Raw genomic sequence first — 51,790 nt, forward strand, 5'->3', positions numbered from 1 at the left:
CCGGCCCATTCGCGGGTAAACCCGCTCCTACGACGGCCTGTGCACATGTGTGCAGGAGCGGGTTTACCCGCGAAGAGGCCCGACCGGGTGACCGCTAGTTCAGATCACAGCCTGAACCGCCCAACCAACCCTTGCAAATGGGTCCCCAACCGCGCCAGTTCCACGCTGGAGCTGGCGGTCTCCTCACTCGCCGCGGAGGTCTGGTCGGAAATATCCCGCACATTCATCACGCTGCGGTTGATCTCCTCGGCCACGGCCGTCTGTTCCTCGGCCGCCGTGGCAATCTGCTGGTTCATCGCCTGAATCGACGACACCGTGCGGGTGATGGTTTCCAGCGAGCTGCCGGCGCGGCGGGTCAGCTCGACGCTGCTGTCGGTCAGTTGGCGGCTATTGTCCATCACGCTGGCCACCCGTTGGGTGCCGCTTTGCAGGCCGGCAATCAACTCCTCGATCTCTTCGGTCGATTGCTGTGTGCGTTGAGCCAAGCTGCGCACTTCGTCGGCAACCACAGCAAAGCCACGCCCGGCTTCACCGGCGCGTGCCGCTTCGATGGCCGCGTTGAGGGCCAACAGGTTGGTTTGCTGGGCCACCGATTTGATCACGTCGAGTACGCTACCGATCTTGTCGCTTTCGGTCTTGAGCAGGTTCATCGCTTCGCTGGAATTGACCACTTCGCTTGCCAGGCGCTCGATCTGTGCCACCGCCTCGCCCACCACGCGATCGCCCTCGCGGGCCTGCTGGTCGGCCATCAAGGCGGCTTCAGAAGCCTGTTCGGCATTGCGTGCCACATCGTGCACGGTGGCTGTCATCTGGTTCATGGCCGTCGCTACCTGGTCGGTTTCGACCTTCTGGTTGTTGACTCCGGCGCTGGTCTGTTCTGTCACCGCCGACAGCTCCTCGGCAGCGCTGGCGATCTGCGTGACGCCGTCGCCAATGCCGCCGATCAGTTCACGCAAGCCTTGGGTCATACGATGCATACTGGCTTGCAATTGGCCCAGTTCGTCGCGGCGTTGCACCTGCAGGCTTTGGGTCAGGTCTCCGCTGGCCACACGTTCTGCGGCGTGCAGGGTCTGGCGCAGAGGGATGATGATCTGCCGGGTAATGGTCCAGGCGGCCAGCAGGCCAAGGGCCAGTGCCAGCACGGTGGCGACTGTGAGCAGTGTTTTGGCCTGCGCGGCAGCAGCATTACGCACCTCGGTTTGCGAGGTGGTCATCGTCTGGCTGGCCTGCAGTAATACCGTGCCTTGTTCAGCCATGCTTTGCAGCGCTTGTTCACTGGCACGCTGGGCATCACCGAACTGGGTCACGGCATCGCGGTAGCCGCCCATGGCCGTGGCGGCATCATCCAGGCTGGCAGCATGTTCGGCTGGCACTTTGGCCGGCAGTGCGCGCAGCTCGGCCAAGGCCTGGTCGATGGCTTTCAGTGCCGTTTGCTGGAAGTCGGCATTGCCGCTGTAGGTGTAGCCACGCACCTGGAAACGCGCTTGTTGCAGCAGGGCGCTGACGTCCACCGCGTGCTGGTACTGATTGATGTCTGCACCCTGCAGCAGGCTGCGCTGTACGCGGCCAATCAACTCCACTACTTTATCGGCGCTGCTACCCAGTACATCACGGCTGGCTTCGCGGCGTTGGTCGGCCTGCTTCAGCTCGTTGAATGCCTGCTGGTAGACGCGCACTGCCTCGCGCTGCTGTTCGAGGCGCTGGCGGTCGGCGGGTTGCTCGATCTGGCCAAGCATCAGTTGCACCTGGCGGTCGAGGTTGCCCAGGGCTTTTTCCAGCTCTGCCAGCGAAGCGTCGTCGCGGCGGCGATCGTAGAGCTGGCGGGCGATGCGCAGCTCCTGGGTGTATTGCTGGACGACAGAAATGTTTCCCAGTTTGTCGCCACGGTCGATGATGCTGTCCATGCCGTGCCAGCCGACCAGGGTAATAGCCAAGGTCAACAGCAGCACCAGGCCGAAACCCAGCCCCAGTTTGCGATTGACGCTCACATTGCCCAGCGATTGGGCTAACCATTGATACATGTTCGACTCCCCGGCGGCTTGGCAGCACAAATAATTGTTTTGTTGCCAAGGCCATCGGCCCGGGAGAGGGAAACTTGATGGGCAAAAAAGGGGTGTTTGTGTCAGAAAATACGCGAAAGCAGTGCGGTGACGGCGGTCTCCACCCGCAAGATGCGATCACCCAGCTGCACCGGCGCCAGGCCTGCCTTGCCCAGCAGGTCGATCTCGTAGGGGATCCAGCCGCCCTCGGGGCCGATGGCCAGGGTAACGGCTTGTTCTACGGCGCGCGGACAGGCTGGGTAAGGGCCGGGGTGGCCAACCAGGCCCAGGGTGCCGGCGGCGATGGTGGGCAGGCGGTCTTCGACAAAAGGCTTGAAGCGCTTTTCGATGATCACCTCGGGCAGCACGGTGTCGCGCGCCTGTTCCAGGCCCAGGATCAGGTTCTCGCGAATGGTGTCGGGCTGCAGGAAGGGCGTTTGCCAGAAGCTTTTCTCGACCTTGTAGCTGTTCAGCAGGATCAGCCGCGGTACACCCAGTGTGGCCACGGTCTGGAACAGCCGTCGCAGCATTTTCGGCCGAGGTACCGCCAGCACCAGGGTCAGCGGCAGCTTGGCCGGTGGCTGCCGGTCGAAGGTCACTGCCAGCTCGGCTTCGTGTTTTTCCAGGCGCAGCACCGTGGCCTTGCCCATCAGGCCATTGATACGGCCCACGCGCAGGTTATCGCCCACCACCACGCGGTGGATTTCCTGCATATGGGTGAAGCGCCGATCAGCAAGAACGACGCGGTTGGCCGAAACGAAGTCGGTCTCTTCAAGAAGCAACAGGTTCACGGTTGGGTCGCAGGTGGCTGGTCGTTATGGTCGTCGGCGGTTTCGTCGTGGGCGCTGCGCTTGCGGATCAGGCTGCCGCACAGCACACCGATCTCGAACAGCAGCCACATGGGCACGGCCAGCAGGGTCTGGGAGAAGATGTCCGGTGGGGTGAGGACCATGCCGACCACGAAGCAACCGATGATCACATAGGGGCGGGCCTTTTTCAGGTACTTCACGTCGACGACGCCGATCCACACCAGCAGCACCACTGCCACCGGGATTTCGAAGGCCACGCCAAAGGCGAAGAACAGCGTCATCACGAAGTCGAGATAGCTTGCGATGTCGGTCATCATCGAAACGCCTTCTGGCGTGGCGCTGGCGAAGAAACCGAAGATCAGCGGGAATACCAGAAAATAGGCGAAGGCCATGCCGGCATAGAACAGGAAGATGCTCGACACCAACAGTGGAATGGCGATGCGCTTTTCATGGCGGTATAGCCCTGGCGCGATAAAGCCCCAGATCTGCTGGAGGATGAACGGGATGGCCAGGAACAGCGAGACGATCATGGTCAGCTTGAACGGCGTGAGGAACGGCGAGGCCACATCGGTGGCGATCATCGTTGCATCGGCCGGCAAGTGCTCGCGCAGTGGCGCGGAAACCAGTGTGTAGATCTGCTGGGCGAAGGAGAACAACCCGGCAAAGATCAGGAAAATGACGGCAACGCAGCGCAGCAGGCGGGTGCGCAGTTCGGTCAGGTGTGAAACCAGCGGCATTGGCTGGTCGTGTTCCGGGTTCTCGCTCATGGGGCTCGCGGCGGTTGAGGCGGTTCAGAAGAAGCGGCCGGGGTGGCAGCTGGCTCGACAACCGGCCTGGTTTCGAGCCCGGCAGGTGGCTGCACACTGGCCGTGGTCACTGGCGGCTGTGCGGGTGGCGCTAGCGGGTTGAGGATGCGCTTGGCTTCCTCTTCCATCTGCAGGATGTGCTCATTGTGCAGCTGGCGGCGGATGTCGTCGGCGCCAATTTCTCGCTCCACTTCCATCTTGATGCTGTTGAAGCTGCGCTTGAGCCGGCCGATCCACAGGCCTGCCGTGCGCGCGGCACCCGGCAGGCGCTCGGGGCCGAGCACCAGCAGGGCGACCAGGCCGACGAGCAGCAGCTCGCTGAAACTCATGCCGAACATGGGTCAGTCTTTCCGCTGCGGCTCTTGGACCGGTTGTGCCTGGCCTTCGATTGTGTGGCCTTGTTGCGGCTGCGCGGTGTTTTGCACCGGCGGCACAGGCTGGGCAGGCGGCGGAGTCTGCTCGGCCGGCTTGGACTCTTCCTCGTTCATGGCCTTGCGGAAGCCCTTGATCGATTCGCCTAGGTCGCTGCCGAAGTTCTTCAGCTTCTTGGTGCCGAACACCAGGACCACGACGACCAGCAGGACGATCCAGTGTTTCCAGTCAAAGATACCCATTTCGTACTCCTGAAAATTGTGTGTTGGCCCTATCCGGGCTGCACGGTGCCCCCAATTGAACGTCAGGCAGATGGCTGGCGTGCGGCCTTCTCATCATGCCCGGACAAGCCGAAGCGGCGTTCCAGTTCATCCAGCACGGCTTGTGGATGCTGGCCCAGCGCACTGAGCATCACCAGGCTATGAAACCACAGGTCGGCGGTTTCGTAGATGACATCGCTGTAATCCTTGCTGATCTGGGCATCCTTGGCAGCAATGATCGTTTCGACCGACTCTTCGCCGAGCTTTTCAAGGATCTTGTTCAGGCCCTTGTGGTACAGGCTGGCCACGTAGGAGCTGTCAGGCGCCGCTTGCTTGCGTTCTTCAAGCACTTCGGCCAGGCGGTTGAGGGTGTCGCTCATGTCAGTGTCCTGCGTTGTAGATGGCATCCGGGTCCTTCAGGACCGGGTCGACGATTTTCCACTGGCCGTCTTCATAGACGCGGTAGAAGCAGCTTTCACGACCGGTATGGCAGGCGATATGGCCCAGTTGCTCGACCATCAGGATGATCACGTCGGCGTCGCAGTCCAGGCGCAGCTCATGCAGTTTTTGCACATGCCCGGATTCCTCGCCTTTACGCCACAGCTTGCCACGCGAACGCGACCAGTAGATGGCACGCTGCTCGGCGGCGGTCAGGGCCAGCGATTCACGGTTCATCCAGGCCATCATCAGCACACGTCCGGTCTTGTGGTCCTGAGCGATTGCCGGTACCAGGCCATCGCTGTTCCACTTGATCTCGTCCAGCCAGTCTTTCATCGTCGACTCCAAAGCGGGCCCGCTCCTGTGCCGAGCCCTTTGCGCTAGTGTGCCAGCCACAGGCGCGGCTGGCTATTGGCGCACGATCAGGTAAAGGCCCGCAGCCAGCATCAACCAGGCGGGCCAGGCGGCCGGGGCGGCCAGGCTGGCGGTTTCAGCAGCGCCTGCGGCCAAAACTGCGCCACCGCCGAGCAGGCCGGCGCCGAGCAGGCGCAGCGCCCAGCGGTCGCCCTGGCGGCGGCGCTCCGGCAGTTGTGGATCGTGCAGGTGAGGCTGCGACAGGCGTTCGAGCAGGTCGCGGGTCATGCCGGCCAGGTGTGGCAGTTGCTCGACCTGGCTGTGCAGGTTGCCGAACACGGCCTTGGGGCTATAGCGGTCGCGCATCCAGCGTTCGAGGTACGGTTTGGCGGTGCTCCACAGGTCCAGGTCGGGGTACAGCTGACGGCCCAGGCCTTCGATGTTGAGCAGGGTTTTCTGCAGCAATACCAACTGTGGCTGCACTTCCATGTTGAAGCGCCGTGCGGTCTGGAACAGGCGCATCAGCACTTGGCCGAAGGAAATATCTTTTAACGGTTTTTCGAAGATCGGCTCGCACACGGTGCGAATCGCTGCTTCGAACTCGTTGACCTTGGTGTTTGCCGGCACCCAGCCCGAGTCGATGTGCAACTGGGCCACGCGGCGGTAGTCACGTTTGAAGAAGGCAAACAGGTTGCGCGCCAGGTAGTCCTGGTCCTCGGCGGTGAGGCTGCCGACGATGCCGCAGTCGATGGCAATGTACTGCGGGCTCCACGGCTTGACCGTGCTGACGAAGATGTTGCCGGGGTGCATGTCGGCATGGAAGAAGCTGTCGCGGAACACCTGGGTGAAGAACACTTCCACGCCGCGCTCGGCCAGCAGCTTCATGTCGGTGCGCTGGTCGGCCAGGGTGGTCATGTCGGTCACCGGTACGCCGTAGATGCGCTCCATCACCAGCACCTTGGGGCGGCACAGGTCCCAGTACACCTGGGGCACGTACATCAGCTCGGAGCCTTCGAAGTTGCGCCGCAGCTGGCTGGCGTTGGCAGCCTCGCGCAGCAGGTCGAGCTCGTCGTAGATGGTTTTTTCGTAGTCGCCGACGATTTCCACCGGGTGCAAGCGACGGGCATCCGCCGAGGCACGTTCAGCGGCCTTTGCGATCAGGAACAGCCAGGCCAGGTCCTGGGCGATGACCGGTTTCAGGCCCGGACGCACCACCTTGACCACCACCTCTTCGCCAGTTTTCAGGCGTGCGGCGTGCACCTGGGCCACCGAGGCCGAGGCCAGAGGCTCGACGTCGAAGCGGCTGAACACTTCGCCGACCTTCGCACCGAGCTGTTCCTCGATCAAGGCCACGGCTTTTTTCGGGTCGAAGGGGGGGACACGGTCCTGCAACCGCATCAGTTCGTCGGCGATGTCCGGGGGCAGCAGGTCGCGGCGGGTGGACAGCAACTGGCCGAACTTGATGAAGATCGGCCCCAGGTCCTGCAGTGCCAGGCGCAGGCGCGCGCCACGGCTAAGCTCGGTGGGCTTGCGTGGCAGCCAGCGCCACGGCATCAACAGGCGCAGGCTGGCCAGCCACCAGGGCAGCAAGGGTTGGTCGAACAGCAGGTCATCGAGGCGGTAGCGGATCACCACACGCTGGATGCGAAAAAGACGTCGGACGGCGAGCAGCTTCATGCGTTATCGCTGGTATCAAGGGATCGGGACAGGCGCCTGAGGCGCGCTTCGAGGCGTTCTGTATCAAGTTTCAAGGCATCGAGTTCGCTGAAGGCGGCTTCGGCCTCGCGCTTGCCGACCAGGGTGCGGGATTCCTCGGCCAGGTATTCGGACAGGTTCTGGCTGAAACGTGCCAGGCCTTGGCGAGTCCAGCGAGCGCGCAGGCGGATATGGCCGGCCAGCATTGCCGTGGCGACCGGGCCAAGCCAGCGTTGTAACTCGTGCTCCCAGTCCAGTTCCAGGTCCTGCAGCACACCAAACAGGTCGAGCAGTACGGCGCTGTCGCCGTGCAGCTCGACCTGCGGGCTGTGCAGCACGGCGGTCTTGTCCTTGGCCAGGGCCAGTTGCGCCAGGCTACCGGCGGGGGCGCGCAGGCTGCAGTCGACCTCACCCTGCCAATGGGCGGCGAGCATCAGGCCTTCTTCGTCGGGCAGGATGAACAGCTGCAGGGCCGGTTGGCGGCAGTCGATTTCGATGACCTTGCCTTCCAGCGCGGCCAGCCGCGGCAGGGCCGTGCTGTCCAGGCGCAGGATGCGGTTCAGGCCATGTTCGACGCTGGCGAGCAGCCCGGCCAGCAACATCAGGGTTTGATTCCCCGGTGCACGGCAACGATGCCGCTGGTCATGTTGTGGTAGGTGACGCGGTCGAAACCGGCCTCGACCATCATGCTCTTCAGGGTTTCCTGGTCAGGGTGCATGCGGATCGACTCGGCGAGATAACGGTAGCTCTCGGCGTCATTGGTGATCAGCTTGCCAGCCAGCGGCATGAAGGCGAACGAGTAGGCGTCGTAGGCCTTGGACATCAGCTTGTTGGTCGGCTTGGAGAACTCCAGGATCAACAGGCGGCCACCGGGCTTGAGCACGCGCAGCATCGAACGGATGGCGGCGTCCTTGTGGGTGACGTTGCGCAGGCCGAAAGCGATGGTCACGCAGTCGAAGTGGTTGTCCGGGAACGGCAGCTTTTCAGCGTCGGCCTGGACGAACTCGATATTGCCGGCCACGCCGCGGTCAAGCAGGCGGTCACGGCCTACCTTGAGCATCGAATCGTTGATGTCGGCCAGCACCACCTGCCCGGTCGGCCCGACAAGACGCGAGAACTTGGCCGCCAGGTCACCGGTACCGCCGGCGATGTCCAGCACGCGGTTGCCGCTGCGCACGCCTGACAGCTCGATGGTAAAGCGCTTCCACAGGCGGTGCATGCCGCCGGAAAGCACGTCGTTCATCAGGTCGTACTTGGCTGCCACCGAGTGGAACACTTCGGCAACTTTCTTCGCCTTCTGGCTTTCAGGCACGTCCTGATAGCCGAAATGGGTGGTGGGTTCGGCGTGGTCGCCTTTGCGCTGGTCGTTCATATCGCTTCACCGGAAAAAATTACCGCCATTCTAGGGCGAACGGGCGGATTTGTCTTGGCGGGGTGTGCCAGTGGGCAGGGGCGGGCATAATGCGCATTATGTCTACATCTTCAGGAACGTCCGCATGACCCAGATCAGCGTCGAACGCAAACACTCCCTCGGCCGTGATGCCGCCCGCGCCAAGGCCGAGGCGCTGGTCGACAAGCTCAGCCGCGAGTACGACCTCAAGGCCACCTGGAACGGTGACCGCGTGGACGTTGCGCGCAGTGGCGCCAATGGCAGTGTGCACATTGGCGACGACAGCATCCGCGTCGAATTGAAGCTGGGCATGATGCTGTCGATGATGAGCGGCACCATCAAAGGTGAAATCGAGCGGGCGCTGGACAAGGCCCTGGCCTGAGCCGGCGCCGCCCTGTGGCTACTGCGGCGCGTCTGCCGGGAAAGGAATGATACCAATCACCTGCTCCAGGCGCAGATCGCCGCGGTAGATCGCGATGCGCTCGCGTGCGTCTGCGGCCTGCTCGAGCATGGCCTTTCGGCCCCTTACGCCTGCATCCCAGAATTTGAGGTGGCCCTTCACGAAGTCATGCCCCCTCGCTTCGAGGCTGGGATAATGAAAATGCGCCTCCCACAGTAACCGCTGTGGCGCTTGTACATCGCGAACCTCGTAGACGTCGAGGTAATCATTGGCGTGACGTAACTGTCGGCGAATCACGGTTTGCCTGATCCGAATCCGGTTCTGCTCAGCCAGGAAGCGAAGGGCCTTGCCGTCGGGATGTCGGGTGTTCAGATACGCGTCGGTGAGCAGTCGAAGCCTTTCGCGATGGATGCGGTCTACCGCTGCCCTAAGGAGGTCGACCAAGCTGGAATCCAGTGGGTTGTTCAGCTCGGTCAGTTGCTGCTGAACTTCGCGCATGTCACCGGCCGGCCATTCCAGAAAGTCGCTCAGGCTGTTGGGCTCATCGGCATAGTGAGCGGCGAAGGCGATTTTTCCATCCACCTCTGCCAGCAGGCGGTTTGCTCGCTGGCGCAGCTGTGCGCGGTCATGCTGGGCCGGCCGCGCTTGCTCAGGCACGGCATGCCACACCCCGTCGCGTTGCGTGAAGCTGCCCGCAGGCTCCTGGTTGAATGCACTGCGCTGGATAGCACGGTTGCCCATTTGGTCTATTTCCACCAGTAGCGGTCGACCTCGGTCAACACGGATGACCCGGCGTCTGATCGTCGCGGGCCGATGATAGGGCGTTGGCGAGGGGGGGCTGATGCCGCTGTCGAGGTTGGTCAAGGTCGCGCTCAGTTGCTGCTCTGTGATCTGGGCAATAGTGGACAGTTCGCGTATGTATTCGTCCAGTACGTCAGCGACCAGCGCAGGCGAGTCCAGCGTTTTCATGTATTGGGCGCGGTCCAGCACGGTACGGTATTTCTGAAGGATATCCTCAAGCAGTTCGGCTTTGACCTGGGCCGTCTCTTCGGTGGCTGCCAGCCCGTCGTGGCTCCATACCGTGCTGCTGAATTCGATGCCGCTGAGCGGCGCGCGCATCGCAAGCAAATCCTCGGCCGTGTCCGCAGAGAGGCGGGTCTTGTCCACGGCGAGGTAGGCCAGGTCACTGAGCAGCTGGGCCCGAATGACCAATGTCGAATACGTTCTGCGTCGGATGGTCTGAGCGAGTTTCGTGGCTTTATTGGCAAAATCGATCTTGGGGTCCTGCAGTGTTTCCGCCAGGATCCGGTCCAGCCGCTGGCTGACGACAAGCAGGCGGCGGCTGGCTTGGCAGGAATCGCGTACCCGCTCGCGATAGTCGAGGTATTGCTGTATCTGCTCGGCAGTCTCTGGAACGCGGGGCAGCCCGGTGGCCTGTGCGCTCAGTGCCTGGTGGTCGACCTGCTCCAGCAAGCGGCGGCACAGCAGCATGTCGTTTTCGATGGCTGCGCCGTACCAATTGCCGTATCGGCGTCGGCTCGGGGCTCGGGTGTCGAATTTGCTGAACCGTGGTTCGGCCATCTCCTTGAACACTTCGATGTTCCCATGCAACAGCGTGCTCTGCCGTTCCAGGTAGAGCGCGGATGCCCTGATCTCTGGCAAGTGGCGCAGGCGCTGGGCTTTGAGTGCCTGCCTCTGAAGTTGCAATGCTGGCGGCGGTGAAGCGCGCTCCTGTGCAGGCAGAGCATCGACAGCCAGGCTGTACTCCAGCGCGAGGTCGTCATAAGCCTGCAGTTGCACTTGGCTGCGTTCCATAAGTGGCGCCATCTGGTTCAGCGCTTGTTGGTTCGCCGTGGCGGTTGTACTCAAGGTGTCGAACCGCTGGCGGTTTTCAGCGTTGATGGATTGCCTGTTCCTTGGCATGCCGCCAGAGAGGTTCAGATTCACGGTCCATTGGCCATTCCAGCGCGTCAGCCAGGGGCCTTTTTGGCGTTCACGGCCAACGATATGGTAGCCGTCCGGGGCGCCATTCCATTGGGACACCCACTCGCTGCTGCTCGGCTCGGGACCGATGATCTGCATGCCGTTCCACGTCTCGATGACCTCATAGGCGCCATCGCCCAGCTTGGCGTAGTAACGGCCGGCAATATTGTACAACCCACGCAAACGGCCCGTTGGCAGTGGCGCGTGCCCCTCGAGTGGCTGCGAGGCTTGCAGTTGGGCCAGTGACTGGCGCTCCTGTACCGACAGGTTGCTCAGGCGCTGCCCGTCATGCCAGCCATCTACACGCACGAGCGTGGGCCGTGGCGCCTCGACGGGGGGCTGCCACGGTTTCTCCTGTGGCTGCTCGAGCGCTGGGGGCGGGGTCTCTTCCTTCGGCGCAGGGCCTGAAAAACGTAGCCTGGCGGGCTCTTCGCTGTTGGCAGGTGGCGTTGCAGGGCGGTGGGCAAGGAGCAAGGCCAGGTTGGTGACCAGGTCTATGGCTGCGACGATCTTGTCGTCACCGCTGCGCTTGATCAGCGCCTCGACGTCTTCCTTGGCTGCCGACAGCGCCACCACCAGCCACACCAGGGTGGTCATCGGGCCATGCCAAAGTTGGGTGACGGTATTGAAGATCGCCCACGCAGCCTCCTTCACCAAAGCCCGCACTTCCTGGGCATTGGAGACGCTGTTGCTGGCTGAGGCCAATAACATGGTCTCGATGCGGGCGTTGAACAGGTGGGTGTCCAGATCATCCGTCCAGGCCTGGAACGAGGCCTGGACCGGGCGTCTGAGGCGTTGCAAAAGGCGGTCCAGCAGCTCGACCGGCACATTGAGCAGGTGCGTCAGCTTGGTCATGTTCGGGTGCAGGTGCGGGTGCTTGAACCCGTCGTTCTGGTAAGTCGGACGCGCGTCATCCTCAAGCCAGGCCAGTACGCTCTCTTGCAGTTCGCCCCTGCTGCGGATTGCGTCCATCAGCAATTCGAGGTTCGGAAATTCCTGCAACGCCCTGTCGGCATAGAATGGGCGGTACAAGACCCAGCTGCCGCTTGCCGGTATTTCGATGATGAACATCCCGTGCGCCACATCGCTTGCCGAAGCGCCAGGCGCGCAAAGGAACGCCAGGGGGGCGATGCGCAGAAGGTCCACGCCATTGTCCATGCCCTGGCAGAACCTGAGCATTGCCTGGCTTGCCGCTTCGCCAAGCTGTCGCTCGATCTTGGCCTTCAGCGTGCTGAACCGAAGGGCGTAACGCCATTCCCTGGCATGCTGGCGGATTCGCTCGGCTCTGCGCGGCTGGGTGTTGACTTGGTCCTTCAGGTAGGAGGGGTAGTGGCCGCCGATGTCGACCTGATGAATCAGGCCCCTGATCTGGTCGATGCTCAGCCAGTCGGTCACAGGCGAGCCGTCCTCGAAGTTCATCCCGCTCATCACCTCGCCAGCCTCCAGCCGCAGGCGTGAAATCGCCAGGTCGGTCAGGGAAACCGAGTACAAGAACAGTGACTGCCCTTGTGTAGCGGCGCCGATGATGGCCTGGGAAATGCGGATGCGCACCTTGTTCGGGTCGTGTACCGCCTTGTCTGGGTAGCTGGTCTGCAGGGTCTCACGCAAGCGGCGAGCGGCGTAATCACGGATATCTTCAACATCGCCCAGGGATGTGCAGCCCTTCGACCGACCTTGGCTCGCCGCCAGATCGAGCAGTGCAGTGTGATAGGCATAGCGGTCCTCAGCGCTGGCATTGAGCAGCCATCGCGGCGGACTGACGGCGGGTGCAGTTCGTTCCTGCGAAGGCAGGTCGAAGAAGTAAGCTGACGGGTCGCTCACCTGGCGCAGTTGTCGCTCCAGTTCGTCGACGGTTGTCAGGCCGCCAATACGCAGGCGGCCGATGTCGTCCAGGATATCGTTCAGCAGTTGCCTGACCTGGAAGGCGAAAGGGCGTCCGATTACTGGCGTGTGTGCCCAGGACAACGTTTCGAAGCGATAACGTTGCGCTAGCTGCCGTTGCAGCGCGGTGGCAAAGCTGGGCAGGTCGACATGGCGGTGAACCGAACCGCAGGGCTTGCATTGCAGAACCAGGCTGCGGGTGCCGCTTGTGGTGATGAGCAACAGATCCGGTAGGGTAACGGTGTGTGCCCCGCCATCCGTTCCGAGCGTGACTTGTATCGCCTCGACAGCCAGGCTGTCGAATACCCCGTCGAGCAGGGCGTACATTGCCGCTTTTTCATCATCTCCAAGGCCTTGGCGAGGGAGGTTCTCGAGCAATGCAGCCTTGATGGTGTGCTCCAGCCAGAGCATGCGCGAGACTTGGCTGTCTTCGTCGAGCCCGTTCCAGAAGCCGATCTGGGCTTGCTGGAAGGCCGGTATCAACGCACCAAGCACGGTATCGAAGTCATCGCTGAGCTTCGTCAGGTCCGGCATGATTTCGGGTTGGCGAATGTTGTCCTGGCCTTGCTCCTGAATTTGAAACACATGGGGAGGGCTGATGCTCAGCTTGTCTGAGGCGCCCAGTTGCACACGTTCCTTGGTCAGGAAATGCCGGAGAAGCTCGTCCAGCAGCCCGCTCTGACGTGGCAGATCATCTGTGCTGGCCGGTGCATGCAGGATGACGAAAGGGTCGAGCGATGTGATGTGAGGATGGTTGCGTTGCAACCATGGATACCGGTCGCTGAAAGTCTGGAATGCTTCCTTTGATAAAACGTCCCGCAGGCTGGGGCGTTTGGAGAAACAGGCTGCCACGCTTTGCTTGAACGTCAGCCTGGGTGGGTTTGCTACAACAGTCATGGCGTCGATGTCCGTGAGGTGAAGCTTGCGACGCTAGCGCTATGGGCGAAGGGGCTTGCGGTATATAGATGCGACAACGAAGACCTTAGGGTGAGGTTTCTAATTTTCTTCCCTACCTTATGTTCAAGCCCAACCTCCGTGGGCGGTTTTCCACCACTCATGAGCATGAGGTACACAGCATGGCCAAAGTGATTGTGAAGAAAAAAGACGAATCCCTGGGCACGCTTGGCGAGGTGCGCGGCTATGCGCGCAAGATCTGGCTGGCCGGTATCGGCGCCTATGCCCGCGTTGGTCAGGAAGGCTCTGACTACTTCAAGGAGCTGGTCAGGGCGGGTGAAAGTGTCGAGACGCGCGGCAAGAAGCGCATCGACAAAGAGCTCGATGCCGCCAACCACCAGCTTGACGAAGTCGGTGAAGAAGTGAGCCGCGTACGCGGCAAGGTAGAAATTCAACTCGACAAGATCGAAAAAGCTTTCGACGCACGGGTCGGTCGCGCCTTGAATCGCCTGGGTATTCCGTCTAAACATGACGTTGAGGCGTTGTCGATCAAGCTTGAACAGTTGCATGAGCTGCTTGAGCGTGTCGCGCACAAACCATAAGGAGAGCAGGATGGCTGGCAAGAAGAACACCGAAAAAGAAGGCAGCTCCTGGGTCGGCGGGATCGAGAAATACTCCCGCAAGATCTGGCTGGCGGGGCTGGGTATCTATTCGAAGATCGACCAGGACGGCCCGAAGCTGTTCGACTCGTTGGTGAAGGATGGCGAGAAGGCCGAGAAACAGGCGAAAAAAACGGCTGAAGATGTTGCCGAGACTGCCAAGTCTTCGACCACTTCGCGGGTGTCGGGCGTGAAGGACCGTGCGCTGGGCAAGTGGAGCGAACTCGAAGAAGCCTTCGACAAGCGCCTTAACAGCGCCATCTCGCGTCTTGGCGTGCCGAGCCGCAACGAGATCAAGGCACTGCACCAGCAGGTGGATAGCCTGACCAAGCAGATCGAGAAGTTGACCGGTGCTTCGGTTACGCCGATTTCTTCGCGCACTTCGACGAAGCCGGCTGCGGGCAAGGCCGCGGCCAAGCCACTGGCCAAGGCAGCGGCAGCCAAGCCTGCGGCGAAAACGGCGGCGGCCAAACCTGCTGCTAAAACCGCAGCGGCCAAACCTGCTGCCAAGTCCGCAGCAGCCAAGCCTGCGGCGAAGCCGGCAGCGGCCAAGAAACCTGCGGTGAAGAAGGCTCCGGCCAAACCGGCAGCCGCCAAGCCAGCCGCTCCAGCGGCCAGCGCTGCTCCTGCCGCGACCACTGCACCGGCACCGGCACCAGCACCTGCCGCCACCCCGGCCAGCAGCACGCCATCGGCACCTACCGGCACCGGTACCCTGATCTGATACCGCGTCGCCTTCTTCGCGGATAAACCCGCTCCCACAAGATGCGCCAAACCTTGTAGGAGCGGGTTTACCCGCGAATGCGTCGGCTGCAACACTACATATCCAGCAGGCCTACCCCTCCAGGTACTTCACTGCCAGCTGCTCCGCCGCCGCCCGTGCCTGGGCCTGCAGATGCGGCGCCACCAGCATCATCACCTGGTACACCACGATCCCCACATCCCCCTCGCGCCCCAGCACACGCTGGTAATCCAGCGAGAACATCAGCGTCAGGGTGATCTGCTCCACCAGTTGCCCCAGCGCCTGGGTATCACTCTCTACCAGCCCCTGGCTCTTGAGGCTGGCCAGCAGCGCTGCCAGCGTGCGTTTGAGCGCATTGATCAGGCCGCGCATGCCTCGGGCGAGCTTGGGCAGGCGCCCGGTGAGGTTGGACAAGTCCTGGAAAAGGAAGCGGTACTGAGCCATGCGCTCGACGATCAAGTGCAGAAACAGCCAATAATCCTCTGCGTCCAGACGCACCTCCAGCGGCGGGTCCAGCAGCGGCATCAACGCTTCCTCAAAACGCTCGAACAAGCCCAGTACCAAGGGCTCCTTGCCATGGAAGTGGTAGTACAGGTTGCCTGGGCTGATGCCGAGTTCGTTGGCAATTTCCAGGGTGGATACGTTGGGTTCGCCCTGCTGGTTGAACAACTGCAGGGCGCACTCAAGGATACGGTCGCGGGTTTTCATCCAGTCAGCAGCTCATCGGGTCAGCACGTAGGTGCCTGGCGCGGGGCCTAGCGGTGGGTAAGTGGCGTTGCCCAGTTCAGTGCGCGGCGCCTTGAGCAGGCCGGAGCGGGCGGTGATCCACTCCAGCCACAACGGCCACCAGCTGCCTTCGCTGCGCTTGGCGTCGTGGAACCAGGCGCGCGGGTCGCTGCTCAGCTTGGGGTTGGCCAGGTAGTAGGCCTTGGGGTTGCCTGGCGGGTTGATGATGCTCTGGATATGCCCGCTGTTGGCCAGCACGAAGCGCCGCTCGCCACCCAGCAGCAAGGCCGAACGGTACACCGCGTCCCATGGCGTGATGTGGTCGTTGCTGCCGGCCACGGTAAAGCTGTCGATATTGACCTGCTGCAGGTCGATCGGCGTACCGCACACCTCCAGCCCGGACGCGTAGGTCAAGGGGTTGAGCTTGAAAAACTCCAGCAGGTCGCCATGCAGCGCGGCGGGTAGGCGCGTGCTGTCGGCATTCCAGTACAGGATGTCGAAAGCCGGCGGTGTCTTGCCGAGCAGGTAGTTGTTGACCCAGTAGTTCCAGATCAGGTCGTTGGGCCGCATCCAGGCAAAGATCCGCGCCACTTCGCCACCGTCCAGCACGCCACGTTGATAAGAGCGTCGCTTGGCCGCTTCGATGGTCTGCTCATCGGCGAACAGGCTGGCCGGGCTTTCGAACTTGCTGTCCAGCAAGCTGACCAGATACGTGGCACTGCGCACCCGACGCAATTGCTTCTTGGCTTGCAGGTGGCCTTGCAGTGCGGCCATGGTCAGGCCACCGGCACAGGCGCCCATCAGGTTGGGGTCGCGGTTGCCGCTGATACTGCGGCAGGCATTGAGCGCTTCCTCCAGGGCTTGCACGTAGCTGGAAAGGCCCCATTCGCGGTGGCGTGGGTCGGGGTTGCGCCAGCTGACCATGAACACCTGCAAGCCGCTTTTGAGCATGTACTGGACGAAGCTGTTGGTAGCGCTGAGGTCGAAGATGTAGAACTTGTTGATCTGAGGCGGCACGACCAGCAGTGGGCGTGCGTGCTGCTTTTCGCTCATCGGCGAGTACTGGATCAGCTCCAGCAGTTCGTTGCGAAATACCACTGCGCCAGGGGTTGCGGCCAGGTTAACGCCCACTTCAAAGGCGCGCTCGTCCACCTGACGCGGCAGCCCATCGTTGTGACGCAGGTCGTCGAGCAGGTGGGCCACGCCGCGCACCAGGCTCTGGCCGCCGGTATTGAACAGCTCCTTGACCGCCAGCGGATTGAGCAGTGAGTTGCTGGGCGCCAGCGCATCGTTGATCAGGTTGAACAGGAAGTGGGCGCGGGCTCGATCATCGTCGTTCAAGTGGCTTTCATCGATCCACTGGCGTGTCTGCTTCTGCCAGGCCAGATAGGCCTGCAGGCCGCGGCGGTAGAACGGGTTCTGGCTCCAGGTCGGGTCACTGAAGCGTGCGTCACGCGGGTTCGGCTGGTAGGGCGTGTCCCCCAGCATCACCCGCCCCAACTGCCCGCCAAGCGCCAGCAGATGATGCGCGGTATGCAGCGGATGGCGCAGGCCGTGGCGGCCGACGTTGCGTAGCGTGGAAAGCAGGTCGCGGCCGCGAAGGCCGAGGATGGCGTTCTGCACGTTCATGCGGGTGGCGGGGAGCGTTTTCGATCCTTTGGCCGGTTTGTCTTTCATGGCAACACTCCCTCGTCTAATCCATTTTCCTGTCAGGCCGCAGCTGTTTCACCCCCCCGAGGCCGGACGGGGATGCATGACCGCACGCTGACGTTCTTCCTGCAGGAACTTCATGATGATCGGGGCGACGGCTTCGGCACGGGTGATCAGGAACAGATGGCCGTCGTCGATAATGTGTAGCTGGGCATTGGGAATCCGCCAGGACAGCAGGCGCATGTTGATCAGCGGGATCAGCGGGTCGTCGTCACCGGCCAGTACCAGGGTGGGCTGCTGGATCTTGTGCAGCCAGTGGATGCTGGTCCAGCCGAGCCCGGCGAACAGTTGCCAGTAGTAGCCCAGCTTGCCGCCGGAGCGCACCTTGGCGGCGTGGTGCATGGCCAGGTCGGGGTCACGTCGGAAGCCGCCGCCATAGATCATCGGCGCAATGCGGATGACATGCGACGGCTGCACGTAGCGCCGGGGGCTGGCCATCATCCACAGCACCTTGGGCTTGCCTGGCACCATTACCGCGCCGGCAGCGGTGGCGGCCAGCACCAGCTTCTTGCAGCGCTCGGGGTAATCGTGAGCAAACTGCTGGGCCAGGGCGCCGCCCCAGGACACGCCGATGACGTTGACCTGGCCGTAGTCGAGGTAGTCGAGCATCCGCGCGGTCAGCTTGGCCAGCCCAGGGAAGCGATACGGGTGGCGCGGTGTGGACGAGCCGCCGACCCCGGGCACATCGAAGGCGATGACTTCCAGGTCCGGGTCAAGTGCTTCGATGAACGGAAACACCAGCTCGAGGTTGGCGCCGATGCCGTTGAAGATCAGCAGCGGCGTCAGGTGCGGCTTGCCGGGGCGAACAGCTGTGCGGATGGACTGGTTGTCCAGCTCGACGGTCCTGAAAATATAGGGTTGCGGCATGCGCGTGACTCTTGGGTGAAGTAAACACCGTGGCGCCTTGCAGGCCGCCACGGCGCTGTAACTCAACGCTCGTGAACGTAGGTGCCCGGGGAGGCTTCGCCGGCGGCATACGCACGATTGCCCAGGCGGGTCGGTGCCTTTTTCAGCGCGCCGGCACGCTCGCCCAGCCAACTTTGCCAGTGCAACCACCAGGAGTCTGCATGCTTGATGGCGTTTTCCTGCCAGGCCACCGGGTCGCCCGGGCGGTCGGCACCGGTCATGAAACGTGCCTTCGGGTTGCCCGGCGGGTTGAGGATGCTCTGGATATGCCCGCTATTGGACAGTACGAATTCGATCTTGCCGCCGAACAGATGGGCCGAGCGGTAGCATGACGGCCATGGGGTGATGTGGTCGTTGGTGCCGGCAACGCTGTAGATGTCGCATTTGACCTGTTTCAGGTCGATCGCGGTGCCGCACACTTCCAGGGCTTCGGGGCGGGTCAGGGGGTTGCTCTTGAACATTTCGATCAGGTCGCCGTGAAAGGCGGCCGGCAGGCGCGTGGTGTCGTTGTTCCAGAACAGGATGTCGAACACGGGGGGCTCATTGCCGAGCAGGTAGTTGTTTACCCAGTAATTCCAGATCAGGTCGTTGGGGCGCATCCAGGCGAACACCTTGGCCATTTCGCTGCCTTCCAGCACACCCGCCTGATAGGAGTGGCGCTTGGCGGCCTCCAAGGTCTGCTCGTCGACAAACAGTGCAACCTGGTTGTCCATGGTGGTGTCCAGCACGCTGACCAGCAGGGTCAGGGCGTTGACCTTGTTCTCGCCAATGGCGGCATAGTGGCCAACCAGTGCGGTACAGGTGATGCCGCCGGAGCAGGCACCGAGCATGTTCAAGTCCTTGCTGCCGGTAATCGCCAGCACCGCGTCGACGGCTTCTTTCAGCGCATCGATGTAGGTGGACAGGCCCCACTCGCGCTGGGCCTTGGTCGGGTTGCGCCAGCTGATGATGAAGGTCTGCTGCTGCGAGCGCAGGCAAAAGCGCGCCAGGCTCTTTTCCGGGCTGAGGTCGAACACGTAGAACTTGTTGATCTGCGGTGGCACCACCAGCAGCGGGCGGGCATGCACCTGCTCGGTGATGGGGCTGTACTGGATCAGCTCCAGCACATCGTTGCGGTACACCACCGCGCCTTCGCTGGTGCCCAGGTTCTTGCCCACCTCGAAGGCATCCATGTTCACCTGGCTGGGCATCCCGCCGTTATTGACCATGTCCTTGGCCAGGTTGGACAGGCCATCGAGCAGGCTCTTGCCGCCGGTTTCGAAGAAGCGTTTGACCGCAGCCGGGTTGGACAGGGTATTGGTCGGCGCCATGGCCTCGGTCATCAGGTTGATGACGAACTGGCCGCGGCTGATGTCCTGGGGGGACAGGTCGCTGCTGCTGACCCAGTCCTGCAGCTCCTTGCGCCAGGCCAGATAGGTTTGCAGGTAGCGGCGGTACAGCGGGTTGTTGCTCCAGGCCGGGTCATTGAAGCGACGGTCGTCGCTTTCCGGGGCCAGGCTGGATTTGCCCAGCAGCACGTTCTTCAGCTCCAGGCCAAAGTGAGCCACATGTTTGGCGCTATGCAGCGGTTGGCGCACGGCCTGGCGCAGCACGGTGCGTGCCGAGCTTAACAGGTCCTTGCGGCGGATGCCGATGACCGGGTTCAGCCCCAGGGTGTTTTCCGAGGCCTGCCGCTGCAGCTCATCGTTGTTCTTGTTACTCATCTACGACGCTCCGTTGTCCTGAGACGAGTACCGGTTGCTGTGGCGGGTGCACAGCCCTGAGCCCGGTACTGCTACTCGGGTGACCAGTGATAAGGAACAGCGGTGCTGCGAGGGTACTGACGACCTGCAAAGTGATGCAGGGAACTTGCCACACACCCATTGGTTACCCGACTTTCGTGTAATGCGCAAGACAGCCCTTCACTGGGCTGTCTTCAAGTCATTCAAACAGATGAATTTAGAAAATGCGCTCTAAACCCCGCAGGCCTTGCGCTAGAGCATGAGCTTGACCACAGATTCGGCCGGGTCGCGGGATTTGCCGGCCTTGTGCAACTCGTCGAGGTATTCCGCCCACAGTTGCTCCTGGCGCAGGCACAGTTGCTCAAGGTATTCCCAGGTGAACAAACCGCTGTCATGACCGTCGTCGAAGATCAGTTTCAGTGCATATTGGCCGGCAGGTTCCAGGCCACTGAGGCCCACGTTGATCTTGCCGAACTGCAGGATGGGATTGCCGTGGCCCTGGACCTCGGCGGAGGGAGAGTGCACGCGCAGGAATTCGGCGGGCAGGTGGTAGACCTCGCCAGGGGCGTAGGTGAGGCTGAGGGTTTTGGAGGCTTTGTGCAGGTTGATGGCGGTAGGCAGGCGGGCCATGGGCAGAATCTCTCGGGAGCTGATGAAGCACAGCTTCCAGCTTATGGGGGAGGGATTCAAGGGCCTCTTCGCGGGCAAGCCCGCCCCTGCACGGATCACCACAGGCCCATGGGATGGGGTGGCGCGTGTAGGAGCGGGCTTGCCCGCGAAACAGTCGAAACCGGTCTTACAGAATGTAACGCGACAGGTCTTCGTTCTGTGCCAGCTCACCGAGGTGGCTGTTCACATACGCCGCGTCGATCTGGATCGGCGCTTCGTCATGGGTGCTGGCCAGGTCGCCCGCACTGAACGACACCTCTTCGAGCAAGCGCTCGAGCAGGGTGTGCAGACGGCGGGCACCGATGTTTTCGGTTTTCTCGTTGACCTGGTAGGCAATCTCGGCCAGGCGCTTGATGCCGTCGGCGAGGAACTCGATGTTCAGGCCTTCGGTCTTCAGCAATGCCTGGTACTGCTCGGTCAGCGACGCGTGCGGCTCTTGCAGGATGCGCTCGAAGTCTTCCGGGGTCAGCGCCTTCAGCTCGACACGGATCGGCAGGCGGCCTTGCAGCTCGGGCACCAGGTCGCTCGGCTTGCTCAGGTGGAATGCACCCGAGGCAATGAACAGAATGTGGTCGGTCTTGACCATGCCCAGCTTGGTGTTGACGGTGCAGCCTTCGATCAGCGGCAGCAGGTCGCGCTGTACGCCTTCGCGGGATACGTCGGCACCGCCAACGTTGCCACGCTTGGCAACCTTGTCGATCTCGTCGATGAACACGATGCCGTGCTGTTCGACCGCTTCCAGGGCCTTGGCCTTGAGCTCTTCCTCGTTGACCAGGCGGCTCGCTTCTTCATCACGAACCATCTTCAGCGCTTCTTTCACCTTCAGCTTGCGCGCTTTGCGCTTGCCCTTGCCCATGTTGGCAAACAGGCTCTGCAGCTGGTTGGTCATTTCTTCCATGCCGGGCGGCGCAGCAATTTCGACACCGACGGCATCGGCCACTTCGATCTCGATTTCCTTGTCGTCCAGCTGGCCTTCACGCAGGCGCTTGCGGAACAGCTGGCGGGTGTTGGAGTCGCTGCTGGTCTGTGCGGCTTCTTCGCTGAAGCTGGTGACGCGCGCCTGGGGCAGCAGGGCGTCGAGGATGCGGTCTTCGGCGGCGTCTTCGGCGCGGTGGCGCACGCGGATGATTTCCTGCTCGCGCAACATCTTCAGCGCGGCATCGGCCAGGTCACGGATGATCGACTCGACGTCGCGGCCCACGTAGCCCACTTCGGTGAACTTGGTGGCCTCGACCTTGAGGAACGGCGCGTTGGCCAGTTTGGCCAGCCGGCGGGCGATTTCGGTCTTGCCGACGCCGGTAGGGCCGATCATCAGGATATTCTTGGGGGTGACTTCGGCACGCAGCTCGGCAGGGAGCTGCATACGCCGCCAGCGGTTGCGCAGGGCAATGGCCACGGCGCGCTTGGCGTCGTCCTGGCCGATGATGTGGCGGTTGAGTTCGTGGACGATCTCGCGGGGGGTCATGGACATGATCAATACGGTCCTTGGGCAGGTGAGTCAGCGTGGAAAAGCCCCTTCATCGGGAAGGGGCGCCAGAACAGCTGAATCAGTCGGCCAGGTCCTGCTCCTCGATGGTCAGGTTGTGGTTGGTGAACACGCAGATGTCGCCGGCGATGTTCAGGGCGGTCTCGGCGATTTCGCGGGCCGAGAGGTCGGTCTTGTTCAGCAGGGCACGGGCTGCGGCCTGGGCATAGGCACCGCCGGAACCCATGGCGATCAGGCCATCTTCGGGTTCGACCACGTCACCGTTGCCGGTGATGATCAGGGATGCATCCTTGTTGGCCACGGCCAGCATGGCTTCCAGGCGGCTCAGGGAGCGGTCGGTACGCCATTCCTTGGCCAGCTCGACGGCGGCGCGTACCAGGTGGCCCTGGTGTTTTTCCAGCTGACCTTCAAAGCGCTCGAACAGGGTGAAAGCGTCGGCGGTAGCGCCGGCGAAGCCCGCGATGACCTGGCCGTGGTACAGGCGGCGCACCTTCTTGGCGTTGCCTTTCATCACGGTGTTGCCAAGGGATACCTGGCCGTCGCCGCCCATGACGACTTTGCCGTTACGGCGGACAGAAACGATTGTGGTCAAGGGGAGAGTCTCCACGCAGCGGGGCGAAAGTGCCTGATGCAGACTCATATGGGGGTGGGGGGAAGGATTTCAACCGGGGGGGATGAATGGTCGCGCTTGGCGGGGGGACTATGTGAAGGCATTCGCGGGCATGCCCGCTCCCACAGGGTTACCACATGCCTTGGAATTGTGGTGATCCTGTGGGAGCGGGCGTGCCCGCGAAGCATGTTACTCAGGCCTCGTGGCAAACGTGGCCATCGACCAAGGTATAACGCACCGCGCCCGGCAGGCAGTGGCCGATGAACGGGCAGTTCTCGCCACGGGAGAACCATTGTTCGCCAGCAACGGTGGACGCTTGCGGGTCGAACAGCACCAGGTCGGCCGCGCCACCCACTTTCAGCTCACCGGCCGGCAGGCGCAGGGCGGCAGCCGGGCCGCTGCTCAGACGGGCCAGCAAGGTCGGCAGGTCGAGCAGGCCGTCCTGCACCAGGGTCATGGCCAGTGGCAGCAGCAACTCGACGCTGCTGATACCTGGCTCGGTGGCGCCGAATGGGGCCAGCTTGGCGTCGCGCTCGTGCGGCTGGTGGTGGCTGGAGATCGCCTGGATCACCCCCGACTTCACCGCCTCGCGCAATCCGTCACGGTCGGCAGCGGTGCGCAGTGGCGGCTGCACGTGGTACAGGCTGGAAAACTCGCGCAGCGACTCGTCCGTGAGGATCAGCTGGTATAGCGCTACATCGGCGGTCACCGGCAGGCCCAAGGCCTGGGCCTGGGCGATCAGCCGCGCGCCACGGGCACTGGTGATCTGGCTGAAGTGCGCACGCACGCCGCTTTGTTCCACCAGCAGCAGGTTGCGCGCCAGGGCCACGGTTTCGGCGCTTTCCGGGATGCCTGGCAGGCCGAGGAAGCTGGCCATGGCTCCTTCGTGGGCCAGGCCGCCTTGGGCCAGATCGCGGTCCTGGGAGTGGAACACCACCGTCAGGTCGAAGGTGGCGGCATACTCCAGAGCACGGGCCAGGGTACGGTTGTTGGGGATTTCCTTCAGGCCGTTGCCAAACGCTACGCAACCGGTGTCACGCAGGGCCACCAGCTCAGCCAGTTGCTCGCCCTCCAGGCCCTTGGTCAGGGCGCCAACCGGGTAGACCTTGCTGTTGGCCGCCTCGCGGGCGCGGTCGAGGATAAGCTCGGCCACTGCCGATGTGTCCAGCACCGGCTTGGTCTGCGGCGGGCAGCACAGGCTGGTGACACCACCGGCAACAGCCGCGCGGGTTTCACTGGCGATGTTGCCTTTGCGGCTGTAACCCGGCTCGCGCAGGGACACGCCCAGGTCGACCAGGCCGGGCGCAGCGACAAGGCCATCAGCCTGGATCGTGCGGCTGGCGCTGAAACCGGCCGGTGCGGCGCCGATGGCGGCAATGCGGCCGCCGTCCAGGTGCAGGTCGGTGACCTGGTCCAGGCCGCTGTTGGGGTCGATGACCCGGGCGCCGAGAATACTGATGGTCACAGGGCGTTCTCCTGGTCGAATTGACGTTGCGCGTTCTGCCCGCTCATGGCCATGGACAGCACGGCCATGCGCACGGCGATGCCGTAGGTGACCTGGTTGAGGATCACCGAGTGCTTGCCGTCGGCAACCGCCGACTCGATTTCCACGCCACGGTTGATCGGGCCCGGGTGCATGACGATTGCATCGGGCTTGGCCGCGGCCAGGCGTGCAGTCGTCAGGCCGAACAGGCGGTAGAACTCGCCCTCGCTGGGGAGCAGGCCGCCGGCCATGCGCTCACGCTGCAGGCGCAGCATGATCACCACGTCGACGTCTTTCAGGCCTTCGGCGAGGTCGGTGTAGACCTTCACACCGTACTGCTCGATACCGATCGGGATCAGGGTTTTCGGGCCGATCACGCGAATGTCCGGGCAGCCCAGTGCCTTGAGGGCGAGCATGTCGGAACGGGCCACACGCGAGTGCAGGATGTCGCCGACGATGGCCACGGACAGGTTCTCGAAGCTGCCTTTGTGGCGGCGGATGGTGAGCATGTCGAGCATGCCCTGGGTCGGGTGCGCGTGGCGGCCGTCACCGCCGTTGATCACGGCCACTTCCGGGCACACGTGCTCGGCGATGAAGTGCGCGGCGCCGGAGTCGGAGTGGCGTACGACGAACATGTCGGCCGCCATGGCTTCGAGGTTGCGCAGGGTATCGAACAGGGTCTCGCCCTTGCTGGTCGAGGAGGTCGACACGTTCAGGCTGATTACGTCGGCTGACAGGCGCTGGGCTGCCAGTTCGAAGGTGGTACGGGTACGGGTCGAGTTCTCGAAGAACACGTTGCACACAGTCTTGCCGCGCAGCAACGGGACTTTTTTCACAGCCCGGGCGCCGACTTCCAGGAAGGAGTCGGCGGTGTCGAGGATCTCGGTGAGCAGTTCGCGGGGCAAACCGTCAAGCGAGAGAAAGTGGCGCAGCTGGCCCTGATCATTGAGCTGCAGCGGGCGCTTGGCGTCGATTGGCGTCATCGCGGGGGACTCTTAAAGGGCGGAAGCGGAGGCGAGGTCCTGGCGCTCGAGGGCGAGCGGTGCGGGTCCGGTCAATTTTACCCGTTCATGGGCGGCCAGCGACAGGGTGGCGCCGAGCACGTTCGGGCGAATCGGCAGTTCGCCGGCATCCAGGTCCAGCAGGCAGACCAGGGTAACGCTGGCCGGGCGGCCGTAATCGAACAGTTCGTTGAGCGCCGCGCGGATGGTACGACCGCTCATCAGCACGTCGTCCACCAGCACCAGGTGCTGGCCTTCGACTTCGAACGGCAACTCGGACGGACGCACTTGCGGGTGCAGGCCGTTCTGGCTGAAGTCGTCGCGGTAGAACGATACGTCCAGAGTACCCATGGGGCTGGTGTCGCCCATGGCTTCCTGCAGGGCCTGGGCAACCCAGACGCCGCCGGTGCGGATACCGATGTAACGGGGCTCGGTGATTGCCCGGCGCGCCAGGTGGGCACGAAGGTCGACAGCCATCTGCCGGATCAGCTCGGCGGGATTGGGTAGGCTCATTGCGGGCTCCTCGGAAGGGTGCGCCGGGTGGGCCCGGCGGCAAAGATGATCAGGTATTGGCCTCCAGCCAGCCTTGCAGCAACAGGGCAGCGGCAATGGCATCGACCGGGTTGTCGCGGTAGCTGCCACGCTGGCCGCCACGGGCCATGCGCTCGCCTTTGGCCTCGAAGGTGGTCAGGCGCTCGTCGTGCGTGTGCACGGGCAGGTTGAAGCGGCCGTTCAGGCGGCGGGCGAATTTTTCGGCGCGGGCGCTCATTTCGCTGGGCGTGCCGTCCATGTTCAGCGGCAGGCCGACGACAATGGCATCTGGCTTCCATTCGGCAATCAGCTTTTCCACCTGGGCCCAGTCCGGTACGCCGTTCTGCGCCTTCAGGGTGCACAGTTCGCGGGCCTGGCCGGTAATCACCTGGCCGACGGCCACGCCGATCTGTTTGCTGCCATAGTCGAAGCCCAGCAGCAGGCGTAGCTCAGCCATCAGGCGTGGCCCGCCTGGCTGGTCAGCAGGTGCAGGTTGATCCCCAGGCTGGCGGCCGCAGCCTCCAGGCGCAGGTCGCTGGCCATGCCGAAGACAATGTCCGGGTCGTACGGGCAGTTCAGCCAGGCATTATCGGCCAGCTCCGCCTCCAGTTGGCCTGCTTCCCAACCGGCATAGCCCAAGGTGATCAGGCTCTGTTTAGGGCCTACCCCGGCAGCGATAGCCAGCAATATGTCCTGTGACGTGGTCAGCGACAGCCCCTCCAGCGCCACGCTGGCCTGGAAACTGCACTCGCTGCTGTGCAACACGAAACCGCGGTCGGTTTGTACCGGGCCCCCCTGGTAGATCGGCACCTGCAAGGTGCTGGCCGGCGGCGTTTCGTCCGGGCGCAGTTGCTCGAGGATGTCGGCCAGGCTCAGTTCCTGTGGTCGGTTGACCACCAGGCCCATGGCGCCATGCTCATTGTGCTCGACGATGTACGTGAGGGTCTGGGCGAAGTTCGGATCGGCCATGTGCGGCATGGCGATCAGGAACTGGTGCTTGAGGTAGCTCGGTGCGAGGGTTTTCATGGGGGATAGTGTGGCGCCAGGTGGCGAGGCTGACAAGGTGGGCTTTGTGTCGCTTGTGCCGGCTCCTTCATGGGCATGCCCGCTCCCACCGGTACTCCACAGGCCTCAGCGCCGGTTAGCAACCTGTGGGAGGGGGCGTGCCCGCGAAGGGGCCGGAACAGGCAGAAAATCAGTTACTGGACAAACGGTCCCCACGGGCAAAGCGCCAGGTGCGGATGATCTCCAGCCGGTCGAACTCGGCCAGGTCCCCGGTAAACGGTGCAAACGGCGCCGCCAGCCGCACGATGCGCTGCGCCGCCTGGTCCAGCACGGGCTGGCCGGATGATTCCAGCACCAGCACCTCGTACAGCGAGCCATCGCGGTTGATCGACACCATCATGCGCAAGTTGCCGTAGATCTGCTGCCGGCGCGCTTCGTCGGGATAGTTCAGGTTACCCACGCGCTCGACCTTCTTGCGCCACTCTTCCTTGTACCAGGCGCCCTTGTCGCGCATGGTCGACGCGGCGTTCAGGCGATGGATGCGCGGGCGCTTGGCGTACATCTGCTGCTCGTTGGACAGCTCTGCCTCCAGGCTGGCGATCTGGCTGGACAGCTGCGAGCTGTCGAAGTCCGGCACCGGTGCGGCTGGCTTGGGCTGTGCTTTGCTTTCCTTGGGTTTGGGTTCGACCTTGTGCGGCTTGGGCGCAGTAGTCACCACCGCCGACTTTTTGGGAGGAGGGGGTGGGACCACCTCGGGCCTGGCCGCAGGCGGTGGGGTGATCTTGTTGATCTTGCTGTCCTGGAACGGTGCCAGCTCGGTGGTCTTGGGCACCGCCTTCTTGTCCAGGGTGCCGCTGCCTTGCTGGTTGTCCTGGGCCTGAAAGTCAGCCTTCTCGGGCGGTTTCTCGCTTTTGAAGGTGGCCAGGGTGATGTCCATGGTGTGGCGGATTTCGGCAGGCTTGACCACGGTGAAGCCGACGCCGAGGATCAGCGCCAGGTGCACCAGCGCAGCCAGGAACAGGGTGAAGCCGAGCCGGTCCGCAGGGCGAACACGGGGAGGCAGCAGGTCGGCAGGGACGTCAGCGGGCAGCGTCATCAGGTATCCAGCAACCGCAGGGCGGGGCAGCAGCTCAGTCGAATAGGACCGGCATCATACCCCACTCTACGGCTTTACTTCGCGTTGGCTGTCAGCGTGCCTTGAGCTTGCGATCAATGGCATCCATCAGCTTGCCGCCGATATCGGTGTTGTAGGCGGCATCGATTTCGCGGATGCAGGTGGGGCTGGTGACGTTGATTTCGGTGAGGTAGTCGCCGATCACGTCCAGGCCAACGAACAGCAGGCCCTTCTCGCGCAGCGTCGGGCCGACCTGGGCGGCGATCCAGCGGTCGCGCTCGGTCAGTGGGCGGGCTTCGCCACGCCCGCCAGCGGCCAGGTTGCCACGGGTTTCGCCGCTGGCCGGAATACGTGCCAGGCAATAGTCCACTGGCTCGCCGTCGATCATCAGGATGCGCTTGTCGCCGTCCTTGATTGCCGGCAGGTAGGCCTGGGCCATGATCTGCTGGGTGCCCAGTGCGGTCAGGGTTTCCAGGATCACCGACAGGTTGGGGTCGCCCGCCCGGTGACGGAAGATCGACGTACCGCCCATGCCATCCAGTGGCTTGAGGATCACGTCGGCATGCTTGGCGGTGAATTCGCGAATGATGTCCGGGCGGCGGCTGACCAGGGTCGGGGTGGTGCATTGAGGGAACAGCGTGGCGAACATCTTCTCATTGCAGTCGCGCAGGCTTTGCGGGCGGTTTACCACCAGTACGCCGTCGTTCTCGGCTTGTTCCAGCAGGTAAGTGCTATAGACGAACTCCATGTCGAAGGGCGGGTCCTTGCGCATCAGGATCACGTCCAGTTCGGCCAGCGGGCTGTCCTGCTCCTCGCCCAGTTCGAACCAGCGCGCCGGGTCGGCAAACACCTTCAGCGGGCGCATGCGGGCGCGGGCCTTGCCTTCGCCCTGATACAGGTCTTGCTGTTCCATGTAGAACAGGCTCCAGCCGCGTGCCTGGGCGGCCAGCAGCATGGCCAGCGAGCTGTCCTTCTTGTAGGAGATGGACGCGATGGGGTCCATCACAATGCCGAGGCGAACGCTCATGGGGGGTCCTCTTGGCGGCAGGTGGCCGCGGTGGATCGAAAGAAAAGTGGCTCAGGGTGGCGCCGCGAACGCCGACGGTCAAGGGGCGCGGCAGATGGAATGGCCACCCGGAGTATGCTAAAAATGCAGCTGCAAGCCTTGAGCTACAAGCCTCAAGAAAAGAGCATCCATGCGCCGAGCTGCTTTCTTGCAGCTTGCCGCTTGCAACTTGCGGCTTCAATCCTATTGGTAGGCGTCTATGGAACAACCCCTGAAGGTGATGGTGATCGACGATTCCCGCACGATCCGCCGCACCGCGCAGATGTTGCTCGGTGAAGCGGGCTGCGAGGTGATCACCGCCAGCGATGGCTTCGATGCCCTGGCCAAGATCGTCGACCATCAGCCCAGCATCATTTTCGTCGATGTGCTGATGCCACGCCTGGACGGCTACCAGACCTGCGCGGTAATCAAGCACAACAGTGCCTTCAAGGACACCCCGGTTATCCTGCTGTCGTCCCGCGATGGCCTGTTCGACAAGGCCCGCGGCCGAGTGGTCGGTTCCGATCAGTTTCTGACCAAACCGTTCAGCAAGGAAGAACTGCTCGACGCGATCCGCGCCCATGTGCCCGGGTTTGCCGCACCTCAACAACACGCACCCTGACCGAGCCCCCGCCATGGCGCGGTCCTACTTTCCTGATGGGGAAACAGCATGGCCCGAGTTCTGATTGTCGACGACTCGCCGACAGAGATGTACAGATTGACCGAATGGCTGGAAAAGCACGGCTACCAGGTGCTCAAGGCCAGCAACGGTGCCGACGGCGTGGCCCTGGCCCGGCAGGACAAGCCCGACGCGGTGCTGATGGACATCGTCATGCCTGGCATGAATGGCTTCCAGGCCACCCGCCAGCTCAGCAAGGACCCGGACACCAGCGCTATTCCAGTGATCGTGGTAACCACCAAGGACCAGGAAACCGACCGTATCTGGGCCACGCGCCAGGGTGCCCGTGACTTCCTGACCAAACCGGTGGAAGAGGAGGCGCTGATCGCCAAACTCAAAGAAGTGCTGGGGGCTTGACCACCCGCCCGCAAGGCGCGTCGCTGACCGCCTTTGAGTTGTTGCTGGACATCGACCGGCGCTGCCGCCTGCTGGTCGCCGACCAGCCGCCGCAGGACAACCGCGTGCAGCAGTGGAGCGGCATTGGCTTTCGCATTGCCGGGCAGTGGTTCGTCGCGCCCATGGGCGAAGTGGCCGAGGTATTGCGCGAACCGCGCAGTAGCCGCGTCCCCGGCGTGCAGCCATGGGTATGCGGGGTGGCCAACCTGCGTGGCCGGCTGTTGCCGGTGATGGACCTGAGCTGCTTCTTCGGCCTGGGCCACGCCGCACCGGGCAAGCAGCGGCGAGTGCTGGTGCTGGATCACGACGACCTGTTCGTCGGCTTGCTGGTCGACGAGGTGCTGGGCCTTCAGCACTTTGCCCTCGACAGCCTGCAGTTGTCGCCGCCGCAGCCTCTGATCGCTGCCGCTGCACGCTTTGTGCAGGGGTATTTTCCGCGTGAACGTAACTGGGCGATCTTCAGCCCCTTTGCCCTGGCCCAGGCGCCGGGCTTTCTCGATGTGGCGTTATAGGACCTGCGAACGTGAACAAGCCTGCCACCCCCGTCACTGCCACCACCGTGAGCCCACGTACCCGCAGCATCGCGCAGATCACCGTGCTGTTCCTGATACTGATCCTTTCGATCATCTTGCTGTTCGCCAACTTTGCTTACCTGAATACCCAATCCAACTACGACAAGCAGTACATCGGCCATGCCGGCGAGCTGCGCGTGCTGTCGCAGCGTATCGCCAAGAACGCCACCGAGGCGGCCACTGGCAAGGCCCTGGCCTTCAAGCTGCTGTCGGATGCGCGCAATGATTTCGAACAGCGCTGGGGCTACCTGCGCCAGGGTGACAAGTCCACTGGCCTGCCGCCTGCGCCGCCTTCGGTGCGTGACGAGATGGAATCGGTACGCCGCGACTGGGAAAACCTGCGCAAGAACACCGACATCATCCTGGCCAGCGAGCAGACCGTGCTGTCGCTGCACCAGGTGGCAGCGACCCTGGCCGAGACCGTGCCGCAGCTGCAGGTGGAATACGAAAAAGTGGTCGAGATCCTGCTGCAGAGCGGTGCCCCGGCCAGCCAGGTTGCAGTGGCCCAACGCCAACTGTTGCTGGCCGAACGTATTCTTGGCTCGGTCAACACCGTCCTGGCGGGTGACGACAGCGCCGCGCAGGCGGCCGATGCCTTCGGCCGTGACGCCGGGCGCTTTGGCCAGGTGCTGGAGGGCATGCTCAATGGCAATACGACGATCCAGGTAACCCGTGTCGAAGACGCCGACGCCCGCGCACGGCTGGCCGAAATCGCCGAGTTGTTCCAGTTCGTTGCCGGTTCGGTGGATGAAATCCTCGAAACCTCGCCCGAACTGTTCCGTGTGCGGGAGGCTGCGGGCAACATCTTCAGCCTGTCGCAAACCCTGCTCGACGAAGCTTCACACCTGGCGAACGGTTTCGAGAACCTGGCCGGCGGTCGTACCCTCGACACCGTTGGCGGCTATGCCTTGGGCCTGCTGGCGCTGGCCTCGATCATCCTTATCGGCCTGGTCATGGTGCGTACCACCAACCGCCAACTACGCGAGACCGCAGAAAAGAACGAACGCAACCAGCAGGCCATCATGCGCCTGCTCGACGAAATCGAAGAGCTGGCAGATGGCGACCTGACGGTGACCGTATCGGTGACTGAAGACTTCACCGGCGCCATTGCCGACTCGATCAACTATTCCGTGGACCAGTTGCGCGACCTGGTCGCCACCATCAACCACAGTGCAGTGCAGGTCGCGGCCGCCGTGCAGGACACGCAGAACACCGCGCGGCAACTGGCCAAGGCCTCCGAGCACCAGGCCGCACAGATCAGCGAGGCGTCCGAGGCGGTGGGTGACATGGTCGAGTCGATCGACCGGGTTTCGGCGCATGCTTACGAATCGGCCAAGGTGGCCGAGCGTTCGGTGGCCATCGCCAACAAGGGCAACGAGGTGGTGCACAACACCATCGACGGCATGGACAACATTCGCGAGCAGATCCAGGACACCGCCAAGCGGATCAAGCGTCTGGGCGAGTCTTCTCAGGAAATCGGCGACATCGTAAGCCTGATCGACGACATTGCCGACCAGACCAACATTCTTGCCCTGAATGCCGCCATCCAGGCGTCGTTGGCCGGTGAAGCCGGCCGCGGGTTTGCCGTGGTTGCCGACGAGGTGCAGCGCCTGGCCGAGCGCTCATCGTCTGCCACCCGCCAGATCGAGGCGCTGGTGCGTACCATTCAGGCCGATACCAACGAAGCGGTGATCTCCATGGAGCAGACCACCGCCGAAGTGGTGCGTGGCGCACGCCTGGCCCAGGATGCCGGGGTGGCGTTGGCCGAGATCGAAGGGGTATCGCAGAACCTCGCCGACCTTATCCACAGCATCTCTGACGCTGCCCAGTTGCAGACTTCGTCGGCCGGGCAGATCTCCCACACCATGGCGGTGATCCAGCAGATTACCGCGCAGACCTCCGCCGGCTCCGGTGCCACCGCCGACAGCATCCGCCACCTGGCCCGCATGGCCAGCGAGATGCGCCGTTCGGTGTCCGGATTCACCCTGCCGCCACCTACCGAGCCGCGTTGAGGAATAGTGACCATGGCGTCTGCAGTAAGCCCCGAGCGTCACGAAACAGTGGCACTGGCCTGGACCAAGGCCGCCATTCTCGATTGCCTGGGCCAGGCAAGGCAGGCGCTGGAGCGCTTTGCCGGCGAGACGGGCGACCTTTCGATGATGGCTTTCGTGGTCGACAACCTGCATCAGGTGCACGGCTGCCTGCGCATGCTCGAACTGCGCGGCGCCACGCGCCTGGCCGAGGAGCTGGAGCTGTTTGCCAAGGCTTTGGCCGATGGCCAGGTCAGCCCCCGGGGTGATTGCCTGGGTGCATTGTTCCGCGGCCTGGAGCAGTTGCCCTCGTACCTGGAGCGGTTGCGCGGTGCTCGCCATGACCTGCCACTGGTGATGCTGCCGTTGCTCAACCAGCTGCGCGCCTGCCGGGGGGAGGAACCGCTGGCCCAGGCCAGCCTGATGACCGGCGCCGCCCAACGCTTCGCGGGTGACGATGACCTTGCCAACCTCGACTTGTCGCTGGGCAACTGGCGTGACCAACTGCAGGCCGGGTCGGGGCGCGATGCGCTGCGTTCGGTGGTGACTGCACTGTGCGATGACTTGATGCGCATCAAGGAGCGCCTGGACCAGTTCGGGCGCGGCGACCGTCAGCACCGCGAGCAGCTCGATGCGCTGCTGGCCCCGTTGCGCCACGTGGCTGACACCCTGGCGGTTCTGGGCTTTCAGCAACCGCGGCGGGTGATCATCGACCAGGTGCTGGCGTTGCAGGCATTGGCTCAGGGCGAGCGGGCGGTGGACGACGCGGTGTTGATGGATGTGGCGGGGGCTCTGTTGTACGTGGAAGCCTCCCTGAACGGCATGGTCGGCCCTTTGGAGGAAAACGGCCAAGGCAATTTGCCGGGCTCGGACCTGGCTGAGATACGCCTGTTGGTGCTGAATGAGTCGCTGAACGTGTTGCAGCAGGCCAAGGATCTGATCGGCGATTACCTGGAGTCCGACTGGCCCCGGCAACGCCTGCAGCCCTTGCCGGGGCTGTTGCAGCAGATCCGCGGGGCGCTGGCCATGTTGATGCTGCCCGCCGTGGCCGAGCTGTTTGTCGGCTGCGCAAGCTATGTGCAGCGTTGGTTGCAGCACCTGGAGGAAGAGCCGCCGATTGATGAGCTGACGCACTTGGCCGAGGCACTGAGTGCTGCCGAATGCTACCTGCAATGGCGGGCGGCCGACCCGCTGGCCGATGGCCAACCCTTTATCGAGATGGCACGGGCCAGCTTGGCGGCACTGGGTGTGCCGTGCGCGGTGGTCGGGGCCAACCCAGACCAGGACGGCAGTGGCGATGGCATCGATGACGAGCTTCGTGAAGTGTTCCTGGACGAGGCGGGCGAACTGCTGCCGGAAATCGAGCGCCACTGGTTGCGCTGGCGTGCCGACAACCAGCAACGCGAGGCACTGGGCGAAGTGCGTCGCGCGCTGCATACACTCAAAGGCAGCGGCCGCATGGTACATGCAGAGGCGGTGGCTGAACTGGCCTGGGGCGCCGAGCACCTGCTGAACCGGGTACTCGAGGGCCGCAGCGTGCTCAGCCCGGAAGGGGTTGTAGCGCTGCAGCAGGTGTTCGTCCACCTGCCTGACCTGCTGGCCGACTTTGCTGCCGGCCAACTGCCGCAACTGACTGAAATCGAGCAATTGGCCGGGCACCTGCACAGCCTGGCCGAAAACGATGCCCCGGCGGCTACCGGTGTCGATGGCCTCGATCCGCAGTTGCTGGGCATTTTTCGCACCGAGGCGCAGGGGCATCTGGCCAGTCTTGAGGTTTATCTGCAAAGCGCCGGTGGCCACGACACGCCGGTCAGCGATGACTTGCAGCGTGCCTTGCACACGCTCAAAGGCAGTGCCGCCATGGCCGGGGTGATGCCGGTCGCTGAACTGGCCACTGCCTTCGACCGCCTGGCCCGTGAGTACAAGGGGCATCAACTGCCACTGCAAATGGCCGAGATGGAGTGGCTGGAAGCTGCGCGCTCGTTGTTCCATCTGGGCTTGGCGCAACTCGATAGCACGCCACTGGCCGCCATCCCCGGCGCCGCGGAACTGATCGAACAGGTCGGCCAGGCAGTGGACGGCCGCCTGGCCAGCCTGCATGAAGACCCGCACCATGCCGGCCGCCGCAAGCATGATCCGCAGTTGGTCGCCAGCTTCCTGGCGCAGGCCATGGACATTCTGCTCGATGCAGAGACGTTGTTGTCGCGTTGGCAGCAACAGCCCGCCCAGCGTGACGCACTGGATAACCTGCTCGACCAGATGACCACCCTGGGGCATGCCGCGCACCTGGCCGACCTGTGGCAGATGGATGAGGTGTGCGAGGCGTTGCTGGACTTGTATGGCGCTGTGGAGGAGGGCAGCCTGCCTGCCGATGCCCGCTTCTTCAGCCAGGCGCAGCGGGCCCATGAGACCCTGCTGGACATGCTCGACGAAGTGGCCGCCGGGCAGGATATTCCGCCGCGCCCGGAGCTGGTCGACAGCCTGCGCAACCTGCTGGACCAGGCCCTGGCGCCAGATGCCACCGGCCTGGTGGGCATCGATACGGTCACACCACTGCACCCGGACATGGACCTGTCCGATACCCTGGGGTTGCCACACCCGCCGTTGCAACCGGAGGTGGCCGGGCCGCTTGCCGAGGCGCCGGAAAGCCCCGGCGAAGAGCTGCTGGAAGTGTTCCTGGAAGAAAGCTCGGACATCGTCGAAAGCGCCGCGGCGGCCTTGGCACGATGGCAGGCCGACCCGCGCAGCAGCGTCGAGGTGGACAACCTGATGCGCGACCTGCACACCCTCAAGGGCGTGGCGCGCATGGTCGAAATTACCCCGATCGGTGACCTGGCCCACGAACTGGAGTTTCTCTACGAGCTGTTGGCTGCCGGCAGATTGCCGCCAAGCGCGCCACTGTTCGCCCTGCTGCAGAACTGCCACGACCGATTGGCGCATATGCTTGACGCCGTCCGCCTGGGGCAGCCGTTGCATGCCGCTACGGCGCTGATCGACTACATTCGCAACTTCAGCAGTGCGGCACTGACAGACAGTGCCGCGGGCCAGGGACCGCCAGAAGCTGCAACCGCCGAAGCACCGGCAGCAGCGCCAGAGCGGGCACCGGGTGACATGGTCAAGGTCGACGCCGAGCTGCTCGACGACCTGGGTAACCTGGCCGGCGAGCACTCGATCATCCGTGGGCGCATCGAGCAGCAGGTCAACGACGCGCAGTTCGCCCTCAACGAGATGGAAACCACACTCGAGCGCATGCGCGATCAGTTGCTGCGTCTGGATGTGGAGACCCAGGGACGAATCTCCAGCCGGCAGCAGTTCGAAGGCGATGCCTATGACGACTTCGACCCTCTGGAAATGGACCGCCACTCCCAGCTGCAGCAGCTGTCACGGGCCCTCTTCGAGTCTGCCTCGGACCTGCTGGATCTGAAGGAAACCCTGGCTCAGCGTGCTCAGGAGGCGTACAGCCTGCTGCAACAGCAGGCGCGGGTGAACAGCCAGTTGCAGGAGGGCCTGACCGCCACCCTGATGGTGCCGTTCGAACGCCTGGTGCCGCGCTTGCAGCGCGTGGTGCGTCAGGTGGCCAGCGAGCTGGGCAAGCAGGTGGAATTGGTGGTTGGCAATGCCGAGGGTGAACTGGACCGCAGCGTGCTGGAGCGTATGGTGGCGCCGCTGGAGCATATGCTGCGCAATGCCGTTGACCACGGCCTGGAAAGCCGCGCAATGCGCCTGGCCGCCGGCAAGCCGGAGCAGGGCACCATTCACCTGAATTTGCTGCATGAAGGCGCCGATATCGTCATCGAAATGACGGATGATGGTGCCGGCGTGCCACTGGAAGCGGTGCGGCACAAGGCTATCAAGCGCGGCCTGCTGGACCCGCAGGCGCAGTTGAGTGACCACGAGATCCTGCAGTTCATCCTGCGGCCAGGCTTTTCCACCGCCGAAAAGATCACCCAGATTTCCGGGCGCGGGCTGGGCATGGATGTGGTGCACGAGGAGGTCAAGCAACTGGGGGGCTCGATGAGTATCGAGTCGGCACAGGGCAAAGGGGCGCGCTTTCTGATCCGCCTGCCGTTCACCGTGTCGATCAACCGTGCGCTGATGGTGCACCTGGGCGAAGAGCAATACGCCATTCCGCTCAATACCATCGAGGGCATCGTCCGCGTGCCACCTGCCGAACTTGCGGCGTGCTACCAGCTGGACTCGCCCCGCTATGTGTATGCCGGCCACGAATACGAGCTGCGCTACCTGGGTGAATTGCTGCAAGGCCTGCCGCGCCCGGCGCTGCTGGGGCAGAGCGTACCGTTGCCGGTGCTGTTGGTGCATTCCAAGGAGCAGTCGTTCGCCATCCAGGCCGATAGCCTGTCGCCCAGCCGCGAGATCGTGGTGAAAAGCCTGGGGCCGCAGTTTGCTGCGGTTGCCGGGCTATCGGGGGCGACACTGCTAGGCGATGGCCGGGTGGTACTGATTCTTGACCTGCTGGGCCAGCTGCGCGGCCAGCAGCGACGGCTGGCCCGCCTGCCCGGTGGCGGCAGCCAACGCCAGTTGCTTGGCCCGGCACCGCGCCGTGCCTTGCTGGTGATGGTGGTGGACGATTCGGTGACCGTACGCAAGGTGACCAGCCGCCTGCTGGAGCGCCACGGCATGAGCGTGCTCACGGCCAAGGATGGCGTCGATGCCATGGCCCTGCTGGAAGAGCACCGGCCCGACGTGTTATTGCTGGACATCGAGATGCCGCGGATGGACGGCTTCGAGGTGGCCACACGCATCCGCCGTGACGCACGGCTCAAAGACTTGCCGATTATCATGATCACCTCACGCACCGGGCAGAAGCACCGGGACCGCGCCATGGCCATCGGCGTCAACGAATACCTGGGAAAGCCGTACCAGGAATCGCTGCTGTTGCAGAGCATTGCCCATTGGAGCCAAACCCATGCTTGAATTGATTTCCGGCCAGCGCAGTAGCCTGACCGGGCTGTTGCTGCCGATGGGGGACCGCACGCTGGTGTTGCCCAACGTGGCGGTGGCCGAGTTGAGTGGGCAGCGTAACCTGGTGTGCCAGCACGGCGACCCCGCCTGGCACCTGGGGTGGATCGACTGGCGCCAGCAACGCCTGCCGTTGATCGGCTTCGAGGCGGCGTGTGGTGGTGAGACGCCGTGCGGGGAGCGGGCGCGCGTGGTGGTGCTCAATGCCTTGGGCGATACCGGTTTGCGGTACCTGGCGCTGTTGCTGCAGGGCATTCCGCGATCGTGCAAGCTCGACAGTCAGCTTAACTACGTGGATGTGGCGCTGGGCAGGTTGGAGCTGGCGGCGGTGCAGGTGGGTGAGCAGGTGGCGCGGGTGCCGGACCTGGTCGCGCTTGAACGCTTGGTGCGTGACGCGGAGCTGCAACCTGACCTTGGTTAGGATGTGAGGCGCAGGGTCTGGTGGTCTGGAGTGGGAGCGGCCTTGTGTCGCGATGGGCTGCGCAGCAGCCCCGGCGGTTCATGCCGTGGCAATGAAAGCCTGGGGCCGCTTCGCGCCCCTTTCGCGACACAAGGCCGCTCCCACAAAGAACGAAGCCATCAACATCACATCAGGAACCCAGCCCACCTCAGGAGGTCTGTGTTTGCATGTATTACGGTGAACGCTTCAACGCCTGGACCCACCTGGTCGGTGCCGTCCTCGCTGCTATTGGTGCCATCTGGCTGATCGTGGTTGCGGGCCTGCAAGGCGACCCGTGGAAGATCGTCAGCTTCTCCATCTACGGCGGCACGCTGCTGTTGCTGTACAGCATCTCCACCCTGTACCACAGCACCCGTGGGCGGGCGAAAGTGATCATGCGCAAGCTCGACCACCTGTCGATCTATCTGCTGATTGCCGGCAGCTACACGCCGTTTTGCCTGGTCAGCCTGCGCGGCCCATGGGGATGGAGCCTGTTCGGCGTGGTCTGGGGGCTGGCGATCATCGGCATGTTGCAAGAGATCAAGCCGCGCTCCGAGGCGCGGATCCTCTCGATCATCATCTACGCGGTAATGGGCTGGATCGTGCTGGTGGCCGTCAAGCCACTGCTGAACTCGCTGGGCACTGCCGGCTTCGCCTGGCTGGCTGCCGGCGGCGTGTTCTACACCGTCGGCATCATCTTCTTCGCCTTCGACAGCCGCTTCCGTCACTGGCATGGCATCTGGCACCTGTTCGTGATCGCTGGCAGTCTGATGCACTTCGTGGCGGTGTCGCTCTACGTACGCTAATTAAAAATCGCCCCACAACTGCTGTGCCACCGACAGCGCCACCACTGGCGCGGTCTCGGTGCGCAGCACGCGTGGGCCAAGGCGGGCTGCGTGGAAGCCGGCGGCTTTGGCCTGCTCCACTTCGGCCTCGCTAAGGCCGCCTTCAGGGCCGATCACGAAGGCCAGGGTGGCGGGCTTTTCATGGCTGGTGAGCGGCTCGGCCACCGGGTGCAGGACCAGTTTCAGGTCAGCCTTGGTGCTGCTCAACCATTCGGCCAGGGTCACGGGCGGGTGGATGACGGGCAAGGTAGAACGCCCGCATTGTTCACAGGCGCTGATCGCCACTTGGCGCCAGTGGGCCAGGCGCTTGTCGGCGCGCTCGTCTTTCAGGCGCACTTCGCAGCGCTCGCTGACGATCGGGGTGATTTCGTTGGCACCAAGCTCGGTGGCCTTCTGGATCGCCCAGTCCATGCGCTCGCCACGGGAAAGGCCCTGGCCCAGGTGCACATGCAGCGGTGAATCGGCCTGGCCGGCAAAGGCCTGGTCAAGGCTGACGCGGACAGTTTTCTTGCCCACCTCGAGCAACTGACCACGGAATTCCTGGCCGCTGCCATCGAACAGCTGCACGGCGTCGCCGGGTGCCATGCGCAGCACGCGGCCAATGTAATGGGCCTGGGCCTCGGGCAGGTCGTGCTCGCCAAGGCTCAGGGGGGCGTCGATGAAGAAGCGGGACAGTCTCATGGGTTTGCTCGGTAAATAGAGAGACGCAGATCCCCTGTGGGAGCGGGCGTGCCCGCGAATCAGGCGCCGCGGTGCCTGGCAAGGGCTTCGCCCTTGTTCGCGGGCTCGCCCGCTCCCACAGGAAAAGTGGTGTGGCGAATTGCCGGGCCTAGCCCGGGTCGCGGAAATCGGGGTGGAAGTTGGCCGGCACTGCGACACTGACGCTGTCGCGGGTGGCGATATCGATGCCTTCGCTGGCCACTTCGCCAAGGAAGTCGATCTGCTCGGGGGTGATCACGTACGGCGGCAGGAAGTACACCACGCTGCCCAGCGGTCGCAGCAGAGCGCCGCGGGTCAGGGCGTGCTCGAACACCTTCAGGCCACGGCGCTCCTGCCAGGGATAGGCAACCTTGCCTGCCTTGTCCTGAACCATTTCGATGGCCAGGGCCATGCCGGTCTGGCGAATTTCTGCAACGTGAGCATGATCGGCCAGGTGTGCAGTGGCTGTGGCCATGCGCTTGGCCAACGCTTTGTTGGCCTCGATCACATTGTCCTGCTCGAAGATATCCAGGGTTGCCAGCGCCGCAGCGCACGCCAGCGGGTTGCCGGTGTAGCTGTGCGAGTGCAGGAATGCGCGCAGTGTCGGGTAATCGTCGTAGAACGCCTGGTACACCTTGTCGGTGGTCAGGCAGGCGGCCAGCGGCAGGTAGCCGCCAGTCAGGGCCTTGGACAGGCACAGGAAGTCCGGGCGGATGCCGGCTTGCTCGCAGGCGAACATCGTACCGGTGCGGCCGAAGCCTACGGCGATTTCGTCGTGGATCAGGTGCACGTCGTAGCGGTCGCAGGCTTCGCGCAACAGCTTGAGGTACACCGGGTGGTACATGCGCATGCCACCGGCACCCTGTATCAGTGGCTCGACGATCACGGCGCTGATCGAGGCATGGTGTTCGGCCAGGGTCTGCTCCATGGCCTGGAACATGTTGCGCGAGTGCTCTTCCCAGCTCATGCCCTCGGGGCGCAGGTAACAGTCAGGGCTTGGCACCTTGAGGGTGTCGAGCAGCAGTGCCTTGTAGGTTTCGGTGAACAGCGGCACATCACCCACCGACATGGCGGCAATGGTTTCGCCGTGGTAGCTGTTGGTCAGGGTGACGAAGCGCTTCTTGTCCGGTTTGCCGATGTTCTGCCAGTAGTGGAAGCTCATCTTCAGCGCCACTTCGATGCACGACGAGCCATTGTCGGCATAGAACACCCGGTCGAGGCCGGCCGGGGTCATGGCGACCAGGCGCTCGGACAGCTCGATCACGGGCTGATGACTGAAGCCGGCCAGGATCACGTGTTCGAGCTGGTCGACCTGGTCCTTGATGCGCTGGTTGATGCGCGGGTTGGCATGGCCGAACACGTTGACCCACCAGCTGCTCACCGCATCCAGGTAGCGTTTGCCCTCGAAGTCTTCCAGCCACACGCCTTCGCCGCGCTTGATCGGGATCAGCGGCAGCTGCTCGTGGTCTTTCATCTGGGTGCAGGGGTGCCACAGGACCTTGAGGTCGCGTTGCATCCACTGATCATTGAGGCCCATGGGCACTTCTCCTGGCTTTGCGGCGTGGTTCGACCGCGTAAGCCTAAGCAATGCCGCAGGGCAGGACAACCGCTGCCGTTCAATGGGGTGAGTGCCGGTCCATTCGAGCTTGCTGCCTTGCATGGAACAAAGCCCTCCAGGATGTGTTGCCGGAGCGGAGGCTCAGGCCTGAGGCTGTGCAAAGTCACCAAGATCATGCAGAGCTCCCCTGCCACTGTGTGGCCTAGCGACTGACAAAAATGTGAGCTGCCAAAAGGACTTGATGTCACTGCGCTGGCAGGGTGGTCGGACCTGACGTATTCTTAACGCATCTACCCGGGGCATTCCTGCCTCTCCCCGTTTCTGTAACCTCTGACTCGGAGTTCGCCGACATGGCTGCTGCTTGGGTGCGTCTGTGCGCGTTGATATTGATTGGTGTGTCCAGCGGCGCTGCGCTGGCGAAAGACAAGACGCCCACGGCGATTGTCGTGGGGGGAGGCCTGGCAGGCCTGACGGCAGCCTACGAGCTGCAGAACAAAGGCTGGCAGGTGACCCTGCTGGAGGCCAAGGCGGGCATGGGCGGGCGTTCGGGCCTGGCCACCAGCGAGTGGATCGGCAACGCCAAGGCACAGCCGGTGCTTAACCAGTACCTCAACCGTTTCAAGCTTGAAACACTGCCGGCGCCGGAGTTTGTGCGTACCCCGGGTTACCTGATCGACGGCGAGTACTTCAGCGCCAGCGACCTGGCCACCAAGCAACCGGCCACTGCCGAGGCGCTCAAGCGTTACGAGAAAACCCTCGATGACCTGGCCCGCTCGATCGATGACCCGCTGAACCCGCAGGCAACCAGCACGCTGTTCGCCCTGGACCAGATCAACGTCTCCACCTGGCTGAACAAGCTGCAACTGCCGGCCACCGCCCGTCAGTTGATCAACCAGCAAATCCGTACCCGCTACGATGAACCGTCGCGCCTGTCGCTGCTGTACTTCGCCCAGCAGAACCGCGTGTACCGCGGCGTCAGCGACCGCGACCTGCGCGCCGCGCGGCTGCCCGGTGGCAGCCCGGTGCTGGCTCAGGCTTTCGTCAAGCAGCTGAAAACCATCAAGACCAGATCGCCGGTTACCGCGATTGTCCAGGACAAGGATGGTGTTACGGTAAAAGTCGGCAGCGTCGGCTACAAGGCAGATTATCTGGTCATGGCCGTGCCTTTGCGCGCGCTGGCCAGGATCCAGATGACCCCTGGCCTGGACAGCCAGCACCTGGCGGCGCTCAAGGGCACCAACTATGGTTGGCGCGACCAGATCATGCTCAAGTTCAAGAAACCCGTATGGGAAAGCCGTGCGCGCATGTCGGGCGAAATCTTCAGTAACGCCGGCCTCGGCATGCTGTGGGTCGAGCCGGCGCTCAAGGGGGGGGCCAACGTGGTGATCAACCTGTCCGGCGACAACGCTCGTCTGCTGCAGGCCTTTGGTGACAAGCAGATGGTCGACCAGGTGCTGATCCGTCTGCATGCGTTCTACCCCCAGGCCCGTGGTGCTTTCACCGGTTATGAGGTCAAACGATACAGTGCTGACGTGGGCACAGGTGGTGCCTACCTGGCCTACGGCCCGGGGCAGATCAGCAAGTACTGGCGCCTTTGGGAGCGCCCGGTGCAGCGCATTGCCTTTGCCGGTGAGCACACCGATGCCCTGTACCCTGGCACTTTGGAAGGCGCCCTGCGCAGTGGCCAGCGTGCGGCCAGCCAGGTACAGGACCTGTTGGCCGGCAAGTCGTTCGACCCGGCCAAGACGGCGCCGGTTGCGGCGACGGCAGGTGCGGCGGCCGCCAAGGAGAGCAAAGGAGGGTTCTTCTCCAATATGTTCGGCGGTTCGTCCGACAAGGGCGACAAGGCTGACAAGGCGCCGGTCAAAGCTGAGCCGAAGCCGTCCGAGGAGGCGAAGCAGGACAAGCCAGGCTTCTTCAAGCGCGTGTTTGGTGGGGCGGACACGCCCGAGGTGAAGGCTGCAGCCAATACCCAGGCCAAGGCTGGCTGACTGTTCGACAGTGTCGGCCTGTTTGCAGCCTGAAGGCCGGCACTGCAACCCCAGCGCTCCGACTATCGTTAATGTTTTCTTAATGGTGAGCCAACAGAATAAATATCGGATTCCTCGATAATCCGAAGCAATTTTTTCCGCTTTTCTTCGATACGTTTCGCGTTAGTCTGTGCACAGCTTTCACGGGGAAACACGCAACATGCAACTGCGCAATTCACCTTCTCGCTATGGCGTGGTCAGCATCATCCTGCACTGGGGTGTGGCGCTGGCAGTCTTCGGCCTGTTTGGCCTGGGCCTGTGGATGGTCGGCCTCGACTACTACAGCCCCTGGCGCAAGGCCGGCCCGGACCTGCACAAGAGTATCGGCCTGGTGCTGCTGGCGGTGATGCTGCTGCGAATGCTCTGGCGTTTCATCAGCCCGCCACCACCGGCTCCGGTCAATCATGGTGCACTCACTCGCCTGGCGGCCAAGTTGGGTCACCTGGTCCTGTACTTTGGGCTGTTTGCGGTGATGGTTGCCGGTTACCTGATTTCCACTGCCGACGGGGTCGGCATTCCGGTGTTTGGCCTGTTCGAAGTGCCGGCACTGATCAGCGACCTGCCCGACCAGGCAGATGTGGCGGGTGTGGTTCATTTGTGGCTGGCCTGGGGCTTGGTGATTTTCGCCGTGCTGCATGCCCTTGCCGCGCTCAAGCACCATTTCATCGACCGTGACGCGACCCTGATTCGCATGCTGGGCCGCAAAGCTTGACTCTCAACCTCAATTACACAGGAAGGAACAGGATGTTGAAAAAGACTTTTGCCGCTCTGGCGCTCGGTACCGCTCTGCTCTCTGCTGGCCAGGTCATGGCTGCCGAGTACAAGATTGACAAGGAAGGCCAGCACGCGTTCGTTGACTGGAAAATCAGCCACCTGGGCTACAGCTTCATCCACGGTACCTTCAAGGATTTCGACGGCAATTTCAGCTGGGACAGCGCCAAGCCTGAAGCCAGCAAGATTAGCGTCGACTTGAAAACCGCCAGCCTGTGGTCGAACCACGCCGAGCGTGACAAGCACATCGCCAGCGCCGACTTCCTCGACGTGAAGAAGTACCCAGACGCCAAATTCGTCTCCACCAGCGTCAAGTCGACTGGCGACAAGACGGCTGACGTGACTGGCGACCTGACCATGCACGGTGTCACCAAGCCGGTGACGTTCAAGGCTACCTTCAACGGTGAAGGCAAGGACCCATGGGGTGGTGAACGCGCTGGCTTCAACGCCACCACCACGCTGAACCTGAACGACTTCGGCATCAAAGGCCCAGGTGCCACTTCGCAGACCCTGGACCTGGATATCAGTGTTGAAGGTGTAAAGCAGAAGTAATTTCTGCCAGCTGAAGACCGAGGGGGCCGCTTTGCGGCCCTATCGCGACACAAGGCCGCTCCTGTAGAGAATTTCTTGATCTCTGCAGGAGCGGCCTTGTGTCGCGATAGGGCTGCGAAGCAGCCCCCTCGGCATTTCCATCAGCCCTTGCGGGTCAGCAGCGCCGGGCGCTCACCACGTGGGCGGCTTGGCAGGTCATCCAGTTGCTCAGGCGTCGGGAAGCGGTCCAGCTTGGACTCCTTGCGAATGATCACTGGCTGTTTTTCCGGCTGACGCGGGTTGCGCAAGGCCGGCTCTTGCCGGGCAGCATCGTCACGCGCAGGGCGACCACGGCCACCGCCGCCATCACGACGGGTACCGCCACCGTTGTTGGCGCGGGGCGGGCGTTTTTCTCCGCCACCACTGCGTGGCTGGCCGCCATTGCGGGCTTGGCCCTGGCCGCCAGCGTTGCTGCGTTGGCCATTGCCTTGCCCCTGACCTTGGCCAGCACCCCCCGGGCGGCGGTTGCGGCCCTGGTTCTTGCCCTGGTAAGGGCTGACATAGTCGGCGCGGTTACCGAAGTTATCGAGTTCGTCGTCCAGGAACTCTTCCGGGTCGCGGTCTGCCGGCGGCTTCGGCACGCTGTTATTGCTGGCCTGCTGCGGGCGTGGTTTCTTGTCACGCGGCTTGCGCGGTTGCTGCTTGTCGCCGCTCTTTTCCTTGTCGTCCGGCTTGGCCGCAGCTTGCTGCCTGGCTTTGCCTTTGTCCTTGCCTTTGTCCTTGCGGCCGCCGTTGGTGTCTTTACCACCTTCGCCACGGGCTTGCTGGTTGCGGCCACCGCGGCCGTTATTCTGCGGGCGCTCGCGTGCTTCGGGCTTCTCGGCTTCTACCTGGCTGGCGTCGAAGCCCATCAGGTCGCCATCCGCGATGCGCTGCTTGGTCACCCGCTCGATGCTCTTGAGCAGCTTCTCTTCATCTGGCGCGACCAGGGAAATAGCTTCGCCCGAACGACCGGCACGGCCGGTACGGCCGATGCGGTGGACGTAGTCTTCCTCGACATTCGGCAGCTCGAAGTTGACAACATGGGGCAACTGGTCGATGTCCAGGCCGCGGGCAGCGATGTCGGTGGCGACCAGTACGCGCACGCTGTTGGCCTTGAAGTCGGCCAGCGCCTTGGTGCGGGCGTTCTGGCTCTTGTTGCCGTGGATCGCGGCGGCGGTCAGGCCTTGCTTTTCCAGGTACTCGGCCAGGCGGTTGGCGCCATGCTTGGTTCGGGTGAACACCAACACCTGTTCCCAGGCGCCCAGGGTGATCAGGTGCGCCAGCAAGGCACGCTTGTGGCTGGCAGGCAGGCGATATACCCGCTGCTCGATACGCTCGACGGTGGTGTTCGGCGGGGTGACCTCGATACGCTCCGGGTTGTGCAGGAGCTTGTCGGCGAGGTCGGTGATGTCCTTGGAGAAGGTGGCCGAGAAGAGCAGGTTCTGGCGCTTGGCCGGCAGGCGGGCGAGGACCTTCTTGACGTCGTGGATGAAGCCCATGTCGAGCATGCGATCGGCTTCATCCAGTACCAGGATTTCCACGTGGGCCAGGTCGACCTTGCCTTGGCCGGCGAGGTCGAGCAGGCGGCCTGGGCAGGCGACCAGCACATCAACGCCTTTGGCAATGGCCTGGATCTGCGGGTTCATGCCAACGCCGCCGAAGATGCAGGCGCTGACCAGTGGCAGGTCACGGGCATAGACCTTGAAACTGTCATGCACCTGGGCTGCCAGTTCGCGGGTCGGTGTCAGGACCAGAACGCGAGGCTGGCGCGGGCCGTGGCGCTGTGATTTGTCGGGATGGCCGGCCGGGAACAGGCGCTCGAGAATCGGCAGGGCGAAGCCGCCGGTTTTACCCGTACCTGTCTGTGCGGCAACCATCAGGTCGCGGCCTTGCAACACGGCGGGAATTGCCCGCTGTTGCACGGGGGTCGGCTGGGTGTAGCCCGCAGCCTCGATAGCGCGGACAAGAGCCTCGGAGAGACCGAGGGAAGCAAAGGACATGGGCGATCCTGTTCTCGTGTGGGCTGGGCCCGTTGGGATGTTCTGCCTGGCGCGACGGGCATCGGTGGAATGCGATCGCGTCCGGTCCAGCTGGGCTTTCACTGCACATCCGGGAAACGGAGGCTGGACGCAAAGGAGCGTCGGTGCCGATCGGGATGCCTGTTGCGAGGCCGAGCGTCCGGGCGTGAGCCGGGCGGGAAGGCCCGAGTATAACAGAGCTATCGCGCTGTGCTGCTTTCCTGCTGCTCAACGGCGTTGAGAATGTTTCCGGTGTCGATTGTGTAGCGGTTGCTGATCGCTGCATAGGCCGGTTCCTGCTTGAACCGCTGCAGCTCTTCGGCAAAGGCCAGAGCCAGTGCCTCCCGGCCGGGTTTGCGCACTAAACCCAGGTACTGTGACTGATGGCTTACTACCAGCGGCAACTCTTCGACTTGCCGCTGCAAGCCAAGTTGGTGAAGCAGGTAATGGCCAACCCTGCGATCGGTGATCGCCAGATCGATGCGGCCCAGCATCAGCTTGCCGAAGTTGGCTTCGAGGGTAGGCGCGGCTTCGCGCTTGAAGTAAGAGGCCTCGCTGAACGCGGTGCCATAGGTATAGCCGGGCGATGTGCCGACGGTAAGGCCAGAAAGGTCTTTCAGCTGGGTGACCGCATGGCGACGTGCATGAGCCTGAAACAAGACGAATTCGACCTCCGACATGGGCTCGGGGGCATATACCAGGTAGGGCTGGCGCGACTCGATCATGAAGATGTCGAGGATACCGTCGGCCAAACCTTGCTCGACCATCGCCAGGCAGCGCTTCCACGGCAGGAACTGCCATTCCACCTCGACCCCCAGGCGCTTGAAGACCTGAGTGGTAACCTCGTAGTCGATACCGCGTGGCTGGCCTTCATGCTGATACACGTAGGGCGCCCAGTCATCGGTCACCAGACGCAGTCGCTCGCCCAGAGCCAACGGGCTCAGGCTGGCGAGCAGCAGGATCCAGAACAGACGGGCGATATGTGGCATGGCCGGAGATTACGCGTTCGGCCGGTGTACGGTAAAGGCATGCACGATCGATGCGGGAGCGGGCGTGCCCACGAACACCGGCGAAGCCGGTGCCAACTATCGGGTTGCGCTCTTCGCGGGCACGCCCGCTCCCACAACCGCGCAAGACAATGAATTTTGCGGGCACATCAGGATTGAGTGGTTCGCAGCAGATGCGCCTCGATATCCTTGCGCCGCTCGCCCAGCGATAGCCGCAACCCTGGATGGCGCAGGCACTGACGCAGCCGCTCGGGCTCCATGTAGCCATGGCGGTCGTAGAGGTTTTCCAGAGCCTTGTCCCACCAGGCGGACGCGCAGGCGCGGTCGAACTCATTGGGGTAGGGGTAGCAGCCATAGAGCAATTCGCGGGCAAACTGGCGCTCGTGGCTGGGCAGGGTCAGGCTCAGCGCCTTGTAACCCAGACGGTGCAGGGTTGGTGGCCGCGGCAGTTGGTCGTTGACCCGCGCAACGTCCGCCAGGGCCGAGGGGCTGAGTGGGTCGTGGTCGTGCTTGCGCAGCCAGGCCTGGATCTTGGCGCGGAACTGCGCCTTGCGGCTCCAGTAGTGATGGATGACATCGGTGCACTCGGCCAGCTCCAGATTGCGGTAGGCCGCCACTGCCAGGCAGAACTCCTCAAGGGTATAGGCCTCACGCGCCAAGGGGTAGAATTCGTCCATCATGGCGATGGAGCGGTCGAGGGTGCCGCAGTCCTCGGCAGTGAGGCCGATAACGCCGGAGTTGACGAGCGGCATCTGGCAGTCGGCCAGTCCCCGGGACTCGAGAATGGCCAGCAGGTTCTTGTACAACAGGCACTTCTGGTCAGCGCCGTAGCGCGCGCCGATGGCGTTGCACAGCAGGCGGTTGGGCGCCACACGGGCGAACAGATGCAGCGGCGAAGTGCGGAAAAAGGTGTCTGTGTCGATCAGCACTGCCAGTGGGTGTTCCTGCAGTACCCGGCGCAACAGCACATGCTTGCTGCGAAAGTGATAACCGTGCGGGGCGTTCCATGCCTGGCGCGTGGCCTCGTCCAGCAAGTGGACGGTGACGGGCAGCTTGGCGTAGGGCTGCGCATTGTCGGTGTAGACCTGGATGTCCATGGCCTCGCCGGCTGCACTGCCCAACTGGGCGAGGGCGCTGACGATGCTGAAGCAGGCTTCCTGATGGTAGGTTGCCGGGCCGAAAGCCAGATATACAAGCTGTGGGCGCGAAGGTTGGGGACGCTGCATGGCAGGCAAGACCTGTATAACCCGAAAATGAATAAGGCTTTAGTCTATGACCAAAGCCTTAAGCATTTCTTAAGCAGACTTTGCCAAAAGATTTCAGCGCGGCAGCTTCAGGTTGTTCCAGATCGCCAGGCTCGGTTCGGCCTGGTTCAAGGTATAGAAGTGCAGGCCCGGTGCGCCGCCTTGCAACAGCTGTTCGCACATGCGGGTAATCACTTCTTCGCCGAAGGCCTGGATGCTGGCGGTGTCGTCGGCATAGGCCTCCAGCTGCTTGCGGATCCAGCGCGGGATCTCGGCGCCACAGGCATCGGAGAAGCGGGCCAGCTTGCTGTAGTTGGTGATCGGCATGATGCCCGGTACCACCGGAATGTCCACGCCCAGCTTCTGTGCGCGCTCGACGAAGTAGAAGTAGCTGTCGGCGTTGAAGAAGTACTGGGTGATGGCGCTGTCGGCACCGGCCTTGACCTTGTGCACAAAGTTGGCCAGGTCGGCCTCGAAGTTGCGCGCCTGCGGGTGCATTTCCGGGTAGGCAGCGACTTCCAGGTAGAAGTGGTCAGCGGTTTCCTGGCGGATGAATTCGACCAGCTCACTGGCGTAGCGCAGTTCACCACTGGCCATGCCCATGCCCGACGGCAGGTCGCCACGCAGAGCGACGATGCGTTTGATGCCGGCGGCCTTGTACTCGGCCAGCAGGGCGCGCAATTCGGCCTTGGTATCGCCCACGCACGACAGGTGCGGCGCGGCAGGGATCTTCACTTCGCTTTCCAGCTGCAGCACGGTATTGAGCGTGCGGTCGCGGGTCGAGCCACCGGCACCGTAGGTGCAGGAGAAGAAGTCCGGGTTATAGGTGGCCAGCTGGCGGGCAACGCCCATCAGCTTTTCGTGACCGGCGTCGGTCTTGGTCGGGAAGAACTCGAAACTGTAGCGGCGTTCTTGTGACATCAGGCGTTCCTCTGGCAACAAGCGTCTTGCGGCAAGCTGCAAGTAAAAGCCAGATCGGTGATGGCCGGTCTGGCTTGGGCGTCGTTCAAGATCTGTGTTTCCGGAGCTGCAAGTGGCAATGGCGCGGACCGCCTTTGCTTGCCGCTTGCAGCTCCAAGCTTGCCGCTTAGTAGCGGTAGGCGTGCGGCTTGAACGGGCCTTCGACGGTCACGCCGATGTAGTCGGCTTGCTGCTTGGTCAGCTGGGTGACCACGCCGCCGAAGCCGCGGACCATTTCCAGGGCCACTTCTTCGTCGAGTTTCTTCGGCAGCACTTCAACGGTCAGGCGCTCGGCTTTCTTTTCGGCCGGCAGGTCAGCGAACTTCTGCTCGAACAGGAAGATCTGTGCCAGAACCTGGTTGGCGAACGAACCGTCCATGATGCGGCTTGGGTGGCCAGTGGCGTTGCCCAGGTTGACCAGGCGGCCTTCGGCCAGCAGGATCAGGTAGTCGTCGTTTTGCGGGTCGAAGCTGCCAGCGCCGGTACGGTGGATCTTGTGAACCTGCGGCTTGACCTCTTCCCAGGCCCAGTTCTTGCGCATGAAGGCGGTGTCGATTTCGTTGTCGAAGTGGCCGATGTTGCAGACTACGGCACGCTTTTTCAGGGCCTTGAGCATGTTGGCGTCGCAGACGTTGACGTTACCGGTGGTGGTCACGATCAGGTCGATCTTGCCCAGCAGGGCCTTGTCGATGCTGGCTTCGGTGCCGTCGTTGATACCGTCGATGAACGGCGAGACCAGCTCGAAGCCGTCCATGCAGGCTTGCATGGCGCAGATCGGGTCAATTTCGGAGACCTTGACGATCATGCCTTCCTGGCGCAGGGACTGGGCCGAGCCCTTGCCCACGTCACCGTAGCCGATCACCAGGGCCTGCTTGCCCGACAGCAGGTGGTCGGTACCACGCTTGATGGCGTCGTTCAGGCTGTGACGGCAGCCGTACTTGTTGTCGTTCTTGCTCTTGGTGACCGAGTCGTTGACGTTGATCGCCGGGACTTTCAGCTCGCCCTTGGCCAGCATGTCCAGCAGGCGGTGCACGCCGGTGGTGGTCTCTTCGGTCACGCCGTGCACGCGGTCCAGTACCTGCGGGTACTTCTTGTGCAGCAGTTCGGTCAGGTCACCACCGTCGTCGAGGATCATGTTGGCGTCCCATGGCTGGCCATCTTTCAGGATGGTCTGCTCCAGGCACCACTCGTACTCTTCTTCGGTTTCACCTTTCCAGGCGAACACCGGGATACCGGCGGCGGCGATCGAGGCGGCGGCCTGGTCTTGAGTCGAGAAGATGTTGCAGGACGACCAGCGCACTTCGGCACCCAGGGCAACCAGGGTTTCGATCAGCACGGCGGTCTGGATGGTCATGTGGATGCAGCCCAGGATCTTTGCACCCTTGAGCGGTTGCTCGGCCAGGTACTTGCGACGCAGGCCCATCAGCGCAGGCATTTCCGATTCGGCAATGATGGTTTCGCGACGGCCCCAGGCGGCCAGGGAGATGTCGGCGACTTTGTAATCGGTAAAACCAGCAGGCATGTTTGCAGCGCTCATGAGAGCCTCCATTCGTAATGTGCGAATGGGCGCCGTTGTGCGTTAAGCGCTCGCGGGAGCGAGCAACGCCCCATCCGAGCCTGACAGGCCTAGCCTGCTGCAGCGCCCCTCGGACAGGTGGCGGGCATGGCACCGCTGTGGGCAACCATGTAAAACGGCGCAGATTATAGCTGCCCCCGTCGGCTTGCCCAAGGTTTTCCGTCGATTAATCGCGACGATAGTCGATGTTCAATGGAGCGAAGGCAGCCGCTCTGCCATCATTGCTACACGTTAGCCAAGCAGGTCAGGAGTACAGATGAACTTTCACACCCGCAAGTGGGTTAAACCCGAAGACCTCAACCCCAATGGCACCCTGTTCGGTGGCAGCCTGTTGCGTTGGATCGATGAAGAGGCGGCGATCTACGCCATCGTCCAGCTGGGCAACCAGCGTGTGGTGACCAAGTACATGTCGGAAATCAACTTCGTCAGTGCTTCGCGCCAGGGCGACATCATCGAGCTGGGCATTACAGCCATCGAGTTCGGCCGCACCTCGATCACCCTCAAGTGCGAAGTGCGTAACAAGATCACCCGCAAGAGCATTCTGACTGTCGACAAGATGGTGTTCGTCAACCTGGGTGAGGATGGCTTGCCGGCAGCCCATGGGCGCACCGAGATCAAGTACGTGCAGGACCAGTTCCCGGATTCGGCAGTCGAATAGTTCCTGGTTGTCTGTGCCGGCCTCTT

The 51,790-nt window shown here is 63.1% G+C and carries 45 protein-coding genes, 2 pseudogenes and 1 riboswitch; of the genes and pseudogenes, 14 read left to right on the forward strand and 33 right to left on the reverse strand.

Annotated elements, in window-relative coordinates; translation table 11 throughout:
• Positions 1-104: 104 nt before the first annotated feature.
• The 11 genes and pseudogenes from ACF8EF_RS08085 to ubiE form a co-directional block, all read right to left on the reverse strand.
• Positions 105-977, reverse strand: coding sequence for a methyl-accepting chemotaxis protein (locus ACF8EF_RS08085; protein WP_370844176.1), 873 nt, complete (start codon positions 975-977; stop codon positions 105-107).
• Positions 960-2,021: pseudogene (locus tag ACF8EF_RS08090) on the reverse strand (methyl-accepting chemotaxis protein); the annotation flags it as partial. The gene ACF8EF_RS08085 and the pseudogene ACF8EF_RS08090, both read right to left, overlap by 18 nt.
• Positions 2,022-2,122: 101 nt before the next feature.
• Positions 2,123-2,830 (reverse strand): 16S rRNA (uracil(1498)-N(3))-methyltransferase, encoded by a 708-nt coding sequence (locus tag ACF8EF_RS08095; RefSeq protein WP_176683054.1) that lies wholly within the window; start codon positions 2,828-2,830, stop codon positions 2,123-2,125.
• Positions 2,827-3,615 (reverse strand): twin-arginine translocase subunit TatC, encoded by a 789-nt coding sequence (tatC, locus tag ACF8EF_RS08100; RefSeq protein WP_176683055.1) that lies wholly within the window; start codon positions 3,613-3,615, stop codon positions 2,827-2,829. Before tatC ends, ACF8EF_RS08095 begins: the two co-directional genes overlap by 4 nt.
• The gene (gene tatB, locus ACF8EF_RS08105; RefSeq protein WP_176683056.1) at positions 3,612-3,992 is read right to left on the reverse strand and encodes a Sec-independent protein translocase protein TatB; all 381 of its coding nucleotides are present in this window, start codon (positions 3,990-3,992) and stop codon (positions 3,612-3,614) included. Before tatB ends, tatC begins: the two co-directional genes overlap by 4 nt.
• A gap of 3 nt (positions 3,993-3,995) precedes the next feature.
• Positions 3,996-4,268, reverse strand: a complete 273-nt coding sequence (locus ACF8EF_RS08110) for a twin-arginine translocase TatA/TatE family subunit (protein ID WP_209969551.1) — start codon at positions 4,266-4,268, stop codon at positions 3,996-3,998.
• A 62-nt stretch (positions 4,269-4,330) separates the two neighbouring features.
• The gene (locus tag ACF8EF_RS08115) at positions 4,331-4,666 is read right to left on the reverse strand and encodes a phosphoribosyl-ATP diphosphatase (RefSeq protein WP_003249283.1); all 336 of its coding nucleotides are present in this window, start codon (positions 4,664-4,666) and stop codon (positions 4,331-4,333) included.
• Position 4,667: 1 nt separating this feature from the next.
• Positions 4,668-5,060, reverse strand: a complete 393-nt coding sequence (gene hisI, locus ACF8EF_RS08120; protein WP_021783739.1) for a phosphoribosyl-AMP cyclohydrolase — start codon at positions 5,058-5,060, stop codon at positions 4,668-4,670.
• A 72-nt stretch (positions 5,061-5,132) separates the two neighbouring features.
• Complete coding sequence (ubiB, locus tag ACF8EF_RS08125) at positions 5,133-6,755, reverse strand: ubiquinone biosynthesis regulatory protein kinase UbiB (RefSeq protein WP_103443686.1); 1,623 nt, start codon at positions 6,753-6,755, stop codon at positions 5,133-5,135.
• Complete coding sequence (locus ACF8EF_RS08130; RefSeq protein WP_176683058.1) at positions 6,752-7,375, reverse strand: SCP2 domain-containing protein; 624 nt, start codon at positions 7,373-7,375, stop codon at positions 6,752-6,754. Before ACF8EF_RS08130 ends, ubiB begins: the two co-directional genes overlap by 4 nt.
• Positions 7,375-8,145: a bifunctional demethylmenaquinone methyltransferase/2-methoxy-6-polyprenyl-1,4-benzoquinol methylase UbiE gene (gene ubiE, locus ACF8EF_RS08135; protein WP_004576729.1), complete on the reverse strand. Its 771-nt coding sequence runs from the start codon at positions 8,143-8,145 to the stop codon at positions 7,375-7,377. The genes ACF8EF_RS08130 and ubiE overlap by 1 nt, the downstream gene beginning before the upstream one ends.
• A 124-nt stretch (positions 8,146-8,269) precedes the next feature.
• Here ubiE and ACF8EF_RS08140 point away from each other — a divergent pair, with 124 nt between their 5' ends.
• Positions 8,270-8,545, forward strand: coding sequence for a polyhydroxyalkanoic acid system family protein (locus ACF8EF_RS08140; RefSeq protein ID WP_003249289.1), 276 nt, complete (start codon positions 8,270-8,272; stop codon positions 8,543-8,545).
• An 18-nt stretch (positions 8,546-8,563) separates the two neighbouring features.
• Here ACF8EF_RS08140 and ACF8EF_RS08145 read toward each other — a convergent pair whose 3' ends face one another.
• Positions 8,564-13,324, reverse strand: coding sequence for a hypothetical protein (locus tag ACF8EF_RS08145; RefSeq protein WP_370844135.1), 4,761 nt, complete (start codon positions 13,322-13,324; stop codon positions 8,564-8,566).
• Positions 13,325-13,503: 179 nt separating this feature from the next.
• Here ACF8EF_RS08145 and ACF8EF_RS08150 point away from each other — a divergent pair, with 179 nt between their 5' ends.
• Both ACF8EF_RS08150 and ACF8EF_RS08155 read left to right on the forward strand, forming a co-directional pair.
• Positions 13,504-13,923 (forward strand): phasin family protein, encoded by a 420-nt coding sequence (locus tag ACF8EF_RS08150; protein WP_176683059.1) that lies wholly within the window; start codon positions 13,504-13,506, stop codon positions 13,921-13,923.
• Positions 13,924-13,933: 10 nt separating this feature from the next.
• The gene (locus ACF8EF_RS08155; protein WP_392460897.1) at positions 13,934-14,704 is read left to right on the forward strand and encodes a phasin family protein; all 771 of its coding nucleotides are present in this window, start codon (positions 13,934-13,936) and stop codon (positions 14,702-14,704) included.
• 111 nt (positions 14,705-14,815) lie between these two features.
• Here ACF8EF_RS08155 and ACF8EF_RS08160 read toward each other — a convergent pair whose 3' ends face one another.
• The 14 genes from ACF8EF_RS08160 to gshB form a co-directional block, all read right to left on the reverse strand.
• Positions 14,816-15,430 carry a TetR/AcrR family transcriptional regulator gene (locus ACF8EF_RS08160; protein ID WP_176683061.1) on the reverse strand — a complete coding sequence of 205 codons (615 nt, stop codon included), beginning with the start codon at positions 15,428-15,430 and terminating at the stop codon, positions 14,816-14,818.
• Between the two features lie 12 nt (positions 15,431-15,442).
• Entirely contained in the window at positions 15,443-17,125 is a 1,683-nt protein-coding gene (gene phaC / locus ACF8EF_RS08165) for a class II poly(R)-hydroxyalkanoic acid synthase (protein ID WP_176683062.1), read from the reverse strand.
• Positions 17,126-17,173: 48 nt separating this feature from the next.
• Positions 17,174-18,025: a poly(3-hydroxyalkanoate) depolymerase gene (gene phaZ, locus ACF8EF_RS08170; RefSeq protein WP_339444123.1), complete on the reverse strand. Its 852-nt coding sequence runs from the start codon at positions 18,023-18,025 to the stop codon at positions 17,174-17,176.
• Positions 18,026-18,087: 62 nt separating this feature from the next.
• The gene (phaC, locus tag ACF8EF_RS08175) at positions 18,088-19,767 is read right to left on the reverse strand and encodes a class II poly(R)-hydroxyalkanoic acid synthase (RefSeq protein WP_176683064.1); all 1,680 of its coding nucleotides are present in this window, start codon (positions 19,765-19,767) and stop codon (positions 18,088-18,090) included.
• A 270-nt stretch (positions 19,768-20,037) separates the two neighbouring features.
• On the reverse strand, positions 20,038-20,415 hold the full coding sequence (locus ACF8EF_RS08180) for a gamma-butyrobetaine hydroxylase-like domain-containing protein (protein WP_392460898.1): 378 nt from the start codon (positions 20,413-20,415) through the stop codon (positions 20,038-20,040).
• Between the two features lie 166 nt (positions 20,416-20,581).
• On the reverse strand, positions 20,582-21,925 hold the full coding sequence (hslU, locus tag ACF8EF_RS08185; protein WP_003249308.1) for an ATP-dependent protease ATPase subunit HslU: 1,344 nt from the start codon (positions 21,923-21,925) through the stop codon (positions 20,582-20,584).
• Between the two features lie 76 nt (positions 21,926-22,001).
• Positions 22,002-22,532: an ATP-dependent protease subunit HslV gene (gene hslV / locus ACF8EF_RS08190; protein ID WP_003249309.1), complete on the reverse strand. Its 531-nt coding sequence runs from the start codon at positions 22,530-22,532 to the stop codon at positions 22,002-22,004.
• Positions 22,533-22,743: 211 nt separating this feature from the next.
• Complete coding sequence (locus ACF8EF_RS08195) at positions 22,744-24,015, reverse strand: dihydroorotase (protein WP_103469608.1); 1,272 nt, start codon at positions 24,013-24,015, stop codon at positions 22,744-22,746.
• Positions 24,012-25,016, reverse strand: coding sequence for an aspartate carbamoyltransferase catalytic subunit (locus ACF8EF_RS08200; RefSeq protein ID WP_392460900.1), 1,005 nt, complete (start codon positions 25,014-25,016; stop codon positions 24,012-24,014). Before ACF8EF_RS08200 ends, ACF8EF_RS08195 begins: the two co-directional genes overlap by 4 nt.
• Positions 25,017-25,028: 12 nt before the next feature.
• Positions 25,029-25,547, reverse strand: a complete 519-nt coding sequence (gene pyrR / locus ACF8EF_RS08205; RefSeq protein ID WP_176683065.1) for a bifunctional pyr operon transcriptional regulator/uracil phosphoribosyltransferase PyrR — start codon at positions 25,545-25,547, stop codon at positions 25,029-25,031.
• A 49-nt stretch (positions 25,548-25,596) separates the two neighbouring features.
• Positions 25,597-26,022 carry a Holliday junction resolvase RuvX gene (gene ruvX, locus ACF8EF_RS08210; RefSeq protein ID WP_003249316.1) on the reverse strand — a complete coding sequence of 142 codons (426 nt, stop codon included), beginning with the start codon at positions 26,020-26,022 and terminating at the stop codon, positions 25,597-25,599.
• The gene (locus ACF8EF_RS08215) at positions 26,022-26,591 is read right to left on the reverse strand and encodes a YqgE/AlgH family protein (RefSeq protein WP_392460901.1); all 570 of its coding nucleotides are present in this window, start codon (positions 26,589-26,591) and stop codon (positions 26,022-26,024) included. The genes ruvX and ACF8EF_RS08215 overlap by 1 nt, the downstream gene beginning before the upstream one ends.
• 169 nt (positions 26,592-26,760) lie before the next feature.
• On the reverse strand, positions 26,761-27,666 hold the full coding sequence (locus ACF8EF_RS08220) for an energy transducer TonB (RefSeq protein ID WP_176683066.1): 906 nt from the start codon (positions 27,664-27,666) through the stop codon (positions 26,761-26,763).
• A 91-nt stretch (positions 27,667-27,757) separates the two neighbouring features.
• Complete coding sequence (gene gshB, locus ACF8EF_RS08225) at positions 27,758-28,711, reverse strand: glutathione synthase (RefSeq protein ID WP_010955561.1); 954 nt, start codon at positions 28,709-28,711, stop codon at positions 27,758-27,760.
• Between the two features lie 238 nt (positions 28,712-28,949).
• Here gshB and ACF8EF_RS08230 point away from each other — a divergent pair, with 238 nt between their 5' ends.
• The 7 genes from ACF8EF_RS08230 (at position 28,950) to ACF8EF_RS08260 (ending at position 38,631) form a co-directional block, all read left to right on the forward strand.
• Positions 28,950-29,351, forward strand: a complete 402-nt coding sequence (locus tag ACF8EF_RS08230; RefSeq protein WP_010955560.1) for a PleD family two-component system response regulator — start codon at positions 28,950-28,952, stop codon at positions 29,349-29,351.
• Positions 29,352-29,399: 48 nt separating this feature from the next.
• The gene (pilH, locus tag ACF8EF_RS08235; RefSeq protein WP_003249327.1) at positions 29,400-29,765 is read left to right on the forward strand and encodes a twitching motility response regulator PilH; all 366 of its coding nucleotides are present in this window, start codon (positions 29,400-29,402) and stop codon (positions 29,763-29,765) included.
• Positions 29,762-30,316 carry a chemotaxis protein CheW gene (locus tag ACF8EF_RS08240; protein ID WP_176683067.1) on the forward strand — a complete coding sequence of 185 codons (555 nt, stop codon included), beginning with the start codon at positions 29,762-29,764 and terminating at the stop codon, positions 30,314-30,316. The genes pilH and ACF8EF_RS08240 overlap by 4 nt, the downstream gene beginning before the upstream one ends.
• Before the next feature lie 47 nt (positions 30,317-30,363).
• The gene (locus tag ACF8EF_RS08245) at positions 30,364-32,388 is read left to right on the forward strand and encodes a methyl-accepting chemotaxis protein (protein WP_339444141.1); all 2,025 of its coding nucleotides are present in this window, start codon (positions 30,364-30,366) and stop codon (positions 32,386-32,388) included.
• 12 nt (positions 32,389-32,400) lie between these two features.
• Entirely contained in the window at positions 32,401-37,341 is a 4,941-nt protein-coding gene (locus tag ACF8EF_RS08250; RefSeq protein ID WP_392460902.1) for an Hpt domain-containing protein, read from the forward strand.
• Positions 37,334-37,807, forward strand: a complete 474-nt coding sequence (locus ACF8EF_RS08255; RefSeq protein ID WP_176683070.1) for a chemotaxis protein CheW — start codon at positions 37,334-37,336, stop codon at positions 37,805-37,807. Before ACF8EF_RS08250 ends, ACF8EF_RS08255 begins: the two co-directional genes overlap by 8 nt.
• A gap of 206 nt (positions 37,808-38,013) precedes the next feature.
• Complete coding sequence (locus ACF8EF_RS08260) at positions 38,014-38,631, forward strand: hemolysin III family protein (RefSeq protein ID WP_019436736.1); 618 nt, start codon at positions 38,014-38,016, stop codon at positions 38,629-38,631.
• Here ACF8EF_RS08260 and ACF8EF_RS08265 read toward each other — a convergent pair whose 3' ends face one another.
• Positions 38,632-39,351 (reverse strand): 16S rRNA (uracil(1498)-N(3))-methyltransferase, encoded by a 720-nt coding sequence (locus ACF8EF_RS08265; protein WP_143494629.1) that lies wholly within the window; start codon positions 39,349-39,351, stop codon positions 38,632-38,634.
• Positions 39,352-39,499: 148 nt separating this feature from the next.
• Positions 39,500-40,906, reverse strand: coding sequence for an adenosylmethionine--8-amino-7-oxononanoate transaminase (locus ACF8EF_RS08270; RefSeq protein WP_176683071.1), 1,407 nt, complete (start codon positions 40,904-40,906; stop codon positions 39,500-39,502).
• A gap of 371 nt (positions 40,907-41,277) precedes the next feature.
• On the opposite strand from ACF8EF_RS08270, the pseudogene ACF8EF_RS08275 reads away from it, so the two are divergent.
• The 3 genes and pseudogenes from ACF8EF_RS08275 to ACF8EF_RS08285 form a co-directional block, all read left to right on the forward strand.
• Positions 41,278-42,909: pseudogene (locus ACF8EF_RS08275) on the forward strand (flavin monoamine oxidase family protein); the annotation flags it as partial.
• Positions 42,910-43,117: 208 nt separating this feature from the next.
• The gene (locus ACF8EF_RS08280; protein WP_176683072.1) at positions 43,118-43,669 is read left to right on the forward strand and encodes a cytochrome b; all 552 of its coding nucleotides are present in this window, start codon (positions 43,118-43,120) and stop codon (positions 43,667-43,669) included.
• A 32-nt stretch (positions 43,670-43,701) separates the two neighbouring features.
• Positions 43,702-44,280, forward strand: a complete 579-nt coding sequence (locus ACF8EF_RS08285; protein WP_339444129.1) for a YceI family protein — start codon at positions 43,702-43,704, stop codon at positions 44,278-44,280.
• A 140-nt stretch (positions 44,281-44,420) separates the two neighbouring features.
• On the opposite strand, the gene ACF8EF_RS08290 is transcribed toward ACF8EF_RS08285, so the two are convergent.
• The 5 genes from ACF8EF_RS08290 to ahcY all read right to left on the reverse strand — a co-directional run bounded on the left by ACF8EF_RS08290 (position 44,421) and on the right by ahcY (position 51,067).
• The gene (locus tag ACF8EF_RS08290) at positions 44,421-46,301 is read right to left on the reverse strand and encodes a DEAD/DEAH box helicase (RefSeq protein ID WP_339444130.1); all 1,881 of its coding nucleotides are present in this window, start codon (positions 46,299-46,301) and stop codon (positions 44,421-44,423) included.
• A 218-nt stretch (positions 46,302-46,519) separates the two neighbouring features.
• Positions 46,520-47,308 (reverse strand): substrate-binding periplasmic protein, encoded by a 789-nt coding sequence (locus ACF8EF_RS08295; RefSeq protein ID WP_392460904.1) that lies wholly within the window; start codon positions 47,306-47,308, stop codon positions 46,520-46,522.
• Between the two features lie 167 nt (positions 47,309-47,475).
• The gene (locus tag ACF8EF_RS08300; RefSeq protein WP_176683075.1) at positions 47,476-48,552 is read right to left on the reverse strand and encodes a hypothetical protein; all 1,077 of its coding nucleotides are present in this window, start codon (positions 48,550-48,552) and stop codon (positions 47,476-47,478) included.
• A 93-nt stretch (positions 48,553-48,645) separates the two neighbouring features.
• Entirely contained in the window at positions 48,646-49,491 is an 846-nt protein-coding gene (metF, locus tag ACF8EF_RS08305) for a methylenetetrahydrofolate reductase [NAD(P)H] (protein ID WP_176683076.1), read from the reverse strand.
• 166 nt (positions 49,492-49,657) lie between these two features.
• A complete protein-coding gene (ahcY, locus tag ACF8EF_RS08310) occupies positions 49,658-51,067 on the reverse strand; it encodes an adenosylhomocysteinase (RefSeq protein ID WP_021783768.1) in 1,410 nt (469 codons plus the stop codon).
• Positions 51,068-51,087: 20 nt separating this feature from the next.
• Positions 51,088-51,184: riboswitch (S-adenosyl-L-homocysteine riboswitch) on the reverse strand.
• Positions 51,185-51,362: 178 nt separating this feature from the next.
• Between ahcY and ACF8EF_RS08315 the strand changes: the two genes are divergently transcribed.
• Complete coding sequence (locus tag ACF8EF_RS08315; protein ID WP_176683078.1) at positions 51,363-51,764, forward strand: acyl-CoA thioesterase; 402 nt, start codon at positions 51,363-51,365, stop codon at positions 51,762-51,764.
• Positions 51,765-51,790 lie beyond the last annotated feature (26 nt).

Source organism: Pseudomonas sp. zjy_15 (assembly GCF_043101865.1).
Lineage (GTDB): Bacteria > Pseudomonadota > Gammaproteobacteria > Pseudomonadales > Pseudomonadaceae > Aquipseudomonas > Aquipseudomonas putida_Y.

What these genes read in the sequence shown, in the direction of transcription:
- ACF8EF_RS08280 (WP_176683072.1), top strand. Translation starts at nt 43,118, where the DNA reads ATGCAACTGCGCAATTCACCTTCTCGCTATGGCGTGGTCAGCATCATC.
- ACF8EF_RS08250 (WP_392460902.1), top strand. Translation starts at nt 32,401, where the DNA reads ATGGCGTCTGCAGTAAGCCCCGAGCGTCACGAAACAGTGGCACTGGCC.
- ACF8EF_RS08315 (WP_176683078.1), top strand. Translation starts at nt 51,363, where the DNA reads ATGAACTTTCACACCCGCAAGTGGGTTAAACCCGAAGACCTCAACCCC.
- tatC (WP_176683055.1), bottom strand. Translation starts at nt 3,615, where the DNA reads ATGAGCGAGAACCCGGAACACGACCAGCCAATGCCGCTGGTTTCACAC.
- ACF8EF_RS08160 (WP_176683061.1), bottom strand. Translation starts at nt 15,430, where the DNA reads ATGAAAACCCGCGACCGTATCCTTGAGTGCGCCCTGCAGTTGTTCAAC.
- metF (WP_176683076.1), bottom strand. Translation starts at nt 49,491, where the DNA reads ATGTCACAAGAACGCCGCTACAGTTTCGAGTTCTTCCCGACCAAGACC.
- ACF8EF_RS08285 (WP_339444129.1), top strand. Translation starts at nt 43,702, where the DNA reads ATGTTGAAAAAGACTTTTGCCGCTCTGGCGCTCGGTACCGCTCTGCTC.
- ACF8EF_RS08215 (WP_392460901.1), bottom strand. Translation starts at nt 26,591, where the DNA reads ATGAAAACCCTCGCACCGAGCTACCTCAAGCACCAGTTCCTGATCGCC.
- ACF8EF_RS08230 (WP_010955560.1), top strand. Translation starts at nt 28,950, where the DNA reads ATGGAACAACCCCTGAAGGTGATGGTGATCGACGATTCCCGCACGATC.
- ACF8EF_RS08180 (WP_392460898.1), bottom strand. Translation starts at nt 20,415, where the DNA reads ATGGCCCGCCTGCCTACCGCCATCAACCTGCACAAAGCCTCCAAAACC.
- ACF8EF_RS08085 (WP_370844176.1), bottom strand. Translation starts at nt 977, where the DNA reads ATGCATCGTATGACCCAAGGCTTGCGTGAACTGATCGGCGGCATTGGC.
- hisI (WP_021783739.1), bottom strand. Translation starts at nt 5,060, where the DNA reads ATGAAAGACTGGCTGGACGAGATCAAGTGGAACAGCGATGGCCTGGTA.
- ACF8EF_RS08130 (WP_176683058.1), bottom strand. Translation starts at nt 7,375, where the DNA reads ATGTTGCTGGCCGGGCTGCTCGCCAGCGTCGAACATGGCCTGAACCGC.
- ACF8EF_RS08145 (WP_370844135.1), bottom strand. Translation starts at nt 13,324, where the DNA reads ATGACTGTTGTAGCAAACCCACCCAGGCTGACGTTCAAGCAAAGCGTG.
- ACF8EF_RS08200 (WP_392460900.1), bottom strand. Translation starts at nt 25,016, where the DNA reads ATGACGCCAATCGACGCCAAGCGCCCGCTGCAGCTCAATGATCAGGGC.
- gshB (WP_010955561.1), bottom strand. Translation starts at nt 28,711, where the DNA reads ATGAGCGTTCGCCTCGGCATTGTGATGGACCCCATCGCGTCCATCTCC.
- ACF8EF_RS08255 (WP_176683070.1), top strand. Translation starts at nt 37,334, where the DNA reads ATGCTTGAATTGATTTCCGGCCAGCGCAGTAGCCTGACCGGGCTGTTG.
- phaC (WP_176683064.1), bottom strand. Translation starts at nt 19,767, where the DNA reads ATGAGTAACAAGAACAACGATGAGCTGCAGCGGCAGGCCTCGGAAAAC.
- ACF8EF_RS08300 (WP_176683075.1), bottom strand. Translation starts at nt 48,552, where the DNA reads ATGCAGCGTCCCCAACCTTCGCGCCCACAGCTTGTATATCTGGCTTTC.
- ACF8EF_RS08270 (WP_176683071.1), bottom strand. Translation starts at nt 40,906, where the DNA reads ATGGGCCTCAATGATCAGTGGATGCAACGCGACCTCAAGGTCCTGTGG.
- ACF8EF_RS08140 (WP_003249289.1), top strand. Translation starts at nt 8,270, where the DNA reads ATGACCCAGATCAGCGTCGAACGCAAACACTCCCTCGGCCGTGATGCC.
- ACF8EF_RS08115 (WP_003249283.1), bottom strand. Translation starts at nt 4,666, where the DNA reads ATGAGCGACACCCTCAACCGCCTGGCCGAAGTGCTTGAAGAACGCAAG.
- pilH (WP_003249327.1), top strand. Translation starts at nt 29,400, where the DNA reads ATGGCCCGAGTTCTGATTGTCGACGACTCGCCGACAGAGATGTACAGA.
- ACF8EF_RS08150 (WP_176683059.1), top strand. Translation starts at nt 13,504, where the DNA reads ATGGCCAAAGTGATTGTGAAGAAAAAAGACGAATCCCTGGGCACGCTT.
- ACF8EF_RS08110 (WP_209969551.1), bottom strand. Translation starts at nt 4,268, where the DNA reads ATGGGTATCTTTGACTGGAAACACTGGATCGTCCTGCTGGTCGTCGTG.
- ahcY (WP_021783768.1), bottom strand. Translation starts at nt 51,067, where the DNA reads ATGAGCGCTGCAAACATGCCTGCTGGTTTTACCGATTACAAAGTCGCC.
- ubiE (WP_004576729.1), bottom strand. Translation starts at nt 8,145, where the DNA reads ATGAACGACCAGCGCAAAGGCGACCACGCCGAACCCACCACCCATTTC.
- ACF8EF_RS08155 (WP_392460897.1), top strand. Translation starts at nt 13,934, where the DNA reads ATGGCTGGCAAGAAGAACACCGAAAAAGAAGGCAGCTCCTGGGTCGGC.
- pyrR (WP_176683065.1), bottom strand. Translation starts at nt 25,547, where the DNA reads ATGAGCCTACCCAATCCCGCCGAGCTGATCCGGCAGATGGCTGTCGAC.
- phaZ (WP_339444123.1), bottom strand. Translation starts at nt 18,025, where the DNA reads ATGCCGCAACCCTATATTTTCAGGACCGTCGAGCTGGACAACCAGTCC.
- ruvX (WP_003249316.1), bottom strand. Translation starts at nt 26,022, where the DNA reads ATGGCTGAGCTACGCCTGCTGCTGGGCTTCGACTATGGCAGCAAACAG.
- hslU (WP_003249308.1), bottom strand. Translation starts at nt 21,925, where the DNA reads ATGTCCATGACCCCCCGCGAGATCGTCCACGAACTCAACCGCCACATC.
- ACF8EF_RS08290 (WP_339444130.1), bottom strand. Translation starts at nt 46,301, where the DNA reads ATGTCCTTTGCTTCCCTCGGTCTCTCCGAGGCTCTTGTCCGCGCTATC.
- ACF8EF_RS08220 (WP_176683066.1), bottom strand. Translation starts at nt 27,666, where the DNA reads ATGACGCTGCCCGCTGACGTCCCTGCCGACCTGCTGCCTCCCCGTGTT.
- ubiB (WP_103443686.1), bottom strand. Translation starts at nt 6,755, where the DNA reads ATGAAGCTGCTCGCCGTCCGACGTCTTTTTCGCATCCAGCGTGTGGTG.
- ACF8EF_RS08295 (WP_392460904.1), bottom strand. Translation starts at nt 47,308, where the DNA reads ATGCCACATATCGCCCGTCTGTTCTGGATCCTGCTGCTCGCCAGCCTG.
- tatB (WP_176683056.1), bottom strand. Translation starts at nt 3,992, where the DNA reads ATGTTCGGCATGAGTTTCAGCGAGCTGCTGCTCGTCGGCCTGGTCGCC.
- phaC (WP_176683062.1), bottom strand. Translation starts at nt 17,125, where the DNA reads ATGAAAGACAAACCGGCCAAAGGATCGAAAACGCTCCCCGCCACCCGC.
- ACF8EF_RS08260 (WP_019436736.1), top strand. Translation starts at nt 38,014, where the DNA reads ATGTATTACGGTGAACGCTTCAACGCCTGGACCCACCTGGTCGGTGCC.
- ACF8EF_RS08265 (WP_143494629.1), bottom strand. Translation starts at nt 39,351, where the DNA reads ATGAGACTGTCCCGCTTCTTCATCGACGCCCCCCTGAGCCTTGGCGAG.